Consider the following 41,488-nt stretch of genomic DNA (forward strand, 5'->3'; position numbering starts at 1 on the left):
CGCGGCCCCCCCCGCACCCCAGCCGGCCGCCGGCGCCGCCCGGGGCGCGCCCCCCCCCCCCCCCCCCCCCCGGCGAGCTGGTCGACCGGCTCTCCGCCGTCAACGCCCGGGCGATCGACCTGGTCGAGGCGCTGCTGCTGCTCGGCCGGGCCGAGCAGGGGACGTTCCCCCGGGAGCCGGTCGACCTCTCGCTGCTGGCCGAGGAGGCCACCGAGGCGCTGCTCCCGCTGGCGGAGAAGCGCGGGGTCACCGTCGAGACCACCGGGGACGCCGCGCCCACCGTCGGCTCCCCCGCGCTGCTGCTGCAGATGGCGGCGAACCTCGTGTCGAACGCCGTCGTCCACAACCTGCCGGCCGGGGGCTGGGTCCGGATCACGACCGGCGTCGACGCCACCGGCGCCGTCCTGATCGTCGACAACAGCGGTGAGCGGCTGTCCCCGGAGCTGGTCGCGACGCTCGCCGAGCCGTTCCAGCGCGGCGCCGGCCGCACCCGCGGCGACCACGCGGGGGTCGGCCTGGGCCTGGCGATCGTCGGCAGCATCGCCGCCGCGCACGGTGGCACCCTGGCCCTCGCGGCACGCTCCGCCGGCGGGCTCCGGGTCACCGTGCGCCTGCCGGCAGCCGGGTGACCCCGGGAACCGCCGGGGCCGTCGCGGCCGTTGCTCCGCACGACGACCCACCACCGGAGGCCAGCACCACCATGCCCACCCTGCAGGCAGCCGCCCTCGACGTCCGTGCCGACGACGACGAGCTGTCGTGGCTGCTGTCCCTGGACCCCACGGTGGTCGCCGTCCTCGCCGGGGCAGGGGCGGTGCTGCTGCTGATCGCCGTGCTCGCCGGCTGGCTGCTGCTCCGGCGGGTGCGGCGCTCGCCGCTGGTGGCCCGGGCGCGCGAGCTGGGCGCGCAGGGTGCCACCGCCGTCGCCGCGCGCCGGCTGCCGGCCGGCTCCCGCCGCACCGCGGCGGAGCTGCAGCTCGAGCTCGCGCGCGCCCGGGGGCGGCTGCGCGAGCGGGTGGCCACCGCCTCGGCTGCCGGGGCGCACCTGGGCGAGATCCCGGCGCTGCTGCCGTCGCTGGAGGGCGAGGGCGTCCGGCTCGAGCGGCTGCTCCGCCAGCAGGCGGTGGCCCCGGCCGGCACCGACGGCGCACGCCTGGAGACCGAGGCCCGGGCGTTCCTCGACATGGTCGCCGAGGTCTGCGAGGCCGTGCAGGACGCCGAGCGCGCGGCCGCGGCGGCCGGCCGGGTCGACACCGAGGTCGCCGACGCGGTGGCCGCGCTGCGCGCCCACACGAGCGCCTACCGGGAGCTCACCACGCCGCCGGCGCCGCCGCGGCTGCCGGACCGCGGCACGCGCGGCTAGCGCCCGTCCCGCTTCGACAGCACGTTGGCCAGCCCGGTCGCCGCGGCACGGACGGCGGCCGCGTGGCCGTCGGGCCGGAACCGCCCCACCGGCCCGGTGACGCTGACCGCCGCCACCGCACGCCGGCCGTCGGCGTCCAGCACCGGAGCCGCGACGCACTGCAGCCCGAGCCGCGACTCCTCGTGCTCGAACGCGGTGCCGGTCTCGCGCACCCGCTCCAGCTGCCGGCGCAGCAGCCCCGGGGCGACGACGGTGTGCGGCGTGCGCCGCTCCAGCGGACCGGCGAGGACGGCGCGCTGCACCTCCGGCTCGCCGAAGGCGAGCAGCACCTTGCCGATGGCCGTGCAGTGCATCGGCATCCGCCCGCCCGGCCGCGACGGGGACGACGCCTGGCGGTGGCCGCCGATCTTGGCCACGTACACGACCTCCGGGCCCTCCGCGACGCCCAGGTGCACCGTCTCGTGGGTGCGCTCGTACAGGTCCTGCAGGAAGGGCATGGCCAGCTCGAGCAGGCTGCGCTCGACCGCGGCCCGCATGCCGAGCTCGAACAGCCCGCCGCTGAGCCGGTAGCCCCCCTCGTCGCGGTCCAGCAGCCGGAGCTCGACCAGGTCGGTGGCCATCCGGTGCACCGTGGGCTTGGCGATGCCGGTGCGGCGGGCCAGCTCGGCCAGGGAGAGCGTCCGCTCGTCGGGCCCGAAGGCCCGCAGGATGGCCACGGCCTTGCCCAGCACGCTGGTCAGGTCGGCCGCCACCGCCCGACCGTACCGGTGAGTGGAACACGGTCCTGGCCTCCCGGGCCGCTGGGCCGCAGGCTGCGGCCATGGACTCCCCCTCTCCCGTGGCGGCCCCGGCCCTCGACGCCGCCGCCGAGCGGCTGCTCACCGCCGCCCGCACCGGCGTGCCCTGCGCGCCGGTGCGCGAGCTCATCGGTTCCGGTGACCTGGCGGCGGCGTACGCCGTGCAGTCCCGCATCACCGCGGCCCGCCTCGCCGCCGGCGCGACCGTCGTCGGCCGCAAGATCGGCCTGACCTCGGAGGCGGTGCAGCGCCAGATCGGGGTGGACCAGCCCGACTTCGGCGTCCTCTTCGACGACATGGCCTACGCCGACGGCGCCGCCGTGCCCCACGGCGCGGTGCTGCAGCCCAAGGCCGAGGCCGAGGTCGCGTTCGTCCTCGGTGCCGACCTCGCCGAGGGCGAGCTGGACCTCGCCCGGGTGCGCGCGGCGATCGACCACGCCGTCGCCGCCATCGAGGTGTGCGGCAGCCGGGTGGCCGGCTGGGACATCACCTTCGCCGACACCGTCGCCGACAACGCCTCCTCCGGCGTCTACGTGCTGGGCTCCCAGCGGCGCACGCTGGCCGGGTTCGAGCCCGCCGAGGTCACGATGTCGATGACCGTCGACGGCACCGAGGTGTCGACCGGCACGGGCGCGGCCTGCCTCGGCGACCCGCTCAACGCGGTGCTGTGGCTGGCGCGCACGGCCCGGGAGTTCGGCGAGCCGCTGCGGGCCGGCCAGGTGGTGCTCTCCGGGGCCCTCGGTCCCATGGCCGCCATCCCCCCGGGCGCGCGGGTCACCGTCACCATCTCCGGGCTGGGCTCGGTCTCGGCCACCTTCCCCGGCGAGGAGCAGGCATGAGCCGGACCAAGGTCGCGATCATCGGCTCGGGCAACATCGGCACCGACCTGATGATCAAGGTGCTGCGCACCAGCCAGCACCTCGAGATGGGCGCCATGGTCGGCATCGACCCCGACTCCGACGGTCTCGCCCGCGCCCGGCGGTTCGGCGTCGCGACGACGTCCGACGGCGTCGAGGGCCTCATGGCGCTGGACGGCTTCGACGAGATCGAGATCGTCTTCGACGCGACGTCGGCCAAGGCCCACGAGCACAACGCCGGCACGCTGCAGCCCCTGGGCAAGCGGCTGGTCGACCTGACCCCGGCGGCCATCGGGCCCTACGTCGTCCCGGCGGTCAACCTCGAGGAGCACCTCGACGCGCCGAACCTCAACATGGTCACCTGCGGCGGCCAGGCCACGATCCCGATCGTGGCCGCGATCTCCCGCGTCGTGCCGGTGGCCTACGCCGAGATCGTCGCCTCGATCGCCTCGAAGTCGGCGGGACCCGGCACCCGGGCCAACATCGACGAGTTCACCGAGACGACGTCGCAGGCGATCGTCCAGGTCGGCGGCGCGGCCCGCGGCAAGGCGATCATCGTGCTGAACCCGGCCGAGCCGCCGCTGATCATGCGCGACACCGTCTTCGCGCTGGTCGAGGCGGCCGACCCCGCCACGCACGACGAGATCCGGCAGTCGGTCGAGAAGATGGTGGCCGACGTGTCGGCCTACGTGGGCGGCTACCGGCTCAAGCAGCGGGTGCAGATCAGCGAGATCCCCGCCGACCAGCCGGTCGAGACGCTGCTCGCCGGCGGCGCGCCCCGGCCGACCCACCAGGTGTCGGTGTTCCTCGAGGTCGAGGGCGCGGCCCACTACCTCCCGGCGTACGCCGGCAACCTCGACATCATGACCTCCGCGGCGCTGCAGGTCGGCGAGCGGATCGCCGCCGGGAAGGGCGACCACTGACGTGAGCACCCCGATCTTCGTCCAGGACGTCACGCTGCGGGACGGCATGCACGCCGTCCGGCACCGCATCACCCCGGCCGACGTCCGGCGCATCGTCAGCGCGCTCGACGAGGCCGGCGTCGACGCCATCGAGGTGGCCCACGGCGACGGCCTCGCCGGCGGGTCGATCAACTACGGCCCCGGCTCCAACACCGACTGGGAGTGGATCGAGGCCGCCGCCTCGGTGCTGCAGCGCGCCCGGCTCACCACGCTGCTGCTGCCCGGCGTCGGCACCATCCACGAGCTGGAGCGCGCCTACGACCTCGGCGTCCGCTCGGTGCGCGTGGCCACCCACTGCACCGAGGCCGACATCTCCGCGCAGCACATCGCCGCGGCGCGCGAGCTCGGCATGGACGTCTCGGGCTTCCTCATGCTGTCGCACATGGCCGAGCCGGAGCAGCTGGCCGGCCAGGCGCGGCTCATGGAGTCCTACGGCGCCCACTGCGTGTACGTCACCGACTCCGGCGGGCGGCTGACCATGGACGACGTCGCCGCCCGGGTCCGGGCCTACCGCGACGTGCTGCAGCCGGAGACGGAGATCGGCATCCACGCCCACGAGAACCTCTCGCTGTCGGTGGCCAACTCCGTGGTCGCGGTGCAGAACGGCGTGTACCGGGTGGACGCGTCGCTGGCCGGTCACGGCGCCGGGGCCGGCAACTGCCCGATCGAGGCGTTCGTCGCGGTGGCCGACCTGATGGGCTTCGAGCACCGCTGCGACCTGTTCGCGCTGCAGGACGCCGCCGACGACATCGTGCGGCCGCTGCAGGACCGCCCGGTGCGCGTCGACCGCGAGACCCTGACGCTGGGCTACGCCGGCGTGTACTCGTCGTTCCTGCGGCACGCCGAGGTCGCCTCGCAGCGGTACGACCTCGACGTGCGGGACCTGCTCATGGAGTGCGGACGGCGGCGCCTCGTGGGCGGCCAGGAGGACATGATCTACGACATCGCGCTCACGCTCGTCGCCGAGCGGGAGGCGGCGACCGCCTGAGGACCCCGGCGCCGGCGCGCTCCCGCGCCGGCGCCGGCGGGGTCAGCGCAGCGGGTCGAACGGCGCCAGCTCGGCCGGCGTCTCGCCCTTCAGCACGGCCTGGGCGACCAGCTGGCCGCTCACCGGGCCCAGCACGATGCCCCACATGCCGTGCCCGCCGGCGACGAAGACCCGCGGGGCGGCGGTCGGCCCGAGCAGCGGCAGCCCGTCGGGCGTGCACGGCCGCGAGCCGACCCACTCGTCGCGCCGGTCGTCGAGGGCCACGCCGGTGAGGTACGGGCGGACCGCCTCGACGATCGCGTCGACGCGCCGGGGGTCGAGCGGGTCGCCATGGCGGCGGAACTCCATCATCCCGGCCACCCGCAGCCGGCCGCCCAGCGGCGTGAGCGCCACGCGCTCGGCCGGGAAGTACAGCGGACCGCGCGGCATGCGCGCCACCGGCACGCTGAAGCTGTACCCCCGGCCGGCCTGCACCGGCCGGCGGACGCCGAACGGCGCCGCCAGCCGGCCGAGCTCGGCGCCACTGGCGACGACGACCGCGTCGTGGCGCTGCCGTTCCCCGGCGGCGGTCACGACCGTGACGCCGCGCGGCCCCGGCTGCAGGGCGGCCACCTCCGTGTTCGGCACGAGCTCGCCCCCGCGCGTCCGGACGGCGGATGCCAGGCCGGCGACGAACCCGGGCGGGTGCAGGTACCGCTGGCCGGGAATCTGCACCGCCGCGCCGATCCGGTCGGTGAGCACCGGCTCCGAGGCCCGCACCCGCCAGCCGGTGACCGGGGCGAACCCGATCCGCCGGCCGGCGTCCCGGATGGCCTCCAGCTCGGCGCACAGCCGCTCGGCGTCGCGCTCGCGCCGGAAGGCGGCCAGGAACGGCTCCGCCGGGTGGGTCGTCGCCGGGACACCGCCCGCGGCCAGCGCGTCGAAGGCGTCCAGCGACCGCTCGCTGAGCGGCAGGCAGGCGGCCAGGCCGCGGCGCCAGGCAGCCGCGGTGCTGTGCCGCACGAAGCCGGCGAGGAAGCGCAGCAGCGTCCGGTCGGCGCGCGGGGGCAGGTAGACCGGCGAGCGGGGGCTGAGCACCGCCCGCAGGCCGTAGCGCAGCACCGCCGGCTCCGGCAGCGGTGCGACCAGCGCGGGGGTGAGCCACCCGGCGTTCCCCCAGGAGGCGCCGGCCCCCGCCGACCCGCGGTCGTAGACGGTGACCGCGGCGCCGGCCTCCTGCAGGAACCAGGCCGTCGACAGGCCCACCATGCCGGCGCCGACCACCGCGACGTTCCGGGGCACCTGCTCCGAGGACATGTGCGCTCCCTCCCCCGATCCGGGCGTGCCGTCCGCTGCCCGACCCTCCCCGGGCGAGCCCCCGCCGCCCAGGGCCGGCGCCGGACAACCGGCACCGCCGCGCCTTGCCGTCCGTCGGCAACGGGCGCCGCGGGCGCCCCTGCGCCGGCCGGGATCGGGCTACCGTTCTCGGATCGGCCCGAGAACGGAGGTCCGGATGTCCCGTCGCACGGTCGCCCCCGACAGCCACCCGGTCAGCGGCGCCGAGGTCGCCGCCCTGGTCGAGCTCGCGGCGACGGTCACCGCCGATCCGGCCACCGATCCCGCCGGCTTCTCGGACCAGGCCGCGCGGGCGGCCCGGCGGGTTCCGGAGTCGCTGTGGGACGTCCTGCACTGCTTCGACCTGTACGGCAGCGCGAGCGGGATCCTCGTCCTCCGCGGCCTGCCGGTGCGCGACGTGCCCCCGACCCCGGACGACAACCGCGCCCACGTCGGGGAGACCACCGAGGCGGCCCGCATCCAGGCCGTCGTCAACAGCTGCCTCGGGCACATGCTCGGCTACGAGGCCGAGGCGGGCGGGCGGCTGTTCCAGGACATGGTCCCCTCCCCCGCGATGGCCGACACGCAGACCTCGCTGAGCTCCCGGGTGGTGCTCGAGGCGCACACCGAGCAGAGCTTCAGCGCGCTGGGGCCGGACGTCGTCTCGCTGATGTGCCTGCGCGGCGACCCGGCCGCGGCCACCTACGTCTTCCCCGCCACCGATCTGCTGCCGCACCTCACCCCGGCGCAGGAGGCGCTGCTGCGGCGGCCGCTGTGGACCTTCGAGGTCGACCAGAGCTTCCGGCTCGGCGGCACCGCGTTCGTGGACGGCGACGTCCGCGGGCCCTTCCCCGTCCTCGCCGGACCGGCCGAGGACCCGACCTTCCGGTTCGACCAGGACCTGCAGCGCGGCACCACCCCGGAGGCGCAGGAGCTCCTGCAGGAGGTCGTCGACCTGTACTGCGCGCACCGCCGGGAGCACGTCCTCGCCCCGGGCGACCTCCTGCTCCTGGACAACCACCGCGCCATCCACGGCCGGTCGTCGTTCTCGCCGCGCTACGACGGCACCCAGCGCTTCGTCATGCGCTCGTTCGTCGTGCGCGACCTGCTCCGGTCGCACCACGCGCGGCCGGTCGGCGGGCGGATCGTCCCGGCCCGGTACAGCTGAGCCCGGAGCGGCGTCAGACCGGCGCCGCTCCGGCACCGGCCGCCGCGGACACCGGCCAGGACCGGCCGGCACCGTGGCGCACCACCGTCACCGGGCACGGTGCCCGGTGCACGCACTGGTCGCTGACCGAGCCGAGCAGCCGGCGGGCGAAGCCGCCGTGCCCGCGCGCCCCCACGACGAGCAGGTCCGCCGCACGCGCCACCGCGAGCAGCGACTCGATCGGGGCACCGTGCACCGCGTGGGTGTGCACCTCCACCGAGGGGTCCAGCCGTGCCTGCGCCACGCAGGCGTCCAGCTGCTCCCGCACGGCCTGCGCGAAGTCGGCCAGCGGCGGCACGTACCCCGGCTCCCAGGTGCGTGGCCGGGGCGCTGTCGGGATCGACCAGCAGCGGACCACGTGCAGCGGCAGCCGGGCACGGCCGGCCAGCCCGGCGGCCCAGACCAGCGCCTCCTGCGCGCACGCGGACCCGTCGTGACCGACGACCACCCCGCCGTCGACGGCGGGGTGGTCGAGACCCTGTGCCATTCCCACTCCCCTCGGGTCAGGAGCGTGCCGACGGCGTCCACGGTGCCCGGTCCCCCGGCTACGGGGTAGGGACCGAGGACACCCCCCTCACAGCTGCGGGCGGATGCCGGCCTCGCCCCGGAGGTCGGCCGCCCGCACCGGTGCGTCGCCGTCGACGGCCGCCCGGCCCTGACCGTGCCGGCCGACCGGCAGCACGGTCCGCTGCCGGGCTCCCTCGAGCTCCAGGGCGAGTGCCGCGTAGAGCGCGACGGCGGCGAGAGCCAGTCCCACCCAGCCGGCGGCGACCTTCCATCCGGCCGACCCGGTGAGCTCGTAGACCCCCGTGACGAGGAACCGGGTGCCGGCCAGCGCCATGACCGCAGCGGGGACCAGCTTGCTGCCGGCCGCCGCGGCCGCCGGGACGACCATGGCCAGCCCCGCGGTCAGCAGGAAGACGCCGAGGCCGTCACTGACCGCGCCCGGGGGCGAGGTGAGCGTGGTGAACCCGACGACCGCCCAGGTGCCGGACAGGACGCCCATCCCCGTGGCGGCCGCCGGGTCGCGCGCCAGGAACCCGACGACCGAGGCGAGCAGCTGCAGCGGCACCGTGGCGGCCAGCGCGGTCAGCGCGGCGATCCGGCCCTCGGTCGCAGCGATCCAGCCCAGCTGGACGGCGCTGAACAGCACGGTGGCGACGGCCAGTGCCAGGAAGCCGAGCGGCAGCGGGGTGGCGATCGGACGCAGGACGACCCGGGACTGGAGCTCGGTCATCTCAGCTCACCAGCGCCTGGGTCGCGGACTCCTTGAGCTTGGCGTTGGCCCAGCGCATCTGCCGCAACGTGTCCGGGTGGCAGCGCTCGGCCAGTTCCAGCAACTCCCGCTTGCGGGCGCCCTGCGCGGCCTGGGCGAGCAGCTCCCAGTCCAGCGACACCCCGGCGGCCTCGCGGTGCACGTGCCGCAGGTCGGCGAGCAGCAGCAGGCCGGGCTCCGGACGGCGGCCGAGCAGGTCCGACGTCGCCTGCTGGATCCGCTCCAGGATGCCCGGCTCGCCCTCGGGCTCGGGGTCGAGCGCGACGCCGAAGTCGTGCCCGATGCGGGCGAGCTCGGTCACGTGCCGCTGCGACCAGCGGGCGATGTCGCGCGCGACGTAGAAGACCTCGTGGTCGGCCTTGTGCCGGTCGGAGACGGCCAGCAGCACGCGGGCGAGGTGGTTCTCGGAGCGGTGCAGCTCCTCGATCGCCAGCCCCAGCTTCATCGCGCGCTCACCTCCTCGGCCAGCGCATCCGGTCCGCCGGTCGTCGGCGGGACGGCCCCGGACACCGGTCGCGACCCGGTCGTGGTGGGCGCGGACGACGGGGCGGTGCCCTCGGCCAGCCGGCGGACCGCGGCCGCCGCGGTCTTGAAGATCGGCTGCTTGGAGCAGGCGTCCCAGTCGGTGAGGGTCAGCTCGTTGGCCGCCCGGCCGGACCCGTCGGGCGCGTGCCCGCCCGGTTCGTCCCAGTAGCCGTAGTGGAAGGGGAGAAACAGCACCCCGGGCCGGATGCCGCTGATCCGCACTCGTGCCTCGACCCGTCCCCGCGGCGTCCGGACCTCGAGCAGGTCGCCTTCGGTCCAGCCGCGGTCGGCGGCGTCGGCGGCCGACATCTCGACCCACACCTCGGGGGCGGCGGCCTGCAGCTGGGGCGCACGGGCGGTCTTCGTCCGGGTGTGGAAGTGGTACAGCGTGCGGCCGGTGATGAGCTGGAACGGGAAGTCGGCATCGGGCAGCTCGTGCGGGGGCAGGTACTCGGCAGCCTTGAGCACCGCCTTCCCCGCCGGGTTCAACGCCCGGTACTCGGTCTCGTCCAGCGGAGCGCCGGTCACCAGGTCGCGCCCGTAGCTCTCGCAGTAGTCCGGCTGCGCCCAGAACCTTCCGTCGACGTAGATGTGCTCGGTGCCGTCGGGGTGCTCGTCGGTGACCGGCCACTGGATGCCGCTGCCGCCGCGCAGCCTGTCGTAGGACAGGCCGGTGTAGTCGCACGGCCGGCCGCGCGAGCACTCCTTCCATCCCTCGAAGGCACCCTCGGGGTCGGTCCACTTCACCAGCGGGGCGCCGTCCTTGTCGCGCAGGTCCAGCCGGCGGGCGAAGTCGATCAGGATGTCCAGGTCGGGCCGGGCCTCGCCCGGCGGGTCGACCGCCTTCTCCGACAGGTGCACCGTGCGGTCGACGTTGGTGAAGGTGCCGGTCTTCTCCCCCCAGGTGGCCGCGGGCAGGACGACGTCGGCCAGCTGCGCGGTCTCGGACAGGAAGATGTCCTGCACGACGAGGAACAGCTGCTCCTGCGACAGCAGCGAGCGGACCCGGGCGAGCTCGGGCAGGGACACCGCGGGGTTGGTCGCGGTGACGTAGAAGAACCGGATCGACCCCTCCTCGATGTAGCGCAGCTGCTGCATGATGTGCGTCGGCGGCGAGTAGTGCGGGATGTCCATCGGATCGACGTTCCAGACCCGCGCCAGGTCCTGGATGTGGCTGTCGTTGGACCAGTTGCGGAAGGCCGGCAGGTCGCCGTCGGCGCCGGCCTCGCGGGTGTTCTGCGCGGTGGGCTGGCCGTTCATCTGCAGGATCCCGCAACCCGGCTTGCCGATCATGCCGCGGACGACGTTGAGGTTGTTGACCTGGACGGCGGCCGCAGTGGCCTGGTGCGACTGGTAGAAGCCCTGCAGCACGGTCGAGAGCAGCCGCTCGGCGGACCCGATGATCCGCGCGGCCTCCCGGATCTGCTCCGCCGGCACGTCGCACACCTCGGCGGCGACCTCGGGCGGGTAGTCGGCCACCCGCTTCGCCAGTTCCACGAAGCCGACGGTGTGCGCCTCGACGTAGCCGGAGTCGATCCAGCCGTTGCCGATGACCTCGTGCAGCAGCGCGTTCATCAGCATCACGTTGGTGCCCGGCCGCGGCGCCAGATGCACCGTCGCCGCCCGGGCCACCGGGGTCTCCCGCGGGTCGACGCAGATGATCTGCGGCGGGTTGGGCCCGGCCAGCCGGTCCAGCACCCGGGTCCACAGCACCGTCTGGGTCTCGGCCATGTTGTGCCCGTACAGGCAGATGACGTCGGCGGAGTCGACGTCGGTGTAGGACCCGGGCTGCCCGTCGGAGCCGAACGTCTCCTTCAGCGCCGCGGCGGCGGTGGCGGTGCACAGCCGGGTGTTGCCGTCGACGTGGTTGGTGCCGATGCCGCCGTGGGCGATCAGGCCCAGCGTGTAGTACTCCTCCAGGAACAGCTGCCCGGTGGTGTAGAACGCGATCGAACTGGGCCCCCGCTCGTCCAGCAGCTCCCGGCACCGCCCGGCGACCGCGGCCATCGCGGTGTCCCAGTCGGTCTCCACCAGCTCGCCGTCGCGGCGGATCAACGGCCTCGTGAGCCGGTCCGGGGAGGTGTTGGCCTGCCAGCCGAACAGGTCCTTGGGCCCCAGCCGGCCGTGGTTGACCCGGTCCACGGCCCGGCCGCGGACGCCCACGATCCGGCCGTCCTTCACCGCCATGTCGTAGGCGTCCCCGTTGGAGTGCAGGATCGACGCCGTCTGCACCCAGCGGTCGACGTCCTCCTCGGTGAGCCCGTCGGCGAGGTAGCGGTCGACCCGTACCGGCCAGGGCTCCCCCGGCCCGTACGGCGTCCGTGTCCCCCACGGTTCGGCGATCCGGTCGGTCCGCGGCATCCGCTCGCTCCTCCTGCGTGCCCGTCGACCCGCGGTCTCGGGGCCGCGATCCCCATACCCGCGGTCACGCGGTCAACCGCACCTCGACGGAGCGACCGCGGCCCCATCCCCGGAGAGCCGGCCACCGCGCTGCCCAGGCGCTCGGCCGCCCCCGCCCGTAGCGTGGCGGCGACGCGCTGCCACGCCGACGAGAGGACCCGATGGCCGAGGTCGAGGGGCACGCACCAACCGCTCCGGGCGGCCCGACGACGCGGGACGACGGCGGCGGGCTGACCGGCGCCGTGGTGGTCGTGGCACTGGTGTCGGCGATCTCGGGCCTGCTGTACGGCTACGACACCGGCATCATCTCCGGGGCGCTGCTGCAGATCAGCGACGAGTTCGGCATCGGCAGCGGCTGGGAGCAGGTCATCGCGGCCTCGATCCTGGCCGGCGCGGTGATCGGGGCCCTGGTGTGCAGCCGGCTCAGCGAGCGGCTGGGCCGCCGCACCACCCTGCTCGTCGTCGCCACGGTGTTCGTCGTCGGCTCGCTCGCGGCCTCGCTGGCGCCCGACCCCATCACCCTGTCGCTGGCCCGCGTGGTCCTCGGCTTCGCCGTCGGTGGCGCCACGCAGACCGCTCCGGTGTACGTCGCGGAGCTGGCGCCGAGCAGGTACCGGGGCCGGCTGGTGCTGTTCTTCCAGATCGCCATCGGCGTCGGCATCCTCGTCGCGACCATCGTCGGGGCGACCGAGGCCGTCGACTGGCGGCTGGCCATCGGCGCGGCCGTGGTCCCGAGCGCGCTGATGCTGCTGCTCATGCTCCGGCTGCCCGACAGCCCGCGCTGGCTGGTCAAGGCCGGCCACGACGACCGGGCACGGGAGGCGCTCGAGCGGGTCCGCCCCCAGGGCACCGACGTCTCCGGCGAGCTGCACGACATCGACGAGCTGGTGGACGCCGAGCGGCAGGCCAGCACCCGTGGCTGGTCCGGCCTGCGCAAGGCCTGGGTGCGGCCGGCGCTGGTCGTGGGCTGCGGCCTGGCCGTCTTCACCCAGCTGTCGGGCATCGAGATGATCGTCTACTACTCGCCGACGATCCTCACCGACAACGGCTTCTCCGACACCGCCGCCCTCCGGGTCTCGGTCGCGCTCGGCGCGACGTACCTGGTCACGCAGCTGATCGGCCTGGCGATCATCGACCGCGTCGGCCGGCGGCGGCTGACCCTGCTGACCCTGCCCGGAGCAGCCCTGGCGCTCGTCGTGCTCGGCACCTTCTTCGTCACCGGCAACGACGGCGAGGCCCAGGTGCCCTACATCATCGCCACGCTGATCGCCTTCATGGCCTTCACCGCGGGTGGCATCCAGCTCATGGGCTGGCTGACCGGCTCGGAGATCTACCCCCTCGCCACCCGCGAGGCCGGCGCCGCGGCGCAGTCGGCGTCGCTCTGGGGCACCAACCTGCTGATCACGCTGACCCTGCTCAGCATCATCGACACGATCGGCACGGGGCAGACCTTCTGGCTGTACGCGGCGTTCAACGTCGCGGCGTTCGTCTTCCTGTACCGGCGCATGCCCGAGCTCACCGGCCGCAGCCTCGAGCAGATCGAGAGCCGGCTGTCCGAGGGGCGCTTCCGGCCGGCCGACTTCGCCGGCTCCCGCTAGACGGGTCGGCCGGGCCCGCCGGACCCCCGGCAAGGGGACCGTGGCGCGCCGCGCCCGGCCCCCGCACACTCCCGGGGATGAGGATCACCGGCATCGAGACCTTCCTCGTGCCGCCCCGCTGGCTGTTCGTGAAGGTGTCCACCGACGAGGGGCCCAGCGGGTGGGGCGAGGCCACGCTGGAGGGGCGCAGCGCCACCGTCGAGGCGGCGGTGCACGAGCTCGCCGACCTGCTCCTCGGCGCCGATCCGCTGCGGATCGAGGACCACTGGCAGGTCCTGTCCAGGTCCGGCTTCTACCGCGGCGGGCCGGTGTTCTCCTCGGCGGTCGCGGGGCTGGACCAGGCGCTGTGGGACATCGCCGGCCGGACCTACGGCGTGCCGGTCCACCAGCTGCTCGGGGGGCCGGTGCGCGACCGCGTCCGCGTCTACAGCTGGATCGGCGGTGACGAGCCGGCGGAGATCGCCGACGCCGCCGCGGCCCAGCGGGCGGCCGGCTTCACCGCCGTCAAGCTCAACGCCTCCGGCCGCATGGGCCCGCTGGACACGACCGCCGCGATCGACCGGACGCTCGCGCTGGCCGCCGCGGCGCGCGAGGCGATGGGCCCCGACGGCGACTTCGCCCTGGACTTCCACGGCCGGTTCACCACGCCCATGTCCCGGCGCATCGTCGCCGAGCTCGAGCCGCTGCGGCCGATGTTCGTCGAGGAGCCGGTCCTGCCCGAGCACGGCCCCACCCGGCTGCGCGACGTCGTCTCGGCCACCACCGTCCCGGTGGCCACCGGCGAGCGGCTCTACGGCCGCGCGGACTTCCTGCCCGTGCTGCAGGCCGGCATCGCCGTCGCCCAGCCCGACGTCGCCCACGCCGGCGGGATCTCCGAGGTCCGGCGGATCGCCGCGCTGGCCGAGACCTTCGACGTCCTGCTGGCGCCGCACTGCCCGCTCGGCCCCATCGCCCTGGCGGCCTGCCTGCAGGTGGACCTCGCCACCCCCAACGTCCTCATCCAGGAACAGAGCCTGGGCATCCACTACAACACCACGTCGGACCTGCTCGACTACCTCGTCGACCCGTCGGTGTTCGCCTTCGGCGACGGCTGGTGCGCGCGCCCGACCGGTCCCGGGCTCGGCATCGAGGTCGACGAGGCCGCCGTCCGCCGGGCGGCCGAGCGCGGGCACCGGTGGCGCGGGCCGGTCTGGCGCCATCCGGACGGCTCGTTCGCCGAGTGGTGACCGCGGGCCACCCTCACCCGGCCGGGCCGGTCACCGCCCGCGTGGCCGCGGCCGCGGCGTCGAAGGAGGCCGGCACGGGCGCCAGCGGCGGCCGCACGGTGCCCATCGGCAGGCCGTGCCGGGCCTCGGCGATCCGCTTGAGCACGCCCATGGAGGTGTGCTCCTTGGTCATCGCCCGCACCTGCTGGAGGTGGGCCGACACCACCGCCGCCTCCGCCGAGCGCCCGGCGCGGACGTGCGCGTAGAGGGCGACGACCTGCTCCGGGACGATGTTGGCCAGCGCCGAGATGGAGCCGGTGGCGGTGCCCAGGCGGCCCGGGAGGTCGTCCTCGGTGCCGACGAGCACGCCCTTGCCCGCCGCGTGCACCGCCTCGGCGTAGCCGGCGTCGCCGCCGGAGTCCTTGACCCCCCACACCGGCAGGCCGGTGACCACCTCCGGCGGGACGGCGACGGCGTACTTGGGGATGTGGTAGACGACGACGGGGTGCCTGGTCGCGGCCAGGACCCGCCGGTAGAAGTCGGCCAGCCCCTCGGCCGGCACCGGCGCGAAGTAGTAGGGCGGCAGCACCATGACCGCCCGCACCGGCAGGTCGTCCAGGGCGGCCAGCAGGTCCAGCGTGTCGGGCAGGTTCCCCTCCGCCACCGTGGGGACGACCTGCAGCGACCCCACCTCCGGCAGCAGTGCCGCCAGGACGGCGCGCTTCTCCGCGGCCGTCACCGACGGCCCCTCGCCGTTGGTGCCGAACGGGACGATCCCGGTGACCCCGTGCCCGGCGAGCCACCGGACGTGCCCGAGATAGGCGTCGACGTCGATGCTGAGCCGGTCGTCGTCCCGGAAGGGCGTCACGTTGGCGACGTAGACGCCCTCCAGCACGGCGGCGGGATCGGCCGGAGGCGTCGTGGGTTGCACGGTCGGTTGCGCGGTCGGTTGCACGGTCATCTCCCGAGGTCGGCGGTGTCCTCCAGGAACGCGGTGAGCTCCCGGCGGCTGGGCAGGGCCTCGTAGTCGCCCAGGCCCTGCACGCAGAGGGCGCCCATGGCGTTCGCCGTCCGCAGTCGCTGGTCGGGCGGCTGGTTCCACAGGGTCGCGGCGAGGTAGCCGGCCGCGAACGCGTCGCCGGCGCCGATCGGGTCGACCGCCCGGGCTGAGAAGCCCGGCGCGTGCCACCGTTCCCCGGCCACCACCGCCGTGCAGCCGCGCGCGCCGAGCTTGAGCACCACCTCGTCCGGCCCGGCGCCGGCCAGCCGCTCCAGGCAGGCGTCCTCGTCCTGCCCCCACAGCGCGCGGGCCTCCTCGTCGCCGACGAGCAGGACGTCGACCAGCGGCAGCAGCGCCTCGGTGGCCGCCCGTGCGGCAGCCGGCTCCCACAGCCGGCTGCGGTAGTTCACGTCGTAGCTCACCCGGACGCCGGCTGCCCGCGCCGTCCGTGCCGCCCACGTCAGGAACTCGGCCGACTCCGGCGACAGCGCCCCCGTGATCCCGGTCAGGTGCAGGAACGCGGCGCCGTCGAGGACGGCGGGGTCGAAGGCACCGGGGGCCAGCGTGGCGGCGGCCGAGCCGCGGCGGTAGTAGTACACCCGCGGTGCCCCGGCGACCTCCTCGCGCAGGTACAGCCCGGTGGGCCGGTCGGGGACCCGGCGCACGGCGGCGGTGTCCACGCCCTCCGCGCGGATCCGGTGCAGCACCAGCTCGCCGGGCTCGTCGTCCCCCACGGCGCTGACCCAGCTCGACCGGATGCCGAGCCGGGACAACCCGATGGCGACGTTGCTCTCGGCGCCGCCGACCGACAGCGTCACCCCGGTCGCGTGCCGCAGCCGGCCGGGGGACGTCGGGACGACGAGCACCATCGACTCCCCCGCCGTCACCACGTGCGGATTGCCTCCCGGGCCCACGCTCACCCGCCGAACAGCGTGCTCAGCTGCTCGCGGAAGGTCAGCACGGTCAGAAAGCCGAACAGCAGGAAGGCCCAGACCAGCGCGGCGACGCGGACGGCGCCCGGGCGGATCTCCCGCGGCAGCACCCGCCGGTTCACGAGCAGCAGCAGCGCCGAGTAGATGAACATCATCAGCCCGCCGGTCACCGCGGAGATCACCAGCAGGACCAGCGGCTGGGACAGGCCGGAGAGCAGGACCACGATGCCGATCCCGACCAGGCCCCAGACCAGACCGAAGTAGATCTTGCTCTCGTTCGCGTCCTTCAGGTACGCGGTCTTGAGCACGTCGGCCCCGAGCCGGCTGGTGTAGTCGACGATCCCGATCGCCGCGGCGAGCAGGGAGAAGGCGCCGATGATCCAGAAGAAGGTGCCGAACCAGCCGCCGACGTCGGCCTTGAGCGCCTCGCCCTCGGCCTCGAGGAAGGAGATGTCGCTGGCCAGCCCCTCCTGGCCGAACACCGTCGAGTAGGCCAGCAGCGAGGTGAACAGGATGGTCAGGAAGCTGATCAGCACGAACGTGGTCAGCTGCTCGACGTTGGCGAAGCGCCACCAGCGGCGCCACCGGCCCAGGTTCTCCGCGGTGGGCTCGAAGACGAAGCCGGTCGACGGCGCCGCCTCGGGCTGCCCGGTCACCGGGCTGACGATGCGGGGCACGTAGCTGCCCATGCCGTAGCGCTTGTCACGGATCCAGTTGCTCTGGCACAGGTTCTGCCCGCCGCCGGCCCCGGCGAAGGCCAGCGCCCCCATCAGCAGGGCGAACCCGAGCTCCTCGGCCGGGAGGGCGGCGTCGGTGACGATCTGCGGCAGGTCCGACCAGGTCGAGGCCCCGATGGCGGCGAAGGACGCCACCACGACCAGCAGCAGCACCGCGGCGACCTTGACCATCTGGATCTTCTCCAGCGCCTGGTAGACCACCGGCGCCAGCGTCAGGACGACGCCGATCAGCAGCAGCATGCCGATCGCGATCGGCACCACGCTGCCACCGACCAGGTAGGTGACCAGCGTGGCCGAGCTGGTGGCCCAGCCCGGCCAGATGTTGGCGAAGTAGGCCAGGATCGCGAAGACCAGGCCCCAGTGCTTCCAGTACCGGCTGAAGCCGGTGAGCGCCGTCTCTCCGGTGGCGAGCGTGTAGCGCTCGATCTCCATGTTGAGGAAGTACTGGGTCGCCAGCCCGACGAAGGCGGCCCACACGAACACCAGGCCGACCTGGGAGGCGATGTAGGGATAGAGGATGAACTCGCCGCTGGCCATGCCCACGCCGGCGGCGATGATCCCGGGGCCGATGACCCGGCGGAAGCTCGACGGCGGCTCCGGCAGCTCCCGCACCGACGGCGCGGGGAGGTGCTTGGTCGGGAAGCCGTCGACCGGCGAGCCCGGCCGGTCTGCGGGGTGCGTGGTCGCCATGACGCCTCCGTGTGATGCAGATCACTGGACGGGTCGAGGACATCTCCCCACGTCACGGCCCGGAAGGCAACCCCGGAACGGCGGTCAGGCCGGCGGCGGGAGGACGACGTGCCGGTCGGAGAGGTCGGCACTGCGCCGCACGCCGAGCAGCTGCATCGAGCGCACGTACTCCTCGGCGAGGATCTCGTAGGCGCGCAGCACGCCGTCCCGGCCGCCGGCCATGAGGCCGTAGAGGTAGGCGCGGCCGATCATGACCGCGTCCGCGCCGAGCGCGCGGGCGGCCAGGACGTCCTGCCCGTGCAGCACCCCGCCGTCGATCAGCACGGTGGTGCCCGGGCCGACCGCGGCCCGGATGGCGGGCAGCACGTCCAGGGTCGCGGCCGACCGGTCGAGCTGGCGGCCGCCGTGGTTGGACACCACCAGCCCGTCCGCGCCGCGCGCCACGATCTCCCGGGCCGATGCCACCGTCGTCACGCCCTTGACCAGCAGGTGCCCGCGCCACCGCTCGCGCAGCCAGTCCAGCGAGGTGAGGTCCAGCCCGGGGTCGAAGACCATGCTGGCGACCTCGCCCGGCGTCGGGTTCCCCGCGACGCCGGTCAGCGAGGCGAACGACATCCCGCCGGTGGTCAGCTTGTTCAACCACCACCCCGGGAAGCGCGACATGTTCACGACCGTGCGGGCGGTCAGCGTCGGCGGGATCGTCAGGCCGTTGACGACGTCGCGCAGCCGCATCCCGGAGACCGTGGTGTCGACGGTGAGCAGGAGCGTCGAGTAGCCGGCCGCCGCGGCCCGGTCCAGCAGCTGGGCGTTGACCTCCCGGTCGGCGGTGAAGAACAGCTGGAACCACAGGTCGCCGGACGGCGCCGCGGCCCGCACGTCCTCGATCGACGTCGAGCCCACCGTCGACAGCGCGTACGGCACCCCGACGTGCGCCGCGACGGCGGCGACGGCGGCCTCGCCGTGGTGGTGCATCATCCGCGTGTAGCCGGTGGGGGCGAACACCAGGGGCATCGCGATGCGGCGGCCCAGCAGCTCCACCCCGGGATCGGGATCGGCGACCGAGCGCAGCGCGTCGGGCAGGAAGGTCACGCGCCGGTAGGCGGTGATGTTGCGGGCCGCCGTGATCTCCTCCTCGGCGGCGCCGTCGACGTAGTCGAAGACCGCCCGCGGCGTCGTGCGCCGGGCCGCCGCGCGCAGGTCGCGGATCGACAGCGCGTGCGCCAGCCGGCGGGCGGTCCGGCCGCGCAGCGGCCGCCGGAACTGGACGACGTCGCGGAGCTCCGACCACCTCGGCACCTGCCGGACGGTCCTGACCGGTGCCAGCGGTGGCCGGTCGGCCATGGGCGTCGCTCCCTCCCGGTGATGGGGCGCGACCGTAGTCGCGGGGCCGGTGGGCCGTCCACCATGGGGGTCCGGCCGCTCCCGGCACCGTCGGGGAGCCGCCGGCCCGGCAGGACGGAGGACGCCCATGTGGGCACGGACGCTCAGCGGTCCCTTCTGCTTCGAGCAGGTGGAGGTCGAGGCACCCACCGCGGGGAGCCTCCCGCCCGGGCACGTGCTGCTGGCCACCCGCGCCGGCGGCATCTGCGGCAGCGACCTGCCCTACTTCCGCGGCCTCGCGTGGCCGCACCCGGCCGCGGAGGCGGGCCGGAACGTCACCCGGGCACCGGGCTTCCCGATGCACGAGATCGTCGGCGAGGTCGTCGCCAGCCGGCACCCCGACCACTCCCCCGGCGACCTCGTCGTGGGCTGGGCGTCGCGGTTCGACGGGCTGGCCGAGCTCGTGGTCACCGACGGCGACGAGGTCGCGCGCTACGACCCGGGCCTGCCGGCGGTCACGGCGGTCATGCTGCAACCGCTGGCCTGCGTGCTGTACGCCGTCGAGCAGCTCGGCGACGTCTCGGGGCAGCCGGTCGCCGTCATCGGCCAGGGGCCGATCGGGCTGCTGTTCAGCCACGTCCTCCGGAGCCGCGGTGCGGCCCGGGTGACCGGCGTGGACCCCGTGGACCGCGCCGACGTCGCCGCGTCGTTCGGCGTCGACGAGGTGGTCACCGGCCGCGCCGAGTGGTGGGCGGCCGCGCTCTCCGACGCCGACCGGCCGTCGGTGGTGGTGGAGGCGGTCGGCCACCAGCTGTCGACGTTGCAGCCGGCGCTGGACGCCGTCGCGTTCGGGGGCCAGGTCTTCTACTTCGGCGTGCCCGACGACCCGGTCTACCCGTTCGACATGATGACCTTCCTGCGCAAGAACCTGACCCTGCGCTCGGGCGTCACCCTGCAGCGGCGCCGGATGCTGGCCGAGGCCGGTGCCTACCTGGCGGCCCATCCGGAGCTGCGCGAGAGCTACGTGACCGCCGTCCACCCCGTCGCCGACGTGCAGGCGGCCTTCCGCGACGCGCTCGTCCCCCGGCCCGGCCGGCTCAAGGTCACCATCGACATGACCTGAGGCGCACGGGCCCGCGCGCGCCTCCCTAGGCTCGGGAGACCACGACCCGACCGGATCGGAGCTCCATGCCCGTCGTCTCCCGCTTCTCGACGACCCCCGTCAAGGGCACCGCCCTCCACTCCCCCACCGCCCTGGCGCTCACCCGGCACGGGGTCGAGGACAACCGGCGGTTCCACCTCGTCGACGGGCGGGGCCGGCTGTTCAACGGCAAGCACCACGGGCCGCTGGTGCGGATCACCGCGGAGTACGACGCCGGGAGCGGCCGGCTGACCCTGCGCATCCCCGGCCGCGACCCGGTCCAGGCGCCGACGTCGCAGCTCGGGGACGCGGTCACCACCGACTTCTACGGCCGGCCGGTGCCCGGGCACCTGGTGACCGGGCCGTTCACCGCGGCCCTGAGCGAGTTCGTCGGCGAGCCGGTCTCCCTGGTCGCCGTCGACACCCCGGGGGACGCGGTCGACGTGCACCCGGTGACGCTGATCAGCTCGGCCACGCTCGAGCACCTGCGCGCCAGCACCCCCGGCGCCGAGGTGGTCGACCACCGGCGGTTCCGGATGCTCGTCGAGCTCGACGGGTGCGACGTGCACGAGGAGGACGCCTGGGCCGGCCGGCTGGTCCGGCTGGGTGGGGCGACGGTGCGGGTGGTGGGCCCGGTGCCGCGCTGCGTCGTCACCAACGAGAACCCGGACACCGGCGTCGTGGACTTCGGCACGCTCAAGGCGATCGTGCGCTACCGCGGCGAGCTGGCCCGCGAGCTGAGCACGCCGGTGGCCCATCTCCCCGACAACGGCGCGGCGATCCTCGGCATGTACGCCAAGGTCGAGGAGCCGGGCGAGGTGCGGGTCGGCGACGCCGTCGAGGTGCTCGAGGCGGCACCCGTCGGCTGACCCAGTCTTGACCTGTTCAAGGAAAGGCGGCAGGATCGGCGCCGTGCCCGACACCGCAGATCTCGCTCGCGAACTGCGCGAGGCGGGTCTCCGTGTGACGCGGCCGCGCCTGGCGGTCCTGCAGGCCGTCCACGAGCAGCCGCACCTCGACACCGAGACCCTGATCACCGCCGCCCGCGACCGCCTGGGGGCGGTCTCGCACCAGGCGGTGTACGACGTGCTGCGCGTCCTGACCGACCTGGGGCTGGTGCGGCGCATCCAGCCGCAGGGCTCGGTGGCCCGCTACGAGGCCCGGGTCGCGGACAACCACCACCACCTGGTCTGCCGCGACTGCGGCACGATCGTCGACGTCGACTGCGCGATCGGCGCCGCGCCCTGCCTCACCCCGTCCGACGACGCCGGCTTCGCCATCGACGAGGCCGAGGTCGTGTTCTGGGGTCGCTGCCCGTCCTGCACGGCCGGACAGCGCCCCGCCCCGTCCCCCCGCTCGACACCGAAGAGAGGTACGTCGTGAGCAAAGAGGCCGACAAGGTCCAGACGGCCAGCACCAGCGAGAGCGAGAACCCGGCGATCCCCTCGCCGACCCAGCACACCGAGGGCCGCCCGCGCAGCAACCGGGACTGGTGGCCCAACCAGGTCGACCTGCAGGTGCTCAACAAGCCCTCGAAGGACTCCGACCCGCTCGGCGACTTCGACTACAAGGCCGCCGTGGCGACCCTCGACGTCGAGGCGGTCAAGCGCGACATCGTCCAGGTCATGCGCACCTCGCAGGACTGGTGGCCGGCCGACTGGGGGCACTACGGCCCGCTGTTCATCCGCATGTCGTGGCACGCGGCCGGCACCTACCGCATCGCCGACGGCCGCGGAGGCGGTGGCCAGGGCGGCCAGCGGTTCGCGCCGCTCAACAGCTGGCCGGACAACGCCAACCTCGACAAGGCCCGCCGCCTGCTGCTGCCGGTCAAGCAGAAGTACGGCCGCAAGCTCTCCTGGGCCGACCTGCTCGTGCTCGCCGGCAACGTCGCGCACGACGACATGGGCCTGAAGACCTTCGGCTTCGCCTTCGGGCGCGAGGACACCTGGCAGCCCGAGGAGGTCTTCTGGGGCCCCGAGGACACCTGGCTCGGCGACGAGCGGTACGCCGACAAGGAGCAGCTGGACCTCGACGAGGGCCACCTCGCCGCGGTCACCATGGGTCTGATCTACGTCAACCCCGAGGGCCCCAAGGGCAGCGGCGACCCGGTCGCCTCGGCGCACGACATCCGGGTGACCTTCAGCCGGATGGGCATGACCGACGAGGAGACCGTCGCCCTCATCGCCGGCGGCCACACCTTCGGCAAGACGCACGGCGCCGGCAACCCCGAGCTGGTCGGCCCGGAGCCCGAGGGCTGCCCGGTCCACGGCAACGGCCTCGGCTGGATCAGCCAGTACGGCACCGGCAAGGGCCCCGACACCATCACCAGCGGCCTCGAGGGTGCCTGGACCCCGACGCCCACGACGTGGGACAACAGCTACTTCGAGACCCTGCTGAAGTACGAGTGGGAGCTCGTCCGGAGCCCCGCCGGCGCCAAGCAGTGGCAGCCGAAGAACCCCGAGGCGCAGGAGCTCGTCCCCGACGCGCACATCGAGGGGAAGAAGAACCCGCCGATGATGTCGACCGCCGACATGGCGCTCGCCGTCGACCCCGGGTTCCGCGAGATCTCGGAGCGCTTCTACAACGACCCCGAGTACTTCGCCGACCAGTACGCGCGGGCCTGGTTCAAGCTGCTGCACCGCGACATGGGTCCCAAGAGCCGCTACGTCGGCCCCGACGTGCCGGACGAGGACCTCATCTGGCAGGACCCGGTCCCCGCCGTCGACCACGAGCTCGTGGGCGAGGCGGAGATCGCCGACCTGAAGCAGCGGCTGCTCGCCTCCGGCCTGACCGTCTCGCAGCTGGTGCACACCGCCTGGTCCGCGGCCGCGTCCTACCGCGGCACGGACAAGCGCGGTGGCGCCAACGGCGCCCGGATCCGCCTCGAGCCGCAGATCAACTGGGCGGCGAACGAGGGCGTCCGGGACGTGCTGCCGGTGCTGGAGCGCGTCAAGGGTGAGTTCGAGCAGCAGACCGGCAAGAAGGTCTCGCTGGCCGACCTCATCGTGCTCGGCGGCAGCGCCGCGGTGGAGAAGGCCGCGGCCGACGCGGGCGTGCAGGTCACCGTCCCCTTCCACCCGGGCCGGACCGACGCCTCGCAGGAGCAGACCGACGTCGACAACTTCCGCTGGCTCGAGCCGAAGGCCGACGGCTTCCGCAACTGGATCGCCCCCGGCAGCAAGCTGCAGCCGGAGACGCTCCTGGTCGACCGGGCCTACATGCTCGAGCTGACCGCCAAGGAGATGACGCTGCTCGTCGGCGGCCTCCGGGTGCTCGGTGCCAACACCGGCGGCACCACGCACGGCGTCTTCACCGACCGTCCGGGGGTCCTGTCCCAGGACTTCTTCCGCAACCTGCTCGACCTGGGCATCCAGTGGCGGACGGCGATCGACGCCGAGGGCGTGTACGAGGGCCTCGACGCCGAGGGCAACGTCGTGCGCACCGCCACCGCGGCCGACCTGGTCTTCAACTCGAACTCCATCCTCCGCGGCATCGTCGAGGTCTACTCGGCCGACGACGCGAAGGAGAAGTTCGTGCAGGACTTCGTCGCCGCATGGGTGAAGGTCATGGAGCTCGACCGCTTCGACCTGCGGTAAGCACTCCCCCGTCGCAGACGCCCCGGTCCGCCTCCCGCGGACCGGGGCGTCCGTGCGTCCGGCGGGCGCCGCTCACCGGTCGTCCTCGCCGGCCAGCACCTGCTCCGCGGTCCAGGCCGGGTCCTCCACCGCCAGCAGGTGGCCGACGCCGGGCCGCACCGCGAACTCCCAGTCGGGCCGGGTGGCGGCCAGCCTCCGGGCGGCGGCCACCGGCGACAGGGGGTCGTCGGCGCCGTGCAGCCACCGGGTCGGCGCCGGCACGCTCGCGAGGGTCCGCTGCCACGCCCGCGGCCGCGCGAGCAGCGCCATGGTGGCGAGGAGCGCCGCCCACTGCTGCGCCCGGCCGGCCGCGGCGTCGGGGCGGGCCGCCCGCTCGCGGGTCTCGGCGACGACGGCCGCCAGCGCGTCGGCGGGGATCCGCGCCCGGTGCGGCGTCGCCTGGCGCAGCTGCTGGTCGACCGCCCGCTCGGGGGTCAGGCCGGCCAGCCGACGGTCGACCGCCGCGGCGACGCCCGGCAGCCGGAGGAACGCCAGCCGCGCGGCGAGGGCGAGGTCCAGCCGGCCGGCGGCTCCGGGCACGGGTGGGGCCAGGAGCACCAGCCGGCGCACCGTCTCCGGTGCCTGCGCGGCCTGCAGGACGGTCAGGACGCCGCCCATCGAGTGCCCCAGCAGCACCACCGGCGCACCGACGACCTCCCGGACGAAGCGGTCGAGCAACCGGCGGTCGGCGGCGGCCGCGCCGGCAGCGGGCACGCTCGGGACGCCGCTGCCGCCGTGGCCGAACAGGTCCACGGCGAGGACCCGGTGGGTGCGGGTGAGCAGCGGGGCGAGCAGTCCCCAGTTGAGGGCCGAGCCACCCAGCCCGTGCACGCAGAGCACGACCGGGGCACCGGCGGCACCGCCCAGGTCCAGGTACCGCACGCACCCGTCCAGGTCGACGGTGGCGGACGTGGCGCCCGGCGGCCAGGCGACCGGGACGGCGGGAGTGGCGACGACGGGGCGGACGGGCACGGCAGGCTCCTCGTGGATCGGGTGCCCGGCACGCTCCTGCCTGCCCGGGTGGCCGCGCACCACCCCGGGCACCCGACCACCCCGGGTGGTCTCAGCAGAGGCCCAGCGCGCGCCCCCGCTCGACCGCCTCCCGCCGGGAACCGACGTCCAGCTTGCGGTACAGGCTGCGCGTGTAGCCCTTCACCGTGTTGATCGACAGGTGCAGCGCCGCCCCCACCTCGCGCTGGCTCAGCGGACCCCGCAGCGCCCGGAGCACCGACACCTCGCGCTCGGTCAGCGGTTCGGCGAGGACCGCGCGCACCCGTGCGGTGGCCCGCCGGCCCGCTCGTGCCTCCACCGTGGCGAGCCGCCGGTCGAGGTACGGGGACGGCGGAGCAGCCGGCCGCGCCTCCCGGGCCCGGTCGAGGAACCGCAGCGCGGCGGTGGGGTCGCCGTCGGCCAGGGCGGTCTCGGCCGCGCTCAGCAGCACCAGCACGGCCACCGCCGGATGCGCCTGGACCCCGACCAGGTCGGCGGCCCGCCGGGACCGGTCCCGGGCCGAGCGCGACCGGCCGCAGCGCTGGTCGAGCACCGAGCGGGTCGCGTACAGCAGCGCCAGCGCCGCCGCGGCGGCGTCGCCGAGGTCGGCCTCGAGGGCCGCCGCGTCGTGCTCGGTGGCGCGCAGCAAGCGCCCGGCGCGCGCTCCGCGGTCGGGATCGGCGTCGGGCTGGACCAGGCGCCAGGCCAGCAGTCCGGCGACCTCCAGGCGGGAGAAGGCCGGCAGCACGGCCGCCGCCGGTGACCGCCAGGCCAGCTCCAGGTGGGTGGCGGCGTCGGTCCAGCGCCCGTCGGCGAGCAGGGCCCCGGCGAGGGCCACCCGGGCGACCACCCAGCCGGGCAGCCGGTCGTCGGTCTCCGCAGCCACCGCCGCCCGGGCGGCGGCCAGCGCGACGTCCGGCGACGCCGCGGCCGCCGTGCCGTACACGGCGCGGAGGGCAGCGATCGCCCCCCTCGGCCCGGCGAATCCCGGGAAGCCGGTGCCGCGGTCGCCGGCGTCGAGCCGTGCCCGGGCCCGGTCCAGCAGGTCCGGCACCCGGTCCAGGCGACCGGTGACCCCGGCCGCCCAGGCCAGCGAGAGCAGCAGCGGTACCGATCGTGCTACGACGGCCGGGTCGAGCCGGTCGCCGAGTTCGGCGAAGACCCCGACCCGTGCCGTGGCGAGGAACGTGCCGCTGCTCTGCACCAGCCAGTCGGCGGCACCGGCGGAGTCGCCGGCCTCGATACGGGCGCCGATCGCCTCCTCGACCAGCCCCTGCTCCCAGAACCACGCCGCAGCCCGGCGCTGCACCGCGGCCGCTGCCGTCTCGTCGGCCAGGCCGCGGCGCAGGGCCGCCCGGAACAGCGGATGGACGCGGTACCAGGCGTCGTCGCCCGCCATCCCGCCGTCGTCCACCGCGAAGACGAAGACGCCGTCGCGGGCCAGGCCGGCGAGGACCGCGCCGGAACCGGTGCGGTCCAGGACCGCGTCGCACAGCGGGCCGGACAGCCGGCCCAGCGCCGCGGTGCGCAGGAGGAGGTCGCGGCGGTCCGGTGCCTGGCCGGCGAGCACCTCGCCGAGCAGGTAGTCGACGGCGTGCTGCCGGCCGGCCGGCCCCGGCGGCGACATGCGTCCGGAGGCGCGGTCGCGCAGGGCCAGCGCGCCGAGGACCAGGCCGGCCGCCCAGCCCTCGGTGCGGGCGAGGAGGTCGCCGAGCGCGGCGGGCTCGGCGCCACCGGCAGTGGGCCCGCCCGGGAGGAACGACGCGACCAGCGCCCGCCCCTCGTCGGCGGTGAAGCGCAGGTCGGCGGCGTCCAGCTCGGCCAGCCGGCCCCGCGCCCGGAGCCGGACGAGACCGACCGGGGGCTCGGCACGACCGGCGAGGACCACCCGCAGCGCGCGGGGCAGGTGGTCGAGGAGGAACTCCAGTCCGCCGACGACCCGGGGGTCGGTGACCTCGTGGACGTCGTCGAGGACCAGCACGGCCGGGTCCTCCCGGGCAGCGAAGCCGTTGAGCAGCTCCGGGACGGCCACGTCGAGCGGATCCACCGAGGGGACGGTGAGCGCGCGCAGGACCGGCTCGGCGAGATCCGGAGCCGGGCCGGCCAGCGCGGTGGCCACGTACGTCCAGAACCGCGCGGGGTCGTCCTCGCCGGGTTCCAGGGTCACCCAGGCGAGCGGCAGGCCGGCGGACCGGGCCCACGCCGCGAGCAGGGTGGACTTGCCCCAGCCGCCACCGGCGACCACCGCGGTCACCGGGGTGTCCCGGACGGCGTCCAGGCGGCGCAGCAGCCGGGGTCGGGCGACCAGCGCGGCGGGCACCGGTGGCACGGTCAGCTTCCCGGCGAGGAGCGGGCCACCGGCGCGCGGCTGCCTCGACACGACGGCTCCTCCCCCGGCCCGCCGGTGCCGGCCGTCCCCGGCAGGTGTACCGGCGGGGGCGATCGGCGTCCATGCCGCCCGGCGCCCTGCTTGACTCGGGGCATGACTGCGCCGCTCCCGGAGCCCGACCCGCTGATCGACCCGGACCAGCCCGTGCCCGACGACCCCGCCGAGCTGCTGCCCGACGCGCCGGAACCGCTGCCGCCGCCGCCGGTCGAGGCGACGCCCGACGATCCCGGCGGTGACCCCGGAGGCGTGCCCGAGCCCGCCTGACGGGCTCAGGTCCGCGGTTCGCGGCCGAACGGCTGCCGCGGCTCGGGCAGCAGCGGCGCCGGGGCACGCAGCGGCGCGCGGGCGGGTTCCTCCGCCGTCACCTGCAGCGGCGCGCCGTCGACCACCACGGTCACCGGGCCCTCGCCCCGGACGAGGGTGACCGTGGTGCCCTCCCGGGTCGTCTCCACCCGGAGCACCCGCCCGCGCCAGGTGACCGAGTACGCGGTGCGGGTCAGCCGCGCCGGCAGCAGCGGCGCGAGCTCGAGGTCGTCGCGGTCCTCCCGCAGCCCGCCCAGGCCGGCCACCAGCCCCAGCCACGCACCGCCCACCGCGGCCATGTGCAGGCCCCCGCCGGTGTCCCCGCGCACGTCCCGCAGGTCGACCAGCGCGCACTCGCGGAGGTACCGCAGCGCCAGGTCGGGGTGCTGCGCCTGCGCGCAGACCACCGCCTGGACGGCGGCCGACAGGGAGGAGTCGCGGACGGTGCGCGCCTCGTAGTAGTCGAGGTCGCGCGCGACCTCCTCGTCGGTGAAGGCGTCGCGGCACCACCACAGGGCCAGCACCAGGTCGGCCTGCTTGAGCACCTGGCGCCGGTAGAACATCGCGTAGTGGTGGTGCTCCTGCACCGGATAGGAGTCGGCCTCGTCCTCGAACGGCCACTCGCGGTACGCGGTGAAGTTGGTGTTCATCGGGTGCACGCCCAGCCCCTCGTCCCACGGCACGTGCACCGTCGCGGCGGCGGCGCGCCAGGCGGCGATCTCGGTGGCATCCACGCCGAGCTCCGCCGCGCGCGCCTCCAGCCGCCGGCACGACTGCGCGGCCCACCGGAGGTTGTCGCGGGCCATGAGGTTGGTGAACACGTTGTCGTCGACGACCCCGGTGTACTCGTCGGGGCCGGTCACGCCGAACAGGTGCCAGCCGCCGTCGACGTCCTCGTGGCCGACGCACATCCAGAAGCGCGCCGTCTCGACCAGCACGGCCAGGCCGCCGAGGGTGTCCAGGTCCTGGCCGGTCACGTTCTGGTACAGCCAGAAGGCCCGGGCGATGTCGGCGTTGACGTGCATCGCGGCCGTGCTGGCCGGCCAGTACGCCGAGGTCTCCCGGCCGCTGATCGTGCGCCAGGGATAGCAGGCACCCCTTTGACCGAGGGTGCGGGCCCGGTCGCGGGCCATGTCGAGGGTGCCGGCCCGGAACCGCAGCAGCCGCTCGGCCGCCGCCGGCCGCAGCAGGGTGAGGGCGGGCAGCACGAAGCCCTCGACGTCCCAGAAGGTGTGGCCGCTGTACCCGATGCCGGTGAGCCCCTTGGCGCCGATGGGGGCGCCGGTGATGCAGGCGGACGCGCAGTACAGCTGGAAGACCGCGTAGCGCAGCGCCTGCTGCAGCTCGGGATCGCCGTCGACCTCGACGTCGGCGGTGGCCCACAGGTCGTCCAGCACGGCACGCTGCCGGGCGAGCAGGCCGTCCCAGCCCAGGTCGAGAGCGGAGTGGACGGCGGTGCGCGCCTCCCCGCCCAGGGAGTCGGCGCTGGCCTCGCGCGACCACGTGTGCGCGACGACCTTGACGACGGCGAGTGCGTCCCCCGGGCCGAGGTCGCCGGCCACGGTGGTCACCACCCGCCGCGGATCGCAGCGGCTCTCCACACGTCCTCCCTCGACGACGTGGGACACCGCGGCGGCCACCGAGATGCCGGAGTGCCGCGTCCGGGAGACCAGGGCGCCACCGCGGTCGGCGTGCTCGGACAGCAGCGGCTCGAAGGCGTTCTCCAGGCGCTCGCCGACCCGCGGGTCGTCGTTGTCGACGCCGGTCGGCGTGATCTCGCCGTCGACCAGCTCCGACCGGACGACGACGTGCGCGGCGCCGTCCAGCGCCCGGACCTCGTACCGCACGGCGCTGACCGACCGCTCCACCAGCGACACCAGCCGCTGCGAGTGCACCTCGATCGTCGTGCCGGCCGCCGTCGTCCAGCGCACCCGGCGGTCGAGGATGCCGGCGCGCAGGTCCAGCGTGCGCTCGTGGACCGCCGGCCCGATCTCCCGGACGTCCAGCGGCACGCCGTCCACCAGGAGGCGCAGCGGCGTGCCGTCGGCGACGGTGAGCATCGCCTGGCCCTCCTGCGGGTGCCCGTAGCTGTCCTCGGGATAGGACAGCGGATGGGTCTCGTAGACCCCGGACAGGTGGGTGCCCCGGTTGGCGTGCGGCTCGACCTCGTCGAGCGTCCCGCGGATGCCCAGGTAGCCGTTGCACAGGCTGAAGACGGACTCGGCGACGGCGAGCGTCCCGGTGTCCACGTGCGGCTCGCGCACCAGCCACGGATCGGTGTCCAGCCTCGGGGCGGTCATGGCAGCCTGCCTCCTCGGGAAGCGGTCCGGGGACCCTGCTGTCCCCGCGTCCGTCCTAGCGGTCCGGGTGCCGCACCGCGATCCGGACGGGCGGTGCGCACCGTTCACCGCACGGTCCGTCGCCGAGCAGCGACTCCGGTGCCGGCGACCGCCCGCACCGGCCGGCCGGCGCCGTGCTCGATCGAGTGCAGCTCCACCCCTAGCCCTGGCGGCGCACCATCTCGGCGATCCAGACCGGCGCGAACGGCGACGTGCAGCCCGGGGAGGTCGGGTAGTCCTCGAGCACGCGGAGGCGCTCACCGATCTCGATGGCCCGGGCGCGGTGCTCGGGGTGCTCGATCCCGATGCGGGCCAGGCACTCGTTCATCGCCCACTGCAGGCGCTCCGGGGCGTCGGCCATCTCGGCCTCGATGACGTCGAGCAGCCCGGCCAGGTCCAGGCCCTCGGGCGTCTTGACCACGCGCGCGCTGGTCAGCGCCCAGCCGGCGCCGGCCACGACCGGATCGGGGTCGGCGGTCCAGGCGAGCCGCAGCTCCTCGGCGTGCGGGCTCTTCTTGACCACGTACTCCACGAGCCAGCCGTGCACCTTGGGTGCCCGCGCCTCGCGGAGCATGGCGTCGAGCTCCTCGCGGCCGAACGCCTTCGGCCGGCAGACCAGCAGGGCCAGCAGCCGGGCCGCGGTGTCCCCGGTGGCCCACAGCTCGCGCGCGAGGTCGTGCTGGGTCTTCAGCCGCTTGGCCAGCGCCCGGAGCCTGCCGAGGTTGACGCCGTGGTCGTCGCCGTGCCGCTCGTTGACCGCCCGCGCCTTCGGGTCCTCGAGCGCGGCCAGCTCGGCCAGCACCTCGTCGACCGCCGGCGGGGCGAGCGTCGTCCCGGTCACCTGTGCCTCCTGTCCGCGGGAGCTGGGGAGGCGCCCATCATGGCCCGTCGGGCCACTCCAGCGGTCGCACCGGGGGATCCGCGTCCGCGGTCGCCCGCCGCTCGGCCAGGGCGACGAGCGCGGGTACCACGTCCCGGGGATGTGGCATGGCCGCGATCTCGGCCGCCACCTCCCGCGCCGCCGTCCGCAGCGACGCGTCCCCGGCGAGCCGGTGCAGCGCGTCCGTCGTCAGCCCGGCCAGCGGAACGGCGAGCCCGGCGCCGCGGGCCGCGACCAGCCGGGCGTGCAGGGTCCGGTCGCCGGCGCCGGGGACGACGAGCTGCGGCACCCCGGCGGCCAGCGCCGCCAGGACGGTTCCCGATCCCCCGTGGTGCACGATGCCGGCCACGTGCGGCAGCACCGCGGCGAAGGGCAGCCAGTCGGCCGTCCGGACGTTCGGTGGCAGCGGCCGGCGGGTCACCCACCGGTCCGGCCGGACCAGGACGACGTCGACGTCGGCGCCGGCCGCGGCCTCGACCACGGTGGTCATGAGCCGGTCACGACGGGGGTCGTCGGCCGTCGACCGGCTCACCAGCAGCACCGGGCGGGTCCCCGGGTCGAGCAGGTCCTGCGGCACGTCGCCGGACCCCCCGGACGCAACGGGCCGCATCGGATGCCCGCGCCGCTCCCCCACCAGGCCGGCCGGCACGGCGGTGATCGTGGCGGCTGGCGCGGGGAGCGCCGCGACGCCGTACCGCCGGACGACCCGGTCGAGATGCCCCACCACCGCCTCGAGCAGCCTGCGGCCGTCGTAGATCAGCGCGTCGACCAGGACCGCCGGGACCCCCAGCCGCGCGGCCGCGACGGCACCGGCCGGCGCGAGGCCCTCGTGGAGGACCAGGTCCGGCCGCCAGCCGTCGGCCAGGCGCACCAGCCCGTCGACGGTCCGCTCGGTGACGGCCGCGAACAGCAGGCCGACGCCGTCGGTGCCCTCGTCGCCCCGGACCATCCGCAGCACGGGCAGCGGATGCCGCAGCAGCGGACGCGCGAAGACCCGGCGGACGTCCAGCCCCGGCGCCACGTCGTGAACCGGGACGCCGGCTCGCTGCCCGGCCGTCACCCCCTCGGCGGCAGTGGCCAGCCGCACCTCGTGCCCGGCGTCCCGGAGCGCGAGCGCCAACGGGACGAGCGGCAGGACGTGCCCGACGAGGGGCGAGGCGACCACGAGCACCCGCACCGCCGCGACGTTCCTCCGGAGGGCACCGGAGGGCAAGGCGTTCCTCCTCCGAGGCCCGCGAGCTCAGCCGCCCAGGGCGTCGCGGGCGACCCCGGCGCAGCGGAGGTCCTCCTCCGGAGTGGCGCCGCTGACCCCGACCGCGGCGACCGGCCGGCCCCCGATCACGATCGGCAGCCCGCCGGGCAGCGTCGTGGGCCGGAAGGGCAACTGCTCGGCCGCCAGGTCGAAGACGTCGGGATAGGCCTCCCGCAGCCCGGAGACATCGGCGGAGGGCCGGCCGAACGCGACGGCGGTCCGAGCCTTGGACCGGGCGATCCCGGCGGTGAACCACGCCGCGCCGTCGCCCCGGACGACGACGAGGTCGTGGCCGAGCCCGTCGACGACGGCGAGGCTGACCCCGAGGCCGGACCGGGCCGCCTCGGCGAGGGCGGCGTCCACCGCGGCGCGGACCCGGTCGAGGGGCGGTTCGGCCTGCATGTCGGTCCCTCCCGGGGATCGGGGTGCGGTCAGGCCGCCGGCTCCTGCAGCGCGTCGGTGAGCAGCGCGACCAGCGCGTCCAGCTGCACGTCCGTCGACGAGCCCGGCGCCTCGTCCGAGCCGTCCAGCGCCCGGGCGGCGAGCCCGGCCTTGCTGTCGATCAGCTCGGCGATGCGGGCGTCGATGGTCTGCGCCGCGATGACCCGCCAGGCGGTGACCGGCTCGGTCTGGCCGATGCGGTGGCTGCGGTCGATGGCCTGGGTCTGCTCCGCATCGGTCCACGACAGCTCGGCGAGCACGATGTTGGAGGCGACCTGCAGGTTCAGCCCGACCCCGGCGGCGGTGAGGGAGCAGACGGCGATCGCGACGTCGGGATCCTCCACGAAGGCGTCGACCTCCTTCTGCCGCACGGACGGCGTCTGGTCACCCCGCACCGAGGCGAACCGCACGCCCTGCCGGGCGAAGATCTCCTCGGCGGCGTCCATGACGTCGACGTGCTTGGCGAAGAAGACCACCTTGCCGGCGCTGCGTGCCAGCTGGGCGGCGTAGTCGGCGGCCAGGCCGGCCTTCGCCTGCCCGATCCGCCGCATCATGCTGAACACGTTCTCGCCGGTCGAGGCGGCGGAGTCCTTGAGCTCCGAGCGGGCCACCCGGCGCACCAGCGCCGCGTCGATGCCCTCCCCCTCGTCGACGGAGCGGTAGGCCAGCGCCGTGCGGTACTGGGTCACCATCCGCCGCACCAGGTCGCGCTCGGCCGCGCGGATCGACCGGCCGGCCGGCCCCTCCAGCTCGACGGGCAGGTCGGCGATGCGGCGCGCGGGGATGTCGGCGGCCACGTCGACCTTGCGGCGGCGCACGATGCCCTGGTCGATCACGCACCGGCGGGCGGCGGCGGAGAACCCGGGGTCGGCCGGCGTCAGCCCGGTCGCCTCGAGCGCCGCCATGAGCTCGCCCAGCGGCTTGCCGTCGTCGATCCAGCCGAGGAACTGCCAGATGGCCCGGAAGTCGTCGATGTCGTTGATCAGCGGCGTGCCGGTCAGCGCCATCAGCAGCGGCCGCGGCGTGCGAGCGCGGATCCGGTCGGCCAGGTGCAGCACGTGCTGCGACCGCTGCGAGGTCTTGTTCTTGATGAAGTGCGCCTCGTCGATGACCATGCCGCCGAAGCCGAAGCTGCCCAGCCAGCCGACGTGCCGGTCGAGCACGTCGTAGTTGACGACGACGATGTCGGCGAACCCGTCGACGGTGGCGCCGTCGCCCTGGACCACGGTGGCCGTCCGGTGCGGCGTCCAGCGGCCGGCCTCGCGGGCCCAGTTGGTCTTGACCACGTTGGGCACGACCACGAGCAGGGGGAAGGCGCCGGCGGCCTCGGCGGCCAGCAGCGCCTGGGCGGTCTTGCCCAGGCCCGGCTCGTCGGCGAGCAGGAAGGTGCGGTGGCCGGCGGCCGCGGCGGCCACCAGCTGCCCCTGGTGCGGCATGAGCTCGAGCCCGGCCGGGGTGAAGCGGGAGGTCGGGAAGGGCAGGTCCATGCACGCCGGCGCTCCCCCGCCGGCCCGCTCGAACGAGGTGAACAGCGGCCCGAGCAGCTCCCAGCCGGCCAGCCGCTGCGGGCGCACGGGGCGCGGGGCGGCGGCGGAGAAGTCGGGGGCCAGGAACGGGTTGGCCAGCTGCCGGGAGATCACCGACTGGGGCACGGTGCGCCGCTCGGGCACCACGGGCGCCTCGGCCGGCTCGGCCGGCGCCTCCACCTCGGGAGCGACCTCGACGCCGGCGGCGGCGAGCATCTCGCGCTTGAGCGTGCGCGCCTCGTCGGACACGACGGCGTCCTCGGCGAGCAGGGCCAGCAGCCCGGCGTCGCGGACGGCGGTGGTCGCGAGGATGGTGGCGACGCCGTCCAGCCGCTTCAGCTGCTCGGTGCGGGCGCCGTCGCTGACCCCCGTGGCGCCCTGCACGCGCGCCCGCTCGTCGCGCAGCAGCAGCGCGACGGCCTGGAACCGGGCGCGGACGCCGGGCGTCACCCGCCCCCGCTGCGCGGCCGACTCGACCTCGCGCGCGTTCATGGCGAGCACCGCGATGACGTCACCGCGGTGGCGGGGCCGCCGCTGCTCGCGTGACGCGGGACGGCGCCTGCCGCCCTGCCGCTGGCCGGGTCGGGCCACGTACTCCTCCTCCACACGCCGCGGCGCGAGCGCCGCGGCAGCATCCCGCACCGTGCCGCAGGTGCCGGCGGACGGCGTCCACGGGCCGCGGCGTCACCGACGCCGGGCCGGGGGCGTCCGGCGCGGACCTGCGCCGCGCGGCGGCGGGTCTCTCGCGGCGACCGGGCACGGCCGGGTCACCGTCCGGCCACGCGGGGACGCGGGGCCGGTGCCTCGCCCGGGACAACACCGACGGGGCCGCAGCATTCCCGGCCCCGGCCGCGGGACCGGGTGGCTGAACGGTACGCGGCGGCCCCGGGGTACCGCCATCCGGCGTGCGCGACGTCGGCGCTCAGCCCCGGGCGGCGAACACCTCGGGCGGGATCGGCGCCGGCGGCGCCATCGTCAGGTAGTCGCCGGGGAAGCCCGCCGGATCGAGGTCGGCGGGCTGCCAGCCCTCGAGCAGTCGGGTGCCGTCGACGGTGTACACGGGCCGGTCGAACTCCTTGAGCAGCGGCAGGCTGTAGGCCACCCGGCCGGTGACCCGGGAGGGGTCCTCCGACGCCAGGAGCAGCGCGGCCTCGGCCATCGTGTCCTCCGGCTCCGACGGCCATCCCGGGACGGCGCCCGCCGCGTGCTCGGTGGCGACGCCGCGGTTGGGAGCCAGCGAGTTGACCGCGATGTGGTCGTCGTAGAGCTCCATCGCCGCGCCGGTGCTCAGCCGGTCGAGGAACGCCTTCGACCCGCCGTAGAGCACCGATCCGGCGAGCGGGTGCGGAGCGAACGGCGGGCCGACCCGCGGCCCGGCCTGCCGGGAGGAGAGGTTGACCACCCAGCCGGTGCCCAGCGCCCGCATGCTCGGGACGACCGCCGCCATGAGCGCCCAGGTGCTCCAGATGTTGGTCTCGACGGTGTCGTAGAACCACTCCCGCCGCATGTCCGCGAACGGCACGTCGTAGCGGCGGGTGGCGGCGGCGTTGTTGACGAGCACGCCGACCGGGCAACCCATCGACCGCTCGATCCCGCGGACGAGGGCGGTGCGGTCGAGTGCGGCGTCGCCGAGGTCGGCGACAAACGCCTGCGCCGTCCCGCCGTCGGCGGCGATCGTGGCGACGGTCTCCTCGAGCGACCCCGCCAGCGATCCGCTGCCCGGCCGCATGGTCCGCGACACGGCGGCCACGGGCAGCCCGGCCGAGGCCAGCCGCCGGGCGATCGCCCGGCCGATCCCCCGGCTCGCGCCGGTCACCACGGCGCAGTACGCAGGGTCGCTCATGCTGTCGTCCTCTCGTCGGTCAGCCGCACCAGCTGCTTGCCCCGGTTCTCGCCCCGCAGCAGCCGCGCCAGCGCGGCGGGGGCCTGCTCCAGCCCGTCCACGACGTCCTCCCGGTACCGCAACCGGCCGTCGCGCAGCCGCGGCAGCGCCCACGCGCGGTACTCCGGCGCCCGGTCGTAGTGGTCGTGGACGACGAACCCCTCGATCCGGAGCCGCTTGCGCAGCACCGGCCGCAGCGGCGGGCCGGACGGGCTCTCGGCGGCGTTGTACTCCCCCGCCATGCCGCAGACGACCAGGCGGCCGAAGTCGGCCAGCCGCGGGAAGACGGCGTCGAGGACCGGTCCGCCGACGTTGTCGAGGTAGACGTCGACCCCGTCGGGGCAGAGGCGGTCCAGCTCCGCGCCGACGTCGGAGGCGGCCCGGTCGACGCACCCGTCGAGACCCAGCTCGTCGACGACGAAGCGGACCTTGTCGCCGCTGGCGATGCCGACCACCCGCGCTCCGCGGTCCCGGGCCACCTGACCGGCGACCATGCCGACCGCGCCCCCGGCCGCGGAGACGACCACCGTGTCGCCCGGCCGGACCGCGGCGACCAGCTCGATGCCGCACCACCCGACCAGGCCCGAGCGACCGAGGACGCCCAGTTCCTCGGCCGGGGAGGTGCCGTCGGCGGGGTCGATCCGGTCCAGCCGGTCGCCGTCCACGGCGTGCAGCTCCTGCCAGTGCGAGCCGCCCCTGACCAGGTCGCCCGGGACGAAGCCGGGGTGCCGCGACTCGAGGACCTCCCCCACCAGGGCGCCGTCCAGCCCGGCGGACGCCGGCACCACGCCGGCCAAGACGACGTCCCCGACCGCCGCCACGGCGCCCAGAGGCGGCGTCGTCCCGGGGGCCGGCAGCCGCCGCCGGGCGCTCGGGTCGATGGACAGGAGCAGCCCGCGGAACAGGACCTGCCCGGGGCCCGGGCGCGGCGCCGGCAGCTCCACGACCGCGAAGTCCTCCGGGCGCGGACTGCCCACGGGCGCGCGGACGACCCGTACCGCCCGGTGCCTGTCGGTCACGCGCCGTTCCGATCCTTCCCGAGCAATCGCTTGGTCAAGACGAACGTATCGGCCGACCCGCGAGCAGCGCAAGACCGTGCGCGAGCCGGGTGGCGCCGCGAGGGCCTTGCCCGCGCCCGCCACCCACCGGACCATCGGGGCACGCACGGCGACCCCGGAGGTGGGCATGCGCAGCGACGCGCGCGAGAACCGGCTGCGGCTGGTCCGGGCGACCCGCGACGTCGTCGGCCGGGCCGGGTCCACCGACGTCGGCGTCCGGACGATCGCCGCGGAGGCCGGCGTCAGCCTCGCCACGCTCTACCGCCACTTCGACGGCCGCGGCGCCCTCGTCGACGAGGTGTCGCTCGTGCGCTGGTCGCGCATGGCGGAGCTGGCGGCCGCGCCGGACCCCGACGGCGAGCCGGTGGACCACGTGCTCGGCGTCCTGGACACCTACACGCGGATGACCACCCGGGACACCGACTTCATCCGCGCCGCCCGGATCGAGGTGGGCCGCCGGCCGGTCGAGCACCTGCGGGCGGAGTTCGAGCCCCGGTTCGCCCGTTCCTGGGTGGCCGCCCAGTCCGCGGGGCACATCCGGCGGACCGCCGACCCCCGCGACGCCGTCGAACTGGCCGGCGCGATCCGCGATCCGCGGCGGCGGGTCGCGATGCTCGGCCTGCTGGCCGGCGGCATCTGCACCGACCGGGTGGACGTCGCGGCGTTCGTCGCCCGGACCGTGACGCGCGCACCCAAGTGAGAACTCCCCGCCGCAGTCGTCTCATGTCGGCGCCGCGGCCCGGGGATCGCTGACAGCCTGCCGCCCATGTCGCCCGCACCCACCCCGGAGGCCCCCATGACCGCTCCCGACGCCGAGCAGCTGTGGCGCTGGTCGGCCACCCGCCTGGCCCACGGCATCCGCACCGCGCAGATCTCCGCCCGCGAGGTCGTGCAGAGCTGCCTGGACCGGATCCAGGAGGTCAACCCGCACCTCAACGCCCTGGTCGAGGTCCGCGCGGAGGAGTCCCTCCAGGCGGCCGCCGAGGCCGACCGGCTCACCACCTCGGGCGCCGAGCTCGGCCCGCTGCACGGCGTACCGGTGGCCATCAAGGTCAACTCCGACCAGGCCGGCCACGCCACCACGAACGGCGTCGTCGCGTTCAAGGATGCCGTCGCCACAGCCGACAGCCCCCACGTGGCCAGCTTCCGGAGGTCCGGCGCCATCCTGCTCGGCCGCAGCAACACCCCGGCCTTCTCCTACCGGTGGTTCACCGACAACGACCTGCACGGGCGCACGCTCAACCCCTGGGACGCGGCCCGCACACCCGGCGGCTCCAGCGGCGGCGCCTCCTCCGCCGTCGCCTCGGGGATGGTGCCGATCGCGCACGGCAACGACATCGGCGGGTCGGTCCGCTACCCCGCCTACGCCTGCGGCGTCGTCGGACTGCGGCCGACGGTCGGCCGGGTGGCCGGGCTCTACGGCCCCGAGGGCCAGGACCCGGCGCTGTCGGTGCAGGCCATGCTCGTGCAGGGGCCGCTCGCGCGGTCGGTGGCCGACACCCGGCTCGGGCTGCTCGGTCTGGACCGCCCGGATCCGCGCGACCCCTTCCACGTGCCCGGCGCGCCCGCGGCCACACCGGCCGAGCGACCGCTGCGGGTGGCCCTCGTGCGCGACCACGGTGTCGCGTCCCCGACGGCCGCCGTCACCGAGGCGCTGGACTCCGCCGCCGGCTGGCTCACCGACGCCGGCTACGTGGTCGAGGAGGTCGAGCTGCCGGTGATCGCCGAGGCCTACCGCCTCTGGTACCTGCTCTGCATGGAGGAGTTCCGGACGATCATGCCGCTGGTCGAGGAGGTCGGCGACCACGGCATGAAGCAGGCCGCGGCCAACTACTACGCGGTCGCGGCCGAGTGGTGGGGCACCTCCCCCGGGCTGACCGACTACATGTCCGGCTACGCACGCCGCGGCACGCTCGTCCGCCGGCTCGGCGAGTTCATGGCCCGCTACCCGATCGTCCTGCTGCCGGTGTCGGCCGAGCAGGCCTTCGAGCAGGACGCCGACATCGCCAGTGTGGAGAGCATGCGCCGGGTGATGGCGGCCCAGGCGTCGATGATGGCCATCCCGATGGTCGGCTTCCCCGCGCTGTCGGTGCCCACCGGGGTCGCCGGCGGGCTGCCGGCCGGCGTCCAGCTCATGGGCCGCCGGTTCGACGAGAACGCGATCCTCGACGCCGCCGAGGTCATCGAGGCCCGCGCGGGCACGTTCACCCCGATCGACCCGCGCTGACCCCACCACACCCGGGAGCCCGGGGGCACCGTCCGGTGCCCCCGGGCTCCTGCGCGCCCGTCAGCCCGCGTCGCCGTCCCCGGGCCCGCGCGGAGGCCCCTGCCGGGGCATCGGCGCGTGCAGGTCGAAGTGCACCCCGACCATGCGGACGACGAAGCACAGCGCGGCCGCGCCGATCGCCGTGGCCGGCCCGTGCACGTCCAGCCCGACGACCACGACGGTCGCCGTGGCACCGACCAGCGCGGGGATCGCGTACAGGCCGCTGGTCAGCACGGTCGGCACCTGCCGGACCAGGACGTCGCGCAGCGTGCCGCCGCCGACCCCGGTGACCGCCCCGAGGATCACCGCCTGCGCCGGGCCGAGCCCCAGGTCCAGCGCCTTGCTCGCCCCGGTGACGGCGAACAGGCTCAGGCCGGCGGCGTCCAGCACGGTGATCGGGGTGGCCAGCCGCTCGAGGTGCCGGCCGGCGACGAAGGCGATGAGCCCGCCGCCCGCGGCGACGGCCAGGTAGCGCCAGTCGCCGAACGTGGCCGGCGGCAGGCTGCCGAGCAGGACGTCGCGGATGATGCCGCCGCCGAGCGCGGTGATCATGCCGAGGGTCACCACGCCGACGATGTCCAGGCGGGCCACCCGCAGCGCTGTCAGCGCGCCGTTGAGCGCGAAGGCGAAGGTGCCCAGTAGGTCGAGGGCCAGGAGCACCGGTGGCACCTCGGGAGTCACCCGGCGGTTGTACCAGGGGCCGGCCGGCGTTCCCCGGCCCAGCCGGGTCAGGCGAGCAGCGCGGCCAGCGCGGCGTCGGAGGCGGCCAGCGCGGCGCGGTCGTACGTCGCGCCGGAGGCGAGCAGCTCGTCGGCGCCGGTCCGCTCGGCCAGCTGCTCCAGCCGGCGGCGCACCGTCGCCGGGCTGCCGGCGGCCACGCCCGCCAGCCCCTGCTCGACCCGGACGGCGGTCTGCTCGTCCCAGCCGCGGGCGCGGATGGCGGCCGGCGGCTCCAGCGCCGCGAACAGCCCGGTGCGGCGGGAGGCGACGACCGCCCACGCCTCGGGCAGCGCCAGTTCCCGGGCCTCGGCGTCGGTGTCGGCGACCAGCACGTCCAGCGAGACGGTGACCGCCGGCCGGCTGCCCCGGTGCGGCCGAAAGGCACGGCGGTAGGCGGCCAGCCGGTCGGCCAGCTCCGGCCGGCCGAGCAGGGGGCCGCCCAGCACGACCGGGAGACCGAGCCGGGCGGCGACCTCGACGCCGGCGCCGGTGGCCAGCACGGCGAGCGGCACCGGCGCCCCGGCGACGGGGTGCGCGGTCACCGGCGCGGTGCGTTCCAGGTAGCCGCGGACCTCGGCGACGTCGTCGGCGAAGGTGTCCGGCTCGTCCCCGGTGCGCCGCAGCGCGCGGCGCACCGGGGCGGTGAAGCCGAGCGACCGGCCCAGGCCGAGGTCCACCCTCCCGGGATACAGCGCCGCCAGCATCAGGAACTGCTCGGCGACGACCAGCGGCTGGTGGTTGGGCAGCATCACGCCCCCGGAACCGAGCCGGATCGTCGAGGTGGCCGCGCCGACCGCGGCCAGCAGCACGGCCGGCGCCCCCGACGCGATCCCCGGCACGCCGTGGTGCTCGGCGACCCAGAACCGCTCGTAGCCCAGCCGCTCGGCGGCCACCGCCCGCTCGACGGTGTGCCCGAGCGCCGCCGCCTCGGGCCAGCCGGCGCGGGTACGGGAGCGGTCGAGCAGGGAGAGTCTCACCCCAGGGCCAACCGGGGAGGCCGGGCGGGCCTTCCGCAGGGGTCAGGGGGCGATGACCAGGCGCGCGATCCTCTCCCCCGCCAGGGTGAAGCGGTGCGCCAGGTCGACGACGCCGCCGGGGAAGTCGCCCTCCAGGTGCACCAGGGCGACCCAGTCCGCGCCGTCGCGCCGGGCACCGATCAGCTGCCGGGTGACGGAGAACTGCGCGCCCGCGTGCTGCAGGAAGTCGAGCACCTCGGCGGCGCCGCGATAGCTGCGGCCGTCGTCCTGCACGACGGCGTCGGCGGTGAAGGTCCCGAGGGCGGTGGCGGCATCGCCCGCGGCGTGCGCGGCGAGGTAGCGGGTAACGGCGGCGGGCAGCTCGGGAAGCGGCAGGGCGGTCGACGAGGTCATGCCCTCAGCGTCGGGGCTCCCGGGGCGGGGGGGGGGGGGGGGGGGGGGGGGGGGGGGGGGGGGGGGGGGGGGGGGGGGGGGGGGGGGGGGGGGGGGGGGGGGGGGGGGGGGGGGGGGGGGGGGGGGGG

37 protein-coding genes are annotated in these 41,488 nt (G+C 75.5%); 15 read left to right on the plus strand and 22 right to left on the minus strand.

Translation table 11 applies throughout. The features are described 5' to 3' along the window. Together ACI79R_RS23130 and ACI79R_RS23135 are read left to right on the plus strand one after the other, a co-directional pair. Positions 1-629 (plus strand): sensor histidine kinase (locus ACI79R_RS23130; protein WP_456576036.1); only part of this gene is annotated, 629 nt, incomplete at its 5' end. A 71-nt stretch (positions 630-700) separates the two neighbouring features. Further along, entirely contained in the window at positions 701-1,360 is a 660-nt protein-coding gene (locus ACI79R_RS23135) for a hypothetical protein (RefSeq protein ID WP_456576037.1), read from the plus strand. Here ACI79R_RS23135 and ACI79R_RS23140 read toward each other — a convergent pair. Next, positions 1,357-2,112: an IclR family transcriptional regulator gene (locus ACI79R_RS23140; protein WP_456576038.1), complete on the minus strand. Its 756-nt coding sequence runs from the start codon at positions 2,110-2,112 to the stop codon at positions 1,357-1,359. The two genes, ACI79R_RS23135 and ACI79R_RS23140, sit on opposite strands and share 4 nt — an antisense overlap. Positions 2,113-2,180: 68 nt before the next feature. Between ACI79R_RS23140 and ACI79R_RS23145 the strand changes: the two genes are divergently transcribed. Genes ACI79R_RS23145 through dmpG form a run of 3 tightly spaced genes read left to right on the plus strand, consistent with a single transcriptional unit; the run spans position 2,181 to position 4,964 of the window. Then, complete coding sequence (locus ACI79R_RS23145) at positions 2,181-2,996, plus strand: 2-keto-4-pentenoate hydratase (RefSeq protein ID WP_456576039.1); 816 nt, start codon at positions 2,181-2,183, stop codon at positions 2,994-2,996. Then, positions 2,993-3,937, plus strand: a complete 945-nt coding sequence (locus tag ACI79R_RS23150; RefSeq protein ID WP_456576040.1) for an acetaldehyde dehydrogenase (acetylating) — start codon at positions 2,993-2,995, stop codon at positions 3,935-3,937. Before ACI79R_RS23145 ends, ACI79R_RS23150 begins: the two co-directional genes overlap by 4 nt. Position 3,938: 1 nt before the next feature. After that, positions 3,939-4,964 (plus strand): 4-hydroxy-2-oxovalerate aldolase, encoded by a 1,026-nt coding sequence (gene dmpG / locus ACI79R_RS23155; RefSeq protein WP_456576041.1) that lies wholly within the window; start codon positions 3,939-3,941, stop codon positions 4,962-4,964. Positions 4,965-5,006: 42 nt separating this feature from the next. On the opposite strand, the gene ACI79R_RS23160 is transcribed toward dmpG, so the two are convergent. Continuing rightward, positions 5,007-6,260: an NAD(P)/FAD-dependent oxidoreductase gene (locus tag ACI79R_RS23160; RefSeq protein WP_456576042.1), complete on the minus strand. Its 1,254-nt coding sequence runs from the start codon at positions 6,258-6,260 to the stop codon at positions 5,007-5,009. Between the two features lie 196 nt (positions 6,261-6,456). Here ACI79R_RS23160 and ACI79R_RS23165 point away from each other — a divergent pair, with 196 nt between their 5' ends. After that, positions 6,457-7,446: a TauD/TfdA family dioxygenase gene (locus ACI79R_RS23165; protein WP_456576043.1), complete on the plus strand. Its 990-nt coding sequence runs from the start codon at positions 6,457-6,459 to the stop codon at positions 7,444-7,446. A 13-nt stretch (positions 7,447-7,459) separates the two neighbouring features. Here the strand turns inward: ACI79R_RS23165 and ACI79R_RS23170 are convergent, their stop codons facing one another. From ACI79R_RS23170 to ACI79R_RS23185, 4 genes are all read right to left on the minus strand, one after another. Continuing rightward, positions 7,460-7,972, minus strand: coding sequence for a universal stress protein (locus ACI79R_RS23170; RefSeq protein WP_456576044.1), 513 nt, complete (start codon positions 7,970-7,972; stop codon positions 7,460-7,462). A gap of 87 nt (positions 7,973-8,059) precedes the next feature. Then, positions 8,060-8,722 carry a GPR1/FUN34/YaaH family transporter gene (locus tag ACI79R_RS23175; RefSeq protein ID WP_456576045.1) on the minus strand — a complete coding sequence of 221 codons (663 nt, stop codon included), beginning with the start codon at positions 8,720-8,722 and terminating at the stop codon, positions 8,060-8,062. Position 8,723: 1 nt separating this feature from the next. Further along, positions 8,724-9,206, minus strand: coding sequence for a hypothetical protein (locus tag ACI79R_RS23180; protein ID WP_456576046.1), 483 nt, complete (start codon positions 9,204-9,206; stop codon positions 8,724-8,726). Beyond that, positions 9,203-11,647, minus strand: a complete 2,445-nt coding sequence (locus ACI79R_RS23185) for a molybdopterin oxidoreductase family protein (RefSeq protein WP_456576047.1) — start codon at positions 11,645-11,647, stop codon at positions 9,203-9,205. Before ACI79R_RS23185 ends, ACI79R_RS23180 begins: the two co-directional genes overlap by 4 nt. A gap of 200 nt (positions 11,648-11,847) precedes the next feature. Here ACI79R_RS23185 and ACI79R_RS23190 point away from each other — a divergent pair, with 200 nt between their 5' ends. Both ACI79R_RS23190 and dgoD read left to right on the plus strand, forming a co-directional pair. Further along, positions 11,848-13,284, plus strand: a complete 1,437-nt coding sequence (locus ACI79R_RS23190; RefSeq protein ID WP_456576048.1) for a sugar porter family MFS transporter — start codon at positions 11,848-11,850, stop codon at positions 13,282-13,284. Positions 13,285-13,361: 77 nt separating this feature from the next. Continuing rightward, complete coding sequence (gene dgoD, locus ACI79R_RS23195) at positions 13,362-14,510, plus strand: galactonate dehydratase (protein WP_456576049.1); 1,149 nt, start codon at positions 13,362-13,364, stop codon at positions 14,508-14,510. A gap of 13 nt (positions 14,511-14,523) precedes the next feature. Here dgoD and ACI79R_RS23200 read toward each other — a convergent pair whose 3' ends face one another. The 4 genes from ACI79R_RS23200 to ACI79R_RS23215 all read right to left on the minus strand — a co-directional run bounded on the left by ACI79R_RS23200 (position 14,524) and on the right by ACI79R_RS23215 (position 19,144). Continuing rightward, on the minus strand, positions 14,524-15,450 hold the full coding sequence (locus tag ACI79R_RS23200) for a dihydrodipicolinate synthase family protein (RefSeq protein WP_456576050.1): 927 nt from the start codon (positions 15,448-15,450) through the stop codon (positions 14,524-14,526). After that, the gene (locus ACI79R_RS23205; protein WP_456576051.1) at positions 15,447-16,409 is read right to left on the minus strand and encodes a sugar kinase; all 963 of its coding nucleotides are present in this window, start codon (positions 16,407-16,409) and stop codon (positions 15,447-15,449) included. The genes ACI79R_RS23200 and ACI79R_RS23205 overlap by 4 nt, the downstream gene beginning before the upstream one ends. Beyond that, positions 16,406-17,848: an Nramp family divalent metal transporter gene (locus ACI79R_RS23210; RefSeq protein WP_456576052.1), complete on the minus strand. Its 1,443-nt coding sequence runs from the start codon at positions 17,846-17,848 to the stop codon at positions 16,406-16,408. The genes ACI79R_RS23205 and ACI79R_RS23210 overlap by 4 nt, the downstream gene beginning before the upstream one ends. 84 nt (positions 17,849-17,932) lie before the next feature. Next, on the minus strand, positions 17,933-19,144 hold the full coding sequence (locus ACI79R_RS23215) for an alpha-hydroxy acid oxidase (protein ID WP_456576053.1): 1,212 nt from the start codon (positions 19,142-19,144) through the stop codon (positions 17,933-17,935). 172 nt (positions 19,145-19,316) lie between these two features. On the opposite strand from ACI79R_RS23215, the gene ACI79R_RS23220 reads away from it, so the two are divergent. From ACI79R_RS23220 to katG, 4 genes are all read left to right on the plus strand, one after another. Continuing rightward, positions 19,317-20,291 carry a zinc-binding dehydrogenase gene (locus tag ACI79R_RS23220; protein ID WP_456576054.1) on the plus strand — a complete coding sequence of 325 codons (975 nt, stop codon included), beginning with the start codon at positions 19,317-19,319 and terminating at the stop codon, positions 20,289-20,291. Between the two features lie 65 nt (positions 20,292-20,356). Further along, entirely contained in the window at positions 20,357-21,178 is an 822-nt protein-coding gene (locus ACI79R_RS23225) for an MOSC domain-containing protein (protein ID WP_456576055.1), read from the plus strand. 43 nt (positions 21,179-21,221) lie between these two features. Beyond that, positions 21,222-21,692: a Fur family transcriptional regulator gene (locus ACI79R_RS23230; protein WP_456576056.1), complete on the plus strand. Its 471-nt coding sequence runs from the start codon at positions 21,222-21,224 to the stop codon at positions 21,690-21,692. Then, on the plus strand, positions 21,689-23,905 hold the full coding sequence (gene katG, locus ACI79R_RS23235) for a catalase/peroxidase HPI (protein WP_456576057.1): 2,217 nt from the start codon (positions 21,689-21,691) through the stop codon (positions 23,903-23,905). The genes ACI79R_RS23230 and katG overlap by 4 nt, the downstream gene beginning before the upstream one ends. Before the next feature lie 72 nt (positions 23,906-23,977). Here katG and ACI79R_RS23240 read toward each other — a convergent pair whose 3' ends face one another. Together ACI79R_RS23240 and ACI79R_RS23245 are read right to left on the minus strand one after the other, a co-directional pair. Next, complete coding sequence (locus tag ACI79R_RS23240) at positions 23,978-24,916, minus strand: alpha/beta fold hydrolase (protein WP_456576058.1); 939 nt, start codon at positions 24,914-24,916, stop codon at positions 23,978-23,980. Positions 24,917-25,007: 91 nt separating this feature from the next. Further along, positions 25,008-27,314 carry a LuxR C-terminal-related transcriptional regulator gene (locus ACI79R_RS23245; RefSeq protein ID WP_456576059.1) on the minus strand — a complete coding sequence of 769 codons (2,307 nt, stop codon included), beginning with the start codon at positions 27,312-27,314 and terminating at the stop codon, positions 25,008-25,010. A 102-nt stretch (positions 27,315-27,416) separates the two neighbouring features. On the opposite strand from ACI79R_RS23245, the gene ACI79R_RS23250 reads away from it, so the two are divergent. After that, entirely contained in the window at positions 27,417-27,587 is a 171-nt protein-coding gene (locus tag ACI79R_RS23250; RefSeq protein WP_456576060.1) for a hypothetical protein, read from the plus strand. Between the two features lie 5 nt (positions 27,588-27,592). Here ACI79R_RS23250 and ACI79R_RS23255 read toward each other — a convergent pair whose 3' ends face one another. From ACI79R_RS23255 to ACI79R_RS23285, 7 genes are all read right to left on the minus strand, one after another. Continuing rightward, positions 27,593-29,926, minus strand: coding sequence for a glycoside hydrolase family 65 protein (locus ACI79R_RS23255; protein ID WP_456576061.1), 2,334 nt, complete (start codon positions 29,924-29,926; stop codon positions 27,593-27,595). A gap of 199 nt (positions 29,927-30,125) precedes the next feature. After that, a complete protein-coding gene (locus ACI79R_RS23260; RefSeq protein WP_456576062.1) occupies positions 30,126-30,806 on the minus strand; it encodes a DNA alkylation repair protein in 681 nt (226 codons plus the stop codon). 37 nt (positions 30,807-30,843) lie between these two features. Next, positions 30,844-32,058 carry a glycosyltransferase gene (locus ACI79R_RS23265; RefSeq protein ID WP_456576063.1) on the minus strand — a complete coding sequence of 405 codons (1,215 nt, stop codon included), beginning with the start codon at positions 32,056-32,058 and terminating at the stop codon, positions 30,844-30,846. Positions 32,059-32,085: 27 nt separating this feature from the next. Beyond that, on the minus strand, positions 32,086-32,499 hold the full coding sequence (locus ACI79R_RS23270; RefSeq protein WP_456576064.1) for a GlcG/HbpS family heme-binding protein: 414 nt from the start codon (positions 32,497-32,499) through the stop codon (positions 32,086-32,088). Between the two features lie 29 nt (positions 32,500-32,528). Continuing rightward, positions 32,529-34,655 (minus strand): DEAD/DEAH box helicase, encoded by a 2,127-nt coding sequence (locus tag ACI79R_RS23275; protein WP_456576065.1) that lies wholly within the window; start codon positions 34,653-34,655, stop codon positions 32,529-32,531. Positions 34,656-34,986: 331 nt separating this feature from the next. After that, on the minus strand, positions 34,987-35,907 hold the full coding sequence (locus ACI79R_RS23280; RefSeq protein ID WP_456576066.1) for an SDR family NAD(P)-dependent oxidoreductase: 921 nt from the start codon (positions 35,905-35,907) through the stop codon (positions 34,987-34,989). Further along, positions 35,904-36,965, minus strand: coding sequence for an NADP-dependent oxidoreductase (locus ACI79R_RS23285; RefSeq protein WP_456576067.1), 1,062 nt, complete (start codon positions 36,963-36,965; stop codon positions 35,904-35,906). The genes ACI79R_RS23280 and ACI79R_RS23285 overlap by 4 nt, the downstream gene beginning before the upstream one ends. A gap of 166 nt (positions 36,966-37,131) precedes the next feature. Between ACI79R_RS23285 and ACI79R_RS23290 the strand changes: the two genes are divergently transcribed. Both ACI79R_RS23290 and ACI79R_RS23295 read left to right on the plus strand, forming a co-directional pair. Beyond that, a complete protein-coding gene (locus tag ACI79R_RS23290; RefSeq protein WP_456576068.1) occupies positions 37,132-37,704 on the plus strand; it encodes a TetR/AcrR family transcriptional regulator in 573 nt (190 codons plus the stop codon). A gap of 96 nt (positions 37,705-37,800) precedes the next feature. Further along, positions 37,801-39,231: an amidase family protein gene (locus tag ACI79R_RS23295; protein ID WP_456576069.1), complete on the plus strand. Its 1,431-nt coding sequence runs from the start codon at positions 37,801-37,803 to the stop codon at positions 39,229-39,231. A 60-nt stretch (positions 39,232-39,291) separates the two neighbouring features. On the opposite strand, the gene ACI79R_RS23300 is transcribed toward ACI79R_RS23295, so the two are convergent. The 3 genes from ACI79R_RS23300 to ACI79R_RS23310 are packed head-to-tail and all read right to left on the minus strand — an operon-like array spanning position 39,292 to position 41,360. Further along, a complete protein-coding gene (locus ACI79R_RS23300; RefSeq protein ID WP_456576070.1) occupies positions 39,292-39,951 on the minus strand; it encodes a trimeric intracellular cation channel family protein in 660 nt (219 codons plus the stop codon). A gap of 47 nt (positions 39,952-39,998) precedes the next feature. Further along, entirely contained in the window at positions 39,999-40,967 is a 969-nt protein-coding gene (locus ACI79R_RS23305; RefSeq protein ID WP_456576071.1) for an MsnO8 family LLM class oxidoreductase, read from the minus strand. 42 nt (positions 40,968-41,009) lie between these two features. After that, positions 41,010-41,360: a nuclear transport factor 2 family protein gene (locus tag ACI79R_RS23310; protein WP_456576072.1), complete on the minus strand. Its 351-nt coding sequence runs from the start codon at positions 41,358-41,360 to the stop codon at positions 41,010-41,012. Positions 41,361-41,488: the final 128 nt, after the last annotated feature.

Source organism: Blastococcus sp. SYSU D00820 (assembly GCF_054050695.1).

Coding starts and splice junctions, on each gene's coding strand:
- ACI79R_RS23135 (WP_456576037.1), top strand. CDS start 701: ATGCCCACCCTGCAGGCAGCCGCCCTCGACGTCCGTGCCGACGACGAC.
- ACI79R_RS23145 (WP_456576039.1), top strand. CDS start 2,181: ATGGACTCCCCCTCTCCCGTGGCGGCCCCGGCCCTCGACGCCGCCGCC.
- ACI79R_RS23150 (WP_456576040.1), top strand. CDS start 2,993: ATGAGCCGGACCAAGGTCGCGATCATCGGCTCGGGCAACATCGGCACC.
- ACI79R_RS23160 (WP_456576042.1), bottom strand. CDS start 6,260: ATGTCCTCGGAGCAGGTGCCCCGGAACGTCGCGGTGGTCGGCGCCGGC.
- ACI79R_RS23165 (WP_456576043.1), top strand. CDS start 6,457: ATGTCCCGTCGCACGGTCGCCCCCGACAGCCACCCGGTCAGCGGCGCC.
- ACI79R_RS23170 (WP_456576044.1), bottom strand. CDS start 7,972: ATGGCACAGGGTCTCGACCACCCCGCCGTCGACGGCGGGGTGGTCGTC.
- ACI79R_RS23175 (WP_456576045.1), bottom strand. CDS start 8,722: ATGACCGAGCTCCAGTCCCGGGTCGTCCTGCGTCCGATCGCCACCCCG.
- ACI79R_RS23180 (WP_456576046.1), bottom strand. CDS start 9,206: ATGAAGCTGGGGCTGGCGATCGAGGAGCTGCACCGCTCCGAGAACCAC.
- ACI79R_RS23185 (WP_456576047.1), bottom strand. CDS start 11,647: ATGCCGCGGACCGACCGGATCGCCGAACCGTGGGGGACACGGACGCCG.
- ACI79R_RS23190 (WP_456576048.1), top strand. CDS start 11,848: ATGGCCGAGGTCGAGGGGCACGCACCAACCGCTCCGGGCGGCCCGACG.
- dgoD (WP_456576049.1), top strand. CDS start 13,362: ATGAGGATCACCGGCATCGAGACCTTCCTCGTGCCGCCCCGCTGGCTG.
- ACI79R_RS23200 (WP_456576050.1), bottom strand. CDS start 15,450: ATGACCGTGCAACCGACCGCGCAACCGACCGTGCAACCCACGACGCCT.
- ACI79R_RS23210 (WP_456576052.1), bottom strand. CDS start 17,848: ATGGCGACCACGCACCCCGCAGACCGGCCGGGCTCGCCGGTCGACGGC.
- ACI79R_RS23220 (WP_456576054.1), top strand. CDS start 19,317: ATGTGGGCACGGACGCTCAGCGGTCCCTTCTGCTTCGAGCAGGTGGAG.
- ACI79R_RS23225 (WP_456576055.1), top strand. CDS start 20,357: ATGCCCGTCGTCTCCCGCTTCTCGACGACCCCCGTCAAGGGCACCGCC.
- ACI79R_RS23250 (WP_456576060.1), top strand. CDS start 27,417: ATGACTGCGCCGCTCCCGGAGCCCGACCCGCTGATCGACCCGGACCAG.
- ACI79R_RS23255 (WP_456576061.1), bottom strand. CDS start 29,926: ATGACCGCCCCGAGGCTGGACACCGATCCGTGGCTGGTGCGCGAGCCG.
- ACI79R_RS23270 (WP_456576064.1), bottom strand. CDS start 32,499: ATGCAGGCCGAACCGCCCCTCGACCGGGTCCGCGCCGCGGTGGACGCC.
- ACI79R_RS23280 (WP_456576066.1), bottom strand. CDS start 35,907: ATGAGCGACCCTGCGTACTGCGCCGTGGTGACCGGCGCGAGCCGGGGG.
- ACI79R_RS23290 (WP_456576068.1), top strand. CDS start 37,132: ATGCGCAGCGACGCGCGCGAGAACCGGCTGCGGCTGGTCCGGGCGACC.
- ACI79R_RS23295 (WP_456576069.1), top strand. CDS start 37,801: ATGACCGCTCCCGACGCCGAGCAGCTGTGGCGCTGGTCGGCCACCCGC.
- ACI79R_RS23310 (WP_456576072.1), bottom strand. CDS start 41,360: ATGACCTCGTCGACCGCCCTGCCGCTTCCCGAGCTGCCCGCCGCCGTT.